44 protein-coding genes and 1 pseudogene (1 of these 45 running past the window's edge) are annotated in these 49,202 nt (G+C 73.0%); 15 read left to right on the top strand and 30 right to left on the bottom strand.

What is annotated here, in order from left to right; genetic code table 11:
* Positions 1–196: 196 nt before the first annotated feature.
* The 3 genes from QSK20_RS26095 to QSK20_RS26085 form a co-directional block, all read right to left on the bottom strand.
* On the bottom strand, positions 197–943 hold the full coding sequence (locus tag QSK20_RS26095; RefSeq protein WP_285791241.1) for a hypothetical protein: 747 nt from the start codon (positions 941–943) through the stop codon (positions 197–199).
* 89 nt (positions 944–1,032) lie between these two features.
* On the bottom strand, positions 1,033–1,593 hold the full coding sequence (locus QSK20_RS26090) for a peptide deformylase (RefSeq protein ID WP_285791240.1): 561 nt from the start codon (positions 1,591–1,593) through the stop codon (positions 1,033–1,035).
* Entirely contained in the window at positions 1,590–2,102 is a 513-nt protein-coding gene (locus tag QSK20_RS26085; protein ID WP_285791239.1) for a glycine cleavage system transcriptional repressor, read from the bottom strand. The genes QSK20_RS26090 and QSK20_RS26085 overlap by 4 nt, the downstream gene beginning before the upstream one ends.
* A gap of 97 nt (positions 2,103–2,199) precedes the next feature.
* Between QSK20_RS26085 and QSK20_RS26080 the strand changes: the two genes are divergently transcribed.
* Entirely contained in the window at positions 2,200–3,108 is a 909-nt protein-coding gene (locus QSK20_RS26080; protein ID WP_285791238.1) for an iron-sulfur binding domain-containing protein, read from the top strand.
* A gap of 232 nt (positions 3,109–3,340) precedes the next feature.
* Here the strand turns inward: QSK20_RS26080 and QSK20_RS26075 are convergent, their stop codons facing one another.
* From QSK20_RS26075 to lysS, 3 genes are all read right to left on the bottom strand, one after another.
* Positions 3,341–5,878: an ATP-dependent Clp protease ATP-binding subunit gene (locus QSK20_RS26075; protein WP_285791252.1), complete on the bottom strand. Its 2,538-nt coding sequence runs from the start codon at positions 5,876–5,878 to the stop codon at positions 3,341–3,343.
* A gap of 557 nt (positions 5,879–6,435) precedes the next feature.
* Positions 6,436–6,786: a histone-like nucleoid-structuring protein Lsr2 gene (locus QSK20_RS26070; protein ID WP_088981769.1), complete on the bottom strand. Its 351-nt coding sequence runs from the start codon at positions 6,784–6,786 to the stop codon at positions 6,436–6,438.
* 103 nt (positions 6,787–6,889) lie between these two features.
* Entirely contained in the window at positions 6,890–8,398 is a 1,509-nt protein-coding gene (gene lysS, locus QSK20_RS26065; RefSeq protein WP_285791237.1) for a lysine--tRNA ligase, read from the bottom strand.
* Between the two features lie 91 nt (positions 8,399–8,489).
* Here lysS and QSK20_RS26060 point away from each other — a divergent pair, with 91 nt between their 5' ends.
* On the top strand, positions 8,490–9,230 hold the full coding sequence (locus QSK20_RS26060) for a class I SAM-dependent methyltransferase (protein WP_285791236.1): 741 nt from the start codon (positions 8,490–8,492) through the stop codon (positions 9,228–9,230).
* Between the two features lie 66 nt (positions 9,231–9,296).
* On the opposite strand, the gene QSK20_RS26055 is transcribed toward QSK20_RS26060, so the two are convergent.
* The 7 genes from QSK20_RS26055 to QSK20_RS26025 form a co-directional block, all read right to left on the bottom strand.
* On the bottom strand, positions 9,297–10,055 hold the full coding sequence (locus QSK20_RS26055) for a type III pantothenate kinase (protein ID WP_285791235.1): 759 nt from the start codon (positions 10,053–10,055) through the stop codon (positions 9,297–9,299).
* A 9-nt stretch (positions 10,056–10,064) separates the two neighbouring features.
* Complete coding sequence (gene nadC, locus QSK20_RS26050; RefSeq protein ID WP_285791234.1) at positions 10,065–10,982, bottom strand: carboxylating nicotinate-nucleotide diphosphorylase; 918 nt, start codon at positions 10,980–10,982, stop codon at positions 10,065–10,067.
* A gap of 130 nt (positions 10,983–11,112) precedes the next feature.
* Positions 11,113–12,807: an L-aspartate oxidase gene (locus tag QSK20_RS26045; protein ID WP_285791233.1), complete on the bottom strand. Its 1,695-nt coding sequence runs from the start codon at positions 12,805–12,807 to the stop codon at positions 11,113–11,115.
* 96 nt (positions 12,808–12,903) lie between these two features.
* Entirely contained in the window at positions 12,904–13,797 is an 894-nt protein-coding gene (locus tag QSK20_RS26040; protein WP_285791232.1) for a septum formation family protein, read from the bottom strand.
* Positions 13,798–13,944: 147 nt separating this feature from the next.
* Positions 13,945–14,370: an aspartate 1-decarboxylase gene (gene panD / locus QSK20_RS26035; protein ID WP_145835013.1), complete on the bottom strand. Its 426-nt coding sequence runs from the start codon at positions 14,368–14,370 to the stop codon at positions 13,945–13,947.
* Between the two features lie 59 nt (positions 14,371–14,429).
* Positions 14,430–15,272 carry a pantoate--beta-alanine ligase gene (gene panC / locus QSK20_RS26030; RefSeq protein ID WP_285791231.1) on the bottom strand — a complete coding sequence of 281 codons (843 nt, stop codon included), beginning with the start codon at positions 15,270–15,272 and terminating at the stop codon, positions 14,430–14,432.
* Entirely contained in the window at positions 15,269–16,234 is a 966-nt protein-coding gene (locus tag QSK20_RS26025) for a Rossmann-like and DUF2520 domain-containing protein (RefSeq protein ID WP_285791230.1), read from the bottom strand. The genes panC and QSK20_RS26025 overlap by 4 nt, the downstream gene beginning before the upstream one ends.
* 222 nt (positions 16,235–16,456) lie before the next feature.
* Here QSK20_RS26025 and QSK20_RS26020 point away from each other — a divergent pair, with 222 nt between their 5' ends.
* Positions 16,457–17,521, top strand: coding sequence for an SAM-dependent methyltransferase (locus tag QSK20_RS26020; protein ID WP_285791251.1), 1,065 nt, complete (start codon positions 16,457–16,459; stop codon positions 17,519–17,521).
* A gap of 25 nt (positions 17,522–17,546) precedes the next feature.
* On the top strand, positions 17,547–18,701 hold the full coding sequence (locus QSK20_RS26015) for an NADH-quinone oxidoreductase subunit D (RefSeq protein ID WP_285791229.1): 1,155 nt from the start codon (positions 17,547–17,549) through the stop codon (positions 18,699–18,701).
* A gap of 58 nt (positions 18,702–18,759) precedes the next feature.
* On the opposite strand, the gene QSK20_RS26010 is transcribed toward QSK20_RS26015, so the two are convergent.
* The 4 genes from QSK20_RS26010 to QSK20_RS25995 form a co-directional block, all read right to left on the bottom strand.
* On the bottom strand, positions 18,760–20,802 hold the full coding sequence (locus QSK20_RS26010) for a hypothetical protein (RefSeq protein WP_285791228.1): 2,043 nt from the start codon (positions 20,800–20,802) through the stop codon (positions 18,760–18,762).
* A 114-nt stretch (positions 20,803–20,916) separates the two neighbouring features.
* Positions 20,917–21,924: a glycine betaine ABC transporter substrate-binding protein gene (locus QSK20_RS26005; protein WP_502889026.1), complete on the bottom strand. Its 1,008-nt coding sequence runs from the start codon at positions 21,922–21,924 to the stop codon at positions 20,917–20,919.
* A gap of 328 nt (positions 21,925–22,252) precedes the next feature.
* The gene (locus tag QSK20_RS26000) at positions 22,253–22,975 is read right to left on the bottom strand and encodes an ABC transporter permease (RefSeq protein WP_285791226.1); all 723 of its coding nucleotides are present in this window, start codon (positions 22,973–22,975) and stop codon (positions 22,253–22,255) included.
* Positions 22,975–23,658: an ABC transporter permease gene (locus QSK20_RS25995; RefSeq protein WP_088981755.1), complete on the bottom strand. Its 684-nt coding sequence runs from the start codon at positions 23,656–23,658 to the stop codon at positions 22,975–22,977. The genes QSK20_RS26000 and QSK20_RS25995 overlap by 1 nt, the downstream gene beginning before the upstream one ends.
* 2 nt (positions 23,659–23,660) lie before the next feature.
* Here QSK20_RS25995 and QSK20_RS25990 point away from each other — a divergent pair, with 2 nt between their 5' ends.
* On the top strand, positions 23,661–24,680 hold the full coding sequence (locus QSK20_RS25990) for an ABC transporter ATP-binding protein (RefSeq protein ID WP_285791225.1): 1,020 nt from the start codon (positions 23,661–23,663) through the stop codon (positions 24,678–24,680).
* A gap of 55 nt (positions 24,681–24,735) precedes the next feature.
* On the opposite strand, the gene QSK20_RS25985 is transcribed toward QSK20_RS25990, so the two are convergent.
* From QSK20_RS25985 to folP, 7 genes are all read right to left on the bottom strand, one after another.
* A complete protein-coding gene (locus QSK20_RS25985; protein WP_285791224.1) occupies positions 24,736–25,236 on the bottom strand; it encodes a hypothetical protein in 501 nt (166 codons plus the stop codon).
* A 70-nt stretch (positions 25,237–25,306) separates the two neighbouring features.
* Positions 25,307–25,612, bottom strand: a complete 306-nt coding sequence (locus QSK20_RS25980; RefSeq protein WP_285791223.1) for a hypothetical protein — start codon at positions 25,610–25,612, stop codon at positions 25,307–25,309.
* A gap of 46 nt (positions 25,613–25,658) precedes the next feature.
* Positions 25,659–26,870 carry an ABC transporter permease gene (locus QSK20_RS25975; RefSeq protein ID WP_285791222.1) on the bottom strand — a complete coding sequence of 404 codons (1,212 nt, stop codon included), beginning with the start codon at positions 26,868–26,870 and terminating at the stop codon, positions 25,659–25,661.
* Positions 26,871–27,005: 135 nt separating this feature from the next.
* The gene (locus QSK20_RS25970; RefSeq protein ID WP_285791221.1) at positions 27,006–27,539 is read right to left on the bottom strand and encodes a DUF3180 domain-containing protein; all 534 of its coding nucleotides are present in this window, start codon (positions 27,537–27,539) and stop codon (positions 27,006–27,008) included.
* 19 nt (positions 27,540–27,558) lie between these two features.
* The gene (folK, locus tag QSK20_RS25965; protein ID WP_285791220.1) at positions 27,559–28,086 is read right to left on the bottom strand and encodes a 2-amino-4-hydroxy-6-hydroxymethyldihydropteridine diphosphokinase; all 528 of its coding nucleotides are present in this window, start codon (positions 28,084–28,086) and stop codon (positions 27,559–27,561) included.
* Positions 28,083–28,448, bottom strand: coding sequence for a dihydroneopterin aldolase (folB, locus tag QSK20_RS25960; protein ID WP_285791219.1), 366 nt, complete (start codon positions 28,446–28,448; stop codon positions 28,083–28,085). The genes folK and folB overlap by 4 nt, the downstream gene beginning before the upstream one ends.
* Positions 28,445–29,347: a dihydropteroate synthase gene (gene folP / locus QSK20_RS25955; RefSeq protein ID WP_285791218.1), complete on the bottom strand. Its 903-nt coding sequence runs from the start codon at positions 29,345–29,347 to the stop codon at positions 28,445–28,447. The genes folB and folP overlap by 4 nt, the downstream gene beginning before the upstream one ends.
* A gap of 350 nt (positions 29,348–29,697) precedes the next feature.
* Here folP and QSK20_RS25950 point away from each other — a divergent pair, with 350 nt between their 5' ends.
* From QSK20_RS25950 to QSK20_RS25920, 7 genes are read left to right on the top strand one after another with little or no spacing between them, the layout of a single operon-like run.
* Positions 29,698–30,012, top strand: a complete 315-nt coding sequence (locus QSK20_RS25950; RefSeq protein WP_088981746.1) for a hypothetical protein — start codon at positions 29,698–29,700, stop codon at positions 30,010–30,012.
* A 13-nt stretch (positions 30,013–30,025) separates the two neighbouring features.
* The gene (locus QSK20_RS25945) at positions 30,026–30,388 is read left to right on the top strand and encodes a hypothetical protein (protein ID WP_285791217.1); all 363 of its coding nucleotides are present in this window, start codon (positions 30,026–30,028) and stop codon (positions 30,386–30,388) included.
* Between the two features lie 49 nt (positions 30,389–30,437).
* Positions 30,438–33,785, top strand: a complete 3,348-nt coding sequence (locus QSK20_RS25940; protein WP_285791216.1) for an ATP-binding protein — start codon at positions 30,438–30,440, stop codon at positions 33,783–33,785.
* Positions 33,786–33,789: 4 nt separating this feature from the next.
* The gene (locus QSK20_RS25935) at positions 33,790–35,754 is read left to right on the top strand and encodes an MFS transporter (RefSeq protein WP_502889029.1); all 1,965 of its coding nucleotides are present in this window, start codon (positions 33,790–33,792) and stop codon (positions 35,752–35,754) included.
* Positions 35,755–35,758: 4 nt separating this feature from the next.
* A complete protein-coding gene (locus QSK20_RS25930; protein WP_285791214.1) occupies positions 35,759–36,307 on the top strand; it encodes a hypothetical protein in 549 nt (182 codons plus the stop codon).
* Entirely contained in the window at positions 36,304–37,479 is a 1,176-nt protein-coding gene (locus QSK20_RS25925; RefSeq protein WP_285791213.1) for a M23 family metallopeptidase, read from the top strand. Before QSK20_RS25930 ends, QSK20_RS25925 begins: the two co-directional genes overlap by 4 nt.
* Positions 37,480–37,492: 13 nt before the next feature.
* Entirely contained in the window at positions 37,493–38,092 is a 600-nt protein-coding gene (locus QSK20_RS25920; protein WP_285791212.1) for a hypothetical protein, read from the top strand.
* Positions 38,093–38,097: 5 nt separating this feature from the next.
* On the opposite strand, the gene QSK20_RS25915 is transcribed toward QSK20_RS25920, so the two are convergent.
* Complete coding sequence (locus QSK20_RS25915) at positions 38,098–38,658, bottom strand: hypothetical protein (RefSeq protein WP_285791250.1); 561 nt, start codon at positions 38,656–38,658, stop codon at positions 38,098–38,100.
* A 213-nt stretch (positions 38,659–38,871) separates the two neighbouring features.
* On the opposite strand from QSK20_RS25915, the gene QSK20_RS25910 reads away from it, so the two are divergent.
* Both QSK20_RS25910 and QSK20_RS25905 read left to right on the top strand, forming a co-directional pair.
* Complete coding sequence (locus QSK20_RS25910; RefSeq protein WP_285791211.1) at positions 38,872–41,949, top strand: FtsK/SpoIIIE domain-containing protein; 3,078 nt, start codon at positions 38,872–38,874, stop codon at positions 41,947–41,949.
* 65 nt (positions 41,950–42,014) lie between these two features.
* Positions 42,015–42,740 (top strand): hypothetical protein, encoded by a 726-nt coding sequence (locus QSK20_RS25905; RefSeq protein WP_285791210.1) that lies wholly within the window; start codon positions 42,015–42,017, stop codon positions 42,738–42,740.
* Between the two features lie 19 nt (positions 42,741–42,759).
* On the opposite strand, the gene folE is transcribed toward QSK20_RS25905, so the two are convergent.
* From folE to QSK20_RS25885, 4 genes and pseudogenes are all read right to left on the bottom strand, one after another.
* Entirely contained in the window at positions 42,760–43,425 is a 666-nt protein-coding gene (folE, locus tag QSK20_RS25900; RefSeq protein WP_285791249.1) for a GTP cyclohydrolase I FolE, read from the bottom strand.
* 113 nt (positions 43,426–43,538) lie between these two features.
* Positions 43,539–45,545, bottom strand: a pseudogene (ftsH, locus tag QSK20_RS25895) (ATP-dependent zinc metalloprotease FtsH); the annotation flags it as partial.
* 455 nt (positions 45,546–46,000) lie between these two features.
* Positions 46,001–46,576, bottom strand: a complete 576-nt coding sequence (hpt, locus tag QSK20_RS25890) for a hypoxanthine phosphoribosyltransferase (protein WP_088981737.1) — start codon at positions 46,574–46,576, stop codon at positions 46,001–46,003.
* Positions 46,577–46,687: 111 nt separating this feature from the next.
* Entirely contained in the window at positions 46,688–46,825 is a 138-nt protein-coding gene (locus QSK20_RS25885) for a hypothetical protein (protein ID WP_170107860.1), read from the bottom strand.
* 149 nt (positions 46,826–46,974) lie between these two features.
* Between QSK20_RS25885 and QSK20_RS25880 the strand changes: the two genes are divergently transcribed.
* A complete protein-coding gene (locus QSK20_RS25880) occupies positions 46,975–47,937 on the top strand; it encodes a GlxA family transcriptional regulator (RefSeq protein WP_285791209.1) in 963 nt (320 codons plus the stop codon).
* A gap of 7 nt (positions 47,938–47,944) precedes the next feature.
* Here QSK20_RS25880 and QSK20_RS25875 read toward each other — a convergent pair whose 3' ends face one another.
* Positions 47,945–49,202, bottom strand: the 3' portion of a protein-coding gene (locus tag QSK20_RS25875; RefSeq protein ID WP_285791208.1) for a gamma-glutamyltransferase family protein. Its footprint extends 386 nt past the window's final position; only the last 1,258 of its 1,644 coding nucleotides appear in the window; its start codon lies off the right edge, out of view; it ends in the stop codon at positions 47,945–47,947.

The following is a 49,202-nucleotide window of genomic DNA, read 5'->3' as shown; positions in this document are numbered from 1 at the left end:
AGATCAAGATAAGCCTGCCGCTCGGCAGACAACTTCACCCGACCCTGAGGAGCCCGCACCCCACGCAACCCGAACACCACAACCCCTGCACACGTCAGGTGTTGCAACCACCACTAGAACCCAAGCTGACGTGCAGGGGTCCCCTGCTACCACCCCCAGGGCACGTTCCTCCGCAGCAGGAGGGATCGTCTCGGGGTCAGTTGTTGGTGATGGTGAGCTTCACCGGGGCGCTGAGCTTGGTGTCGAGCCGACCGAAGACCTGGTACGTCCCGGCGGGTGCCGAGGGGCCGTTGGCCAGGCCGTTGGCGCATTGTGTGGTGTCCTGCCCGTTCCAGGTGACCTGGTACGACCGCTCGAAGCCGGGGGTGAAGGACTGCACGTCCGAGCCCTTGGCGGTGCCGCAGGTGTCCGAGGACCACACCTTCTCCGCGCCGGACTTGACGAAGAGCTCCTGGAGGTCGGCCCCGACGTCCCGGGTGCACGTCCGATCCGACGTGTTCTTGATCTTGAGTTGCAGGTCGACCGGCCGGCCGGAGCGGACCGAGGTGGGCGCCGCCACCGGGGTCACCGAGATCTCGGCGTCGGTGCACCCGGCGGCACCACCGGCCGGCACGACCGGGCCCCCGGGTGCCGGCGGCGCACCGCTGGTCGTCGCCGGACCGCCGCCGCCCGGACCGCCACCGGCAGGGCCACCACCGCCCGGCGCGTCGGGTCCGGCGGACGCCGGCGGCTCGCCTGACTGAGGCGTCAGCACCGAACCACTCGGGGCCGGATCACCCGCCGACGGTGTCGGGGTGGGCGACCGCTCCGGGCCTGCGGTCTTGTCGCTCGACCCGCTGCACGAGTAGAGCACGACGATGAGAAAGAGGATCCCCGCTCCGAGTACGACGGCACGACGCCGCCAGTACACGGCGGGCGACAGGGGGCCAACCGTCAGACGCATGATGCCCCCACGGTAACGGCGCGGCGGTCACCGACCGGGCACGACGCGCCGGGGCGAGAACGGCTCACCGTACCAACTCCCTCGGACGGTCAGAGGTAGACCTTGCGTTGGTAGATCGCGTGCGCGCCGGCCACCCGGTCGAGGAAGAGCAGACCGGCACAGTGGTCGATCTCGTGTTGCAGGGCCCGGGCCTCGAACCCGTCGGTGGCGAGCCGCACCGGTCGGCCGGTGCCGGGCAGCACGCCCTCCACCACCAGCCGGCTGGCCCGCTTGACGTCACCGGTGAGGTCGGGCACCGACATGCACCCCTCCCGCCCGGCCTTCCACCGGCTGGCCTCCACCACCCGGGCGTTGCAGAGCACGAACGCGCCGTGCACGGTCACCGACTTCGGATGGCCGGTCACGTCGACCGCGAAGACCTGGGCACCGACCCCGACCTGCGGCGCGGCCAGCCCGACGCAGCCCGGGGAGACCCGCATCGTCGCGACCAGGTCGGCGGCGAGGCGGACCACCTCGTCGGAGGTGGCGTCGACCTCACCACCCGTCCGGCTGAGCACCGCGTGCGGCGCGGACACCACCGGCCGTACCTCGCCCGGCACACCGAGCGCCTCGGGTGTCCAGCCGTCCAGGCCGGTGATCTGCGCGGTCACAACAGGTCCGAATCGGCCGGCCGGAGTGTCACCTCGACACCCAGGTCGGCAGCCGTACGGGAGAGCGTCTCCCGCAGCCGGTCGGCCGCCCCGACCGGCAGGTCGACCTCGGCGACCACCACGTAGAGCGCCCCGGTCAACCGGGTGGTCAGGTCGGTGACGTTGCCACCGACGTCGGCCAGCGCGCGTGTCGTCGCCGCGACGATGCCGAGCCGGTCCGCGCCGTGCACCGCCATCACGTACGGCTCCCCGGGGGGCGCCGTGGCACCGTCCGGGGTGACCGCCCGTACGCTCGCCAGCAGTTGGCCGTCGGCGGCGAGCGGGGCGAGCGCGGCCTCGACCTCGGCGGCGGCCGGGCCGACGCAGACCAGGGTCATCGCGAAGTGGCCGCGGAGCCGGGTCATCGTCGAGTCGGTGAGGTTCGCGCCGAGCCCGGCGAGCACCTCCGCGACGTCGGCCACGATGCCCGGCCGGTCCCGACCGATGACGGTGATCGCGAGCTCGTTCATGCCGGCATTCTCCCCGACCAGCGAAAACGGCCGGACGGCAACCGCCCCGACCGCCCACGCTGCGGGACATGCCGGACATGGCATCATCGGCGGCGCGATGACAGAACAGAGTTTCGCCGACCGGATCAGTCGGTGGTACGAGCAGAACGCCCGCGACCTGCCGTGGCGCGACCCCGACGTGACCCCCTGGGCGATCCTGGTCAGCGAGGTCATGTTGCAGCAGACCCCGGTGGTACGGGTGCTGCCGGCCTGGGAGGCGTGGCTGGCCCGGTGGCCGGTGCCGGCCGCCCTGGCCGCCGAGAGCCCCGCGGACGCCATCCGGATGTGGGGACGCCTCGGCTACCCCCGCCGGGCGGTACGCCTGCACGAGTGCGCGGTGGCTCTGGTCGAGCGGCACGGTGGCCAGGTGCCGGACCGGCTCGACCAGTTGCTCGCCCTGCCCGGCGTCGGGACGTACACCGCGCGGGCGGTGGCGGCCTTCGCGTTCGGGCAGCGGCACCCGGTGGTGGACACCAACGTCCGCCGGGTGGTGGCGCGCGCGGTGGCCGGGGAGCCGGACGCCGGCCCGACCACCCGTCCGTCCGACCTGGTGGCAACGGAGGAACTGCTGCCGGTCCAGCCGGCCGCCGCCGCGTTGGCGAGCGCGGCCTTCATGGAGCTGGGGGCGGTGGTCTGCACCGCCCGGTCGCCGCGCTGCGCGGTCTGCCCGGTGGAGTCGGTCTGCGCCTGGCGGGCCTCCGGGCAGGAGGCGCCGGCCGGGCCGACCCGCCGCCCGCAGCGGTACGCCGGCACCGACCGGCAGGTACGCGGGCTGCTGCTCGCGGTGCTACGGGAGGCGACCGGCCCGGTGCCCCGGCCCCGGCTGGACCAGGTCTGGCCCGACGACGTACAGCGTTCCCGGGCGCTGGCCGGACTGGTCACCGACGGGCTTGTGGAGCCGGCCGGAGAGGCCACCTACCGACTCGTCGGCGACGCCCCCGCGCCGGCCGGCCAGAACCTCACCTGAGGCGGTTACCGAGGGCGTAACCGTTGCCGGCAGCCCGGGTTGCTGCCGGCTGCGTGGTTGCAGGGGTCCCCTGCTCCTCAAAAAGCGGTAACAGGGGACCCCTGCTACCACCTGGCGCGGCGGCCTCGGGCGGATACGAAAAGGGCGAGGGGCCCGGCGGCTTTCGCCGCCGGGCCCCTCGCTCCGGTTGTTCGCCGGTTCCGTAGGTGGTGAGACCTGTCGGGTCCGACCGTTACGCCGCCTCGTCCGCGCCCGTGGCGGCAGTGCCGCCGAGGTCCGCCGGGACGGCGTCCGGCACGTCGACCGGACGGTCCGCGCCCCGGAAGACGAGCTTGGACTTGTCGATGTTCTCCGGGTCACCCTCGCAGTCCACCACCACGATCTGACCGGGGGTCAGCTCGTTGAACAGGATCCGCTCGGAGAGGTTGTCCTCGATGTCGCGCTGGATCGTGCGACGCAGCGGACGGGCACCGAGAACGGGGTCGAAGCCCTTGACGGCCAGGTACTTCTTGGCGTTCTCGGTCAGCTCCAGACCCATGTCCTTGTTGCGCAGCTGGGTCTCGATCCGGGCGATCATGATGTCCACGATCGAGAGGATCTCCTGCTGGCGCAGCTGGTGGAAGACGATGGTGTCGTCGATCCGGTTGAGGAACTCGGGCCGGAAGTGCTGCTTCAGCTCGTCGTTGACCTTCTGCTTCATCCGGTCGTAGTTGGACTCGGAGTCCTCCGACGCCTGGAAGCCCAGCGACACCGCCTTGGCCACGTCCCGGGTACCGAGGTTGGTGGTCAGGATGATGACCGTGTTCTTGAAGTCCACGATCCGACCCTGACCGTCGGTGAGCCGACCGTCCTCCAGGATCTGGAGCAGCGTGTTGAACACGTCCGGGTGGGCCTTCTCGATCTCGTCGAAGAGGACCACCGAGAACGGCCGACGCCGCACCTTCTCGGTCAGCTGCCCGCCCTCGTCGTAGCCGACGTAGCCGGGAGGCGCACCGACCAGCCGGGAGACGGTGTACCGGTCGTGGAACTCGGACATGTCGAGCTGGATCAGCGCGTCCTCGCTGCCGAAGAGGAACTCGGCGAGCGCCTTGGAGAGCTCGGTCTTACCCACGCCGGACGGGCCGGCGAAGATGAACGAGCCGGAGGGGCGCTTCGGGTCCTTCAGGCCGGCCCGGGTACGCCGGATCGCCTTCGAGACCGCCTTGACCGCGTCCTCCTGGCCGATGACGCGCTTGTGCAGCTCGTCCTCCATGCGCAGCAGGCGGGAGGTCTCCTCCTCGGTCAGCTTGTAGACCGGGATGCCGGTCCAGTTGCCGAGGACCTCGGCGATCTGCTCGTCGTCGACCTCGCTGACGACGTCCAGGTCGCCCGCCTTCCACTCCTTCTCCCGCTGGGCCTTCTGGCCGAGGAGCTGCTTCTCCTTGTCGCGGAGCTGGGCGGCGCGCTCGAAGTCCTGCGCGTCGATCGCGGACTCCTTGTCCCGGCGGACCTGGGCGATCCGCTCGTCGAAGTCACGCAGGTCCGGCGGCGCGGTCATCCGGCGGATCCGCATCCGGGCACCGGCCTCGTCGATCAGGTCGATCGCCTTGTCCGGGAGGAAGCGGTCGGAGATGTAGCGGTCGGCCAGGGTCGCGGCGGCCACCAGGGCGGCGTCGGTGATGCTCACCCGGTGGTGCGCCTCGTACCGGTCGCGCAGGCCCTTGAGGATCTCGATGGTGTGGGCCAGCGAGGGCTCACCCACCTGGATCGGCTGGAACCGCCGCTCCAGGGCGGCGTCCTTCTCCAGGTGCTTGCGGTACTCGTCGAGGGTGGTGGCACCGATGGTCTGGAGCTCGCCCCGGGCCAGCATCGGCTTGAGGATGCTGGCGGCGTCGATCGCCCCCTCGGCGGCACCCGCACCCACCAGGGTGTGGATCTCGTCGATGAAGAGGATGATGTCGCCGCGGGTGCGGATCTCCTTGAGCACCTTCTTCAGGCGCTCCTCGAAGTCACCGCGGTAGCGGGAGCCGGCGACCAGGGCACCGAGGTCGAGGGTGTAGAGCTGCTTGTCCTTCAGCGTCTCGGGCACCTCGCCCTTGATGATCTTCTGGGACAGCCCCTCCACCACGGCGGTCTTGCCGACGCCGGGCTCACCGATCAGGACCGGGTTGTTCTTGGTGCGGCGGGACAGCACCTGCATGACCCGCTCGATCTCCTTCTCGCGCCCGATGACCGGGTCGAGCTTGCCCTCGCGGGCGGCCTGGGTCAGGTTACGGCCGAACTGGTCCAGCACGAGGCTGGTCGACGGCGCGGCCTCGCCGGTGGCGGTGCCCGCTGCGGCGGGCTCCTTGCCCTGGTAGCCGGAGAGGAGCTGGATCACCTGCTGGCGGACCCGGTTGAGGTCGGCGCCGAGCTTCACCAGCACCTGGGCGGCGACGCCCTCGCCCTCGCGGATCAGGCCGAGCAGGATGTGCTCGGTGCCGATGTAGTTGTGGCCGAGCTGGAGCGCTTCGCGCAGCGACAGCTCCAGCACCTTCTTGGCCCGGGGCGTGAACGGGATGTGCCCGCTCGGCGCCTGCTGGCCCTGGCCGATGATCTCCTCGACCTGCTGGCGGACGCCCTCCAGGGAGATGCCGAGGCTCTCCAGGGCCTTGGCCGCGACGCCCTCACCCTCGTGGATCAGGCCCAGCAGGATGTGCTCCGTACCGATGTAGTTGTGGTTGAGCATCCGGGCCTCTTCCTGGGCCAGGACGACAACCCGTCGCGCTCGGTCGGTGAACCGCTCGAACATGCCCTCGTGCTCCTCACGTGCCGTGCGCACTCGATCTTGGTGGTCAAGATTCTTGGCGGGGCCGGTGCGCGGACGACCGGGGTGGGCGTCCGTGCCTCATTACTCTATCGCCGCGAACCGACTCCGCTGAGGTCGTGTGTCCCCGCTGGGTGCCGGGTTCGCGTCGTTTTACCCAACCGTCCGCGCTCAGGAGGTGTTCCGGGAACCTGTCCTGTACGCGCAGAGCGAAATTCGATGGGTCGGTGGACGGGGCCGGACGGGCCTCCAGGGCTCCGGACGGCTCTCCACAGGCTGTGGACAACTCTTCCACCGGTTGTGGACAACGTCCGTTCCGCCGGATTCCTTCCCGCCGGCGCGAGCCGCCGCCCGGGTGGCCGGACGAGCCACCGTCGGAACGAGCCCTCTGCTCCGGCGGTCCCGCGAGCCGCCACCGCCCGCGCCGACCCGACCCGACCCGATCCGATCCGGCTCCGGCTCCGGCTCCGGCGGGAAAACCGACGCCGGCCCGGAGCGGATGCTCCGGGCCGGCGTCGGTGTCGCTCGGTCGAGGGTCGGCGTCAGTGGCCGGCCTTCGCGTGGAACTCGTCGACGATCTCCTGCGGGATGCGGCCCCGGTCGGAGATCTCCCGTCCCTCCCGCTTCGCCCAGTCCCGGATCGCCTTGTTCTGCGCCCGGTCCGCGGTGGCGCCACCCCGGCCGCGCGCGGCCCGACCGCCGACCACCACACCGCCTCGACCGACCTTCGAGCCGGCCGCGACGTAGGGGGCGAATAGCTCCCGCAATTTGTCGGCGTTCTTGTTGGAGAGGTCGATCTCGTACTGAACGCCGTCGAGCGCGAACTTGACGGTCTCGTCGGCGTCTCCGCCGTCCAGGTCATCGACCAGCTTGTGAATGATCTGCTTGGCCACGTGCCATTCCTTTCGAGCAGGTTCTCCTGCTAACAAGAGCACAATAGCGGGCACGATGCTGACCCCGTCAATAGGACGGCCGATTCACCCACGGGTAGCCTCGCTACTCTGGGCGCACCAAGGGGAAGAGGATGGTTTCCCGAATTCCCAGGCCGGTCAGGGCCATCAAGAGCCGGTCGATTCCCATTCCCATACCCCCGGCGGGCGGCATTCCGTACTCCATCGCCCGCAGGAAGTCCTCGTCGAGGCGCATGGCCTCGTCGTCGCCACGGGCCGCCAGCGCCGCCTGGGCGACCAGCCGCTCGCGCTGGACCACCGGGTCGACCAGCTCGGAGTACGCGGTGGCCAGCTCGAAGCCGAGCACGTAGAGGTCCCACTTCTCGGCCAGGCCGGGCTCGTGCCGGTGCCCCCGGGTGAGCGGGCTGGTCTCCTCCGGGTAGTCCCGCACGAAGGTGGGTTCCTGGAGGCCCGGCACCACCAGTTCCTCGAAGAGTTCCTCGGCGAGCTTGCCCGGCCCCCACTTCGGGTCGACGGAAAGACCGACCTTCTCCGCGTACTGCACCAGGCGGGCGTGCTCGGTGCGGACGGTGACCTCCTCACCGAGCGCTTCGGAAAGAACACCGAAGAGCGTCACCGAGCGCCACTCGCCACCGAGGTCGAACTCCCGGCCGTCGGCGTGGGTCACCGTGGTCGACCCGGACACCGCGATCGCCGCCTGCTGCACCAGATTCCGGGTGAGCGTGGCCATCGTGTCGTAGTCGCCGTACGCCTCGTACGTCTCGAGCATCGCGAACTCGGGCGAGTGCGAAGAGTCGATGCCCTCATTACGGAAGTTACGGTTGATCTCGAAGACCCGGTCGACGCCGCCGACCACCGCCCGCTTGAGAAACAGTTCCGGGGCGATTCGCAGATAGAGATCCGTACCCAACGCATTGCTGTGCGTCACGAATGGGCGCGCGGCGGCCCCACCGTGCAGGAGCTGGAGCATCGGGGTCTCGACCTCGATGAATCCCTTGCCGTGCAACGAGTCGCGCAGGCTGCGCACCGTCGCCGCCCGCGTCCGCACCATCTGGCGGGCCTGCGGACGGACGATCAGGTCGACGTAACGCTGCCGGACCCGGGCCTCCTCGCTGAGTGGCTTGTGCGCCACCGGCAACGGACGCAGCGCCTTGGCGGTCACCGCCCACTGCTCGACCAGAACGGACAGCTCACCGCGCCGGCTGGTGATCACCTCGCCGGTGACCCCGACCAGGTCACCCAGGTCGACCTGGCGCTTCCAGTCCTCCAGCCGCTCGGGGCCGACCCGGTCCAGGGAGAGCATCGCCTGCAACTCGGTGCCGTCGCCGTCCCGGAGGGTGGCGAAGCAGAGCTTGCCGGTGTTCCGTACGAAGATCACCCGGCCGGTGACCGCGACCCGGTCGCCGGTGGCGGTGTCGGTGGGCAGGTCGGCGTACTTCTCGCGGACGACGGCCAGCGTGCTGGTCCGGGGGTAGCCGATCGGGTAGGGCTCGACGCCGTCGGCGAGCATCCGGTCACGCTTCTCCCGGCGGACCTTCATCTGCTCGGGAAGGTCGTCGGCGGGATCGATCGGCACGGGGTTCTGCTCGGTCACGGCATGCGTCCTCAGCGGGAGAAATCGGGTGGGTCCAAGGGACGAGCCTACTCAAGCCCCTCCGGGGGCCGGCACTCGATAACCTGCCGGCATGGTCGATCCCACCCACGCCCTGTCGTTCGGTACGGCCGCCGCCGAGTACGACCGGTTCCGGCCCGGCTATCCGGAGGCGGCCCTGCGCTGGGCACTCGACGGGCTCGTCCCGTCCGCCCGGATCGTCGACCTGGGCGCCGGCACCGGCATCCTGACCCGGGGCCTGCTCGCGCTCGGGCACCCGGTGACCGCCGTCGAGCCCGACCCCGGCATGCGGGCCCGGTTCGCGGACGCCACGGCCGGCGTCGCCGTGCTGGCCGGCACCGCCGAATCGGTGCCGCTGCCCGACGGGTACGCCGACGCGGTGCTGGCCGGGCAGGCGTACCACTGGTTCGACCGCGAGCGCGCGCACCCGGAGATCGCCCGGGTGCTGCGGCCCGGCGGCGTCCTCGCCCCGGTCTGGAACCTGCGTGACGACCGGACGCCCTGGGTGACCGAGCTGAACCGGATCGCCGAGATCGGCGACACCGTGGACCACCTGCTCGCGAGCGTCACCGACTTCGGCCCCGGGTTCAGCGCCCCGGAGTGGGCCGAGTTCCCGCACACCACCGTGCTCACCCCGGACGAGCTGCTCGGCATGGTCCGCACCCGCTCGCACTACCTGACCGCGGAGCCGGAGCACCGGCGACGGGTCGACCGGGAACTGCGCGAACTGCTCCGCTCCCATCCCGACCTGTCCGGTCGGGAGACCCTCGCCCTGCCGTACCGGACGTTGGTGCTCCGCGTCCACCGGCACTGACGCCGACCGGCGGCCACCCGTCGGGCGACCTCTCCACCCGGCCGTCGGGCGGCCCGCCCGACGGCCTCAGACGTTGCGTTCGTAGACCATGCGGAGCCCGATGAGGGTGATCATCGGTTCGTGGTGGGTGATGGTCCGGCACTCGTTGATCACGAGCGAGGCCAGCCCACCGGTGGCGATCACCGCCCTGACCTCGCCCAGTTCCTCGGTCATCCGCTCGACGATCCGGTCCACCTGGCCGGCGAAGCCGAAGTAGAGGCCGGACTGGAGGCACTCCACGGTGTTCTTGCCGATCACCGACCGGGGCTTCGTCGCCTCGACCTTGCGCAGCTGGGCCGCCCGGGCGGCGAGCGCGTCGAAGGAGATCTCGATGCCCGGGGCGAACGCCCCACCCAGGAACTCGCCCCGACCGCTGATCACGTCGAAGTTCGTGGTGGTGCCGAAGTCCACCACGATCGACGGCCCACCGTAGAGGGTGTACGCGGCGAGCGTGTTGACCACCCGGTCCGACCCGACCTCCTTCGGGTTGTCGATGGCGAGTTGCACGCCGGTGCGTACCCCCGGCTCGACGACGACGCTGGGCAGGTTGTCGTAGTAGCGGGCCAGCATGGTCCGGAGCGAACGGAGCGCGGCCGGCACGGTGGAGCAGGCGGCGATACCGGTGATCTCCACCGCGTCCCCGGCGAGCAGGCCACGGAACATCAGGCCCAGCTCGTCGGCGGTCGACCGGGCGTCGGTCTTGATCCGCCAGGAGTGCACCAGCCGGTCGCCGTCGAAGGTCGCCAGCACGGTGTTGGTGTTTCCGATGTCGATGCAGAGCAGCACGCACGCAGCCTAGACAACGTCGCGGGCGGTCAGCGGGGTGCGCAGGTCCAACGCGATGTCCAGGATCGGCGAGGAGTGGGTCAACGCGCCCACCGAGAGGTAGTCGACGCCGGTGGTGGCGTACTCGGCGGCGACGTCCAGGGTCAGTCCACCGGTCGCCTCCAGCTCGGCCCGGTCCCCCACCGTGGCCACCACCTCGGTCAGCGTCGCCGGGGACATGTTGTCCAGCAGCAGGAAGTCCGCGCCGGCCTCGACCGCCTCCACCGCCTCGGCCAGCGTGTCCACCTCCACCTGCACCGCCACCTCCGGGAACGCCTCCCGCACCCGCCGGTAGGCGGCGGCGATCCCGCCGGCCGCGAACTTGTGGTTGTCCTTGATCATCGCGACGTCGTGCAGGCCCATCCGCTTGTTGGTGCCACCGCCGGCCCGCACCGCGTACTTCTCCAGGGACCGCAGCCCCGGGGTGGTCTTCCGGGTGTCCAGCACCATCGCCTTCGTGCCGGCCAGCTCGTCCGCCCAGGCCCGGGTGTGGGTGGCCACCCCGGACATCCGGCAGAGCAGGTTGAGCGCCGTCCGCTCGGCGGTGAGCAGCGACCTGGTCGGACCGGTGACCGTGGCCAGCACGTCGCCGCGCGCCACCCGCGCGCCGTCGGCGGCCACCAGGGACACCTCGACCGTACGGCGCTCGCCGGTCACCGGGCCGACCAGCTCGAACACGGCCGCCGCGACAGCCAGCCCGGCGACCACGCCGTCCGCGCGCGCCACCAGGTCGGCCGTGTCGGTCTGCCCGGCCGGGATGGTGGCGAGACTGGTGACGTCCCGGAACTCCGGACCGAGGTCCTCACGCAGGGCGGCCTCGACGATCCGCCGTACCTCCGCCGGGTCCAGCCCGGCTCCCCGCAGCGCCTGCTCCGTCCACTCCCTCACCGGGCCTCCTCGATTCGCGACTGCCGGACTCGCCAGATCGGCGCACTCCGCACGTGGACACCTCCGGACGCGCCCGCGGGCCACCCGCTCACGCGGACGCCTCCGCTCGCGACCGCGGCCCACCCGGCGCTCATGCGGACGTCTCCCACCGGTGGGCCAGCCGACCGCCCGTACCGATCGACCCGACCAGGTGGCCGCGCCACGTCTCGTCGGCCGTCGGGAAGTCCTCCCGCCAGTGGCAACCCCGGGTCTCCCGACGGGCGTACGCGGCGGCGACCAGCGCCGAAGCCACCGTGATCAGGTTCGTCGCCTCCCAGGTCGCCGTCCGGGGCCCGCCCCGACCCGTGCCGAGCTCGGTCAGCGTTGCCGCCGTCGCGGCCAGGGTCTCCGCCGAGCGGAGCACGCCGGCCCCCCGGGTCATCGCCCGTTGCAGCACCGGAGTCACCTCCGGCGGCACGACCCATCCGCCCCCGCCGCGCCACGCGCCGGTCGGCGCGGGCTGCGCCTGTTCCGGCAGGCCGCGGGCGATGTCCTCGGCGATCCGCCGGGAGAAGACCAGCCCCTCCAGCAGCGAGTTGCTGGCCAGCCGGTTCGCCCCGTGCACGCCGGTGCAGGCCACCTCGCCGCAGGCGTACAGGCCGGGGATGGAGGTCTGGCCGCGCAGGTCCGTGCGGACGCCGCCGGACGCGTAGTGGGCGGCCGGAGCGACCGGGATCAGGTCGGTCGCCGGGTCCACCCCGATGGCCAGGCAGGAGGCCACGATGGTCGGGAATCGGCGGGCCAGGTGCGCGCCGCCCAGGTGCCGGGCGTCGAGGTAGACGTGGTCCGCGCCGGTGGCCAGCAGCACCCGGTGGATGCCCTTGGCCACCACGTCGCGGGGAGCCAGCTCGGCCAGCTCGTGCTGCCCCACCATGAACCGCTTGCCGTCCGCGTCGACCAGGTGCGCGCCCTCGCCGCGCAGCGCCTCGGAGACCAGCGGCTGCTGGGCGTGCCCGGCCCCGGGCACCCGGGCCTGCTCGGGGACGATCAGCGCGGTCGGGTGGAACTGCACGAACTCCACGTCGGTGACGGCCGCCCCGGCCCGCAGGGCCAGCGCGACGCCGTCCCCGGTCGACACCGCCGGGTTGGTGGTCGCGGCGAAGATCTGCCCCATGCCGCCGGTGGCCAGGACGACCGCGCGGGCCAGGATCGCGCCGACGCCGTCCTCGCTCCCCTCGCCGAGCACGTGCAGGGTGATCCCGCAGGCCCGGCCGAGACCGCCGGGGCCGTCCCCGGGGGCCCGGAGCAGATCCAGTACCAGGGCGTGCTCGACCAGGCGGATCCACGGGTCGCGGCGGACCGCCGCGTGCAGCGCCCGCTGCACCTCCGCGCCGGTGGCGTCGCCGCCGGCGTGCACGATCCGGTCCGCCCGGTGCCCACCCTCCCGGGTCAGCATCAGCGACCCGTCCGGGTGCCGGTCGAACTCGGCTCCGATCCGCATCAGCTCCCGCAGCCGGGTCGGTCCCTCCTCCACCAGCACCCGCACCGCCGCCGGGTCACAGAGCCCCACCCCGGCGACCTCGGTGTCGTACGCATGCGCGTCCGGAGTGTCCGCCGGGTCGAGCACCGCGGCGATTCCCCCCTGTGCCCAGCGGGTCGAGCCCTCGTCGATGTTGACCTTGGTGACCACGGTGACGTGCAGTCCCGCCTCGCGCAGGTGCAGCGCGGCGGTCAGCCCGGCAACCCCGGACCCGACCACGATCACGTCGGTGGTCTCCACCCAGCCCGGCGCGGGCGCGGCCAGCAGGTCGGGAACGCCGGGCAGCGCGACGGTCGACAGCTCCATGAGCACAGTCAACCGCGTCGGCGGCGGCCCTGCACTGGCGGGGCCGCACCGAGTGGCGCGGCCGACCCCCGCGGCCTCCCCTAGGAGGGGAGGCGATCAGCGGATGGGCAGGACGGCCGGGCCGGCTCCCTTGAGCGAGCGGGTCACCGTGCGGTCGCTGAGCCACAGGTAGCAGCGGACGCCCCGGTCGCCGGCCTTCCAGCGGGCCGCGCCGGGTGGGCGTACCACCAAGTCGGTGCGGAACTTCAGGTAGTCGTCGACCGGCAGGCCGGCGTAGCGGGCCAGGACCGACCGGCAGCCGGCGTAGAGCGGGGCCCAGTCGGCGGGCTTCGTCGGGTACGGGGTCTCCGGCGCCTTCCACACCCCGACGAACTCCGCGTTGTGCGCCTTGGCGCAGTCGGCCGGGGTGACCGTCTGCACCCCCAGCTCCGGGCCGGTACGCGCGTTCTGACAGGCCAGCCGGAGCGGTGCGGTGGCAGCCTTCAGGACGTCGCGCAGGCTGCCGGTGCGCAGGACCGTCCGGGCGGCCCGCTCAACGGTGTCGACCTCGGTCAGGTCGCACCGGTACCAGCGGGCGCCGGCCGCCCAGCCGACCTTCGACGGCAGGGCCACGCCGAGCCGCAGTCGACCGGCCCGCCACTCGTCGCCCACGTACACCGAGGTGCGGGTGTCACAGTCGGCGAAGGCGGCCCGCATCGACGGCGAGTCGACGGCCGGCGGGGCGGTGACCGCAGCGGGGAAGGTGCCGACGTGCGTGGTCTCGACCCGGTGTGGGACGTCGCAGTCCACCGGTTCGAAGGTGGCGAGCGGGACCACGTCGGCGAAGTCGGCCACCTGGCAGACCCCGGCCGGTGGCACGAACGGCCCGGGGGCGGCCAGGGCGGCCCAGTCGTCGACCAGGTCGCCATCGAGCCCACCGGCGTCGGCGCAGCCGGCCAGCAGGGCGGCCGTCAGCAACGCGGCGGCCAGGCTCCTCCTCGCACGGCGCATCGCGGCCTCCCCCAGCCAGCGGCCGTCGCCCGACGGCGCGCGGTAAGGGTAACCAGAAATGACCCTCCGGTAACAGACCGGATTGGTGGGCCGGAACCGGACACCTCGACCCGGTGCCGCCCCGGCGGACCGGCGGCGGGCGGGTGGTCAGTGGGCGGCCAGCAGATCCCCACGGACCGGGTCGCCGACCATGCCGGGGGCCACCCCGGCCGGGTCGGCACCCAGCTCGATGACGCGGTTGTCGGCGTCGACGTGCACCACCCGGGGCTGGTACGTCCGCGCCTCGGCGTCGTCCATCTGCCCGTACGAGATGAGGATGACCAGGTCACCGGGGTGCACCAGGTGCGCTGCGGCCCCGTTGATGCCGATCACGCCGCTGCCCCGCGCACCGGGGATGACGTAGGTCTCCAGTCGCGCGCCGTTGGTGATGTCCACGATCGCCACCTGCTCACCGGGGAGCAGGTCGGCGGCGTCGAGGAGATCCTGGTCCACCGTCACCGAGCCGACGTAGTGCAGGTCGGCCTGGGTCACCGTGGCCCGGTGGATCTTCGACTTCAGCATCGTGCGGTACATCGGGGTCGCCTTTCGCGCATCGGGTGCCGGTCCGGGCCGGCCGGGCCCGGTCGGGGTGGTCATCGGGGGTCGAGCCGGATCGCCATGTTGTCGATGAGCCGCGTCGTGCCGACCCGGGCCGCGACCAGCAGCCGGGCCGGGCCGGTGGCCGGGCCGGGTTCGAGGTCCGGGTCGGTGAGGACCAGGTAGTCCAGGTCCACGTCCGACCGGTCGTCGAAGACGGCGTTGGCGGCGACCAGCACGTCGGCGGCGGTCGCGCCGTCGGAGGCGGCGAGCGAGCCCGCGTGCAGCGCCGCCGACAGGCTCCGCGCGGTGACCCGCTCGGCCGGGGACAGGTAGCGGTTGCGACTGGACAGGGCCAGCCCGTCCGGCTCACGGACCGTCGGCACGCCGACCACCCGGACCGGCACGTCGAGGTCGCGGGCCATCCGCCGGACCAGGGTGAGCTGCTGGTAGTCCTTCTCACCGAAGAACGCGAGGTCGGCGCGGGTGAGCTGGAGGAGCTTCAGGACCACGGTGAGCACCCCGTGGAAGAAGCCGGGTCGGCTCTCCCCTTCCAGCTCGCCGCCGAGCCGGCCGGGGTCGAGACGCACCAGGGGCGCCCCGTCCGGGTACATCTCGGCCACCGAGGGGGCGAAGACGAGGTCCGCCCCGGCCCGCCGGCACACCGTCAGATCGTCGTCGAGCGTGCGCGGGTACCGGTCGAAGTCCTCGTTCGGGCCGAACTGCAACGGGTTGACGAAGACCGTGACCAGCACGTGGTCGGCCTGTTCCCGGGCCGCCCGCAGCAGCGACTCGTGCCCGCTGTGCAGGGCGCCCATGGTCATCACCACGCCGACCGTGCCGGTCAGGGCGGCCCGCGCCGTCGCCAGTTCCGCGCGGGTGTGCACCACCGCGGTCACGCCACCGCCTCCCTACGTGCGCCGGCCAGCACCCCGAGCAGCGACTCCGCGTCGACCGGACGGAGCCGCCCGGCGGCGATCGCCCGGTCGGCGGTACGCCGGGCCAGGGCCAGGTACGCCCCGACCGAGTCCGGCGCGGTCGCCGCCAACCGCTCGACGTGCCGCGCGACGGTGCCCGCGTCGCCCCGCGACACCGGGCCGGTCAACGCGTCGTCGCCGAGCCGCAGGGCGTTCTCCAGGGCTGCCCGCAGCAGCGGGGCCAGCACCCGTGCCGGCTCGTCCACCCCGGCGTCGCGCAACCGGTCGGCCGCCTCGTTGACCAGCGTGACCAAGTGGTTCGCGCCGTGCGCCAGGGCCGCGTGGTACAGCGGCCGGTCGGGCTCGGCGATCCACTCGGGCACGCCGCCGAGGTCGGCCACCAGTCGGGCGGCCAGTGCCCGCAGCTCCGGCAGGGCGGTCACGCCGTACGAGACACCGGGCAGGCGGTCGAGGTCGTCGGGCGTACCGGTGAAGGTCATCGCGGGGTGCAGCGCCAGCGGCCGGGCTCCCACCTCGGCCGCCGGGGCGAGCACGCCCAGCCCGTGCGCGCCGGAGGTGTGCGCGACCACCTGGCCGGGGCGGAGGACGCCGCTCTCGGCGAGCCCGGTCACCACGGCGGCGAGCGCGTCGTCCGGAACCGCGACCAGCAGCAGGTCGGTGGCGGCCCGGGCGACCGCCAGCACCGGGCGGCGCGGGACGTCGGGCAGCAGCCGGGCGATCCGGGCGGTGGACGCGCTGGAGACACCGGCGGCCCCGACCACCCGGTGGCCGGCGGCGGTGAGCGCCGCGCCCAGCACGGCGCCGACCCGCCCGGCGCCGATCACGCCGACGGTGAGATGGCGGGGAAGAGAGGAGACGGTGCCCGGCGGTACGACGGCGGCGCCGGTGGGCGCGCCGGGGCGCGGGCGCGGGGATGCGCTCATGGCGGTGATCCAGTCCTCGAAGGTGGGGTACCGGTCAGCGCAAGTATGCGCCGTGGTGATCGGACCGCACAGACAGGTGTGAAAACGTTCACCGGCGCGGGTCGGGCGGAATGCCCAGCGGTGCGGGTCGGACGGAACGGACGGCCCGCGGACCGTAGGGTCGGCACGGTGACCCCACCTGAACCCGGGACGGAACCGACGGGCACCGGTTGGCGGACGGCGATGACCACGGCGCTCTACGGTCCCGGCGGCTTCTTCGTGGCCGGCACCGGACCGGCGGCACACTTCCGGACCAGCGTGCACGCGTCCCCGGTGTTCGGCGCGGCGCTGCTGCGGCTGGTCGAGGCGGTGGACGCGGCGCTCGGCCGTCCCGACCGGCTGGACGTGGTCGACGTCGGCGCGGGCCGGGGCGAGCTGCTCACCACCCTCGCCCGGCTCGCCGCCCGCCCGCCGGACGGGGCAGCCCGGCGCACCGACCAGCCCGGTGGGGCACGGCCGGCGGACGGTGCCGGGCCGCTGCCGCTGGTCGACCGGCTCCGGCTCACCGCGGTCGAGGTGGCCCCCCGGCCCGTCGGGCTGCCGTCCGCCGTCGACTGGCGGGGCCGGGTGCCGGGCGGGATCACCGGGCTGCTGCTGGCCACCGAGTGGCTGGACAACGTTCCGCTGGACGTCGCGGTGGCCGCCGACGGCGGCTGGCGCACCGTGCTGGTCGCCCCGACCGGCGGCGAGTCGGTCGGCGGTCCGGTCGACCCCGCCGACGCCGAGTGGCTGGCGACCTGGTGGCCGGCAGCGCCCCCCGGCGGGCGGGCCGAGATCGGTCGGCCCCGGGACGAGGCCTGGGCGGCAGCGGTGCGCGCCGTCGACCGGGGACTCGCCCTGGCCGTCGACTACGGCCACCTGCGTTCGGGCCGTCCGCTCGACGGGACGCTCACCGGGTACCGGTCCGGGCGGCAGGTGCCGCCGGTGCCGGACGGTTCCTGCGACCTCACCGCGCACGTCGCCGTGGACGCGGTCGGCGTCGCCGGCTCGGCGGTGGCCGGTACGCCGTACACGCTGCGGAGTCAGCGGGAGGCGCTGCGGGCGCTCGGGGCCGACGGCGGGCGACCGCCCCTGGCCCTGGCCGCCACCGACCCGGCCGGCTACGTCCGCGCGCTGGCCACGGCGTCGGCGGTCGCCGAACTGACCGACCCGGCCGGCCTCGGCGGGCACTGGTGGCTGCTGCAACCGGTGGGCATTCCCGCGCCGCCGCTGACCGGGTCCGGGGCCGCCCCGCCGCCGGCCTCCTGACCCGCGTCCGTGGCACGATGTCGGCATGACCACCGACGCCGGGAGCCTGCGTGAGTTGACCGTCGGCACCGGGACCGGTCTGGACACCGCCGACATGGTGCTCAACATCGGCCCGCAGCACCCGTCCACCCACGGGGTGCTCCGGCTGAAGCTGGTGCTCGACGGCGAGCGGGTGGTCGCCTGCGAGCCGATCGTCGGGTACATGCACCGGGGGGCCGAGAAGCTCTTCGAGGTCCGCGACTACCGGCAGATCATCGTGCTGGCCAACCGGCACGACTGGCTCTCCGCGTTCGCCAACGAGCTGGGCGTGGTGCTGGCCGTCGAACGGCTGATGGGGCTGGAGGTGCCGGAGCGGGCGGTCTGGCTGCGGACCGCGCTGGCCGAGCTGAACCGGGTGCTCAACCACCTGATGTTCCTCGGGTCGTACCCGCTGGAGATCGGCGCGATCACCCCGATGTTCTACGCCTTCCGGGAGCGGGAGACGCTCCAGACGGTGCTGGAGGAGGTCTCCGGCGGCCGGATCCACTACATGTTCAACCGGGTCGGCGGGCTCAAGGAGGAGGTGCCGGCCGGCTGGACCGGCCGCGCCCGGGCCGCGATCGACGAGGTACGCCGCCGCCTGCCCGACCTGGACCACCTGATCCGGCGCAACGAGATCTTCCTGGCCCGGACGGTCGGGGTCGGGGTGCTCTCCGCCGCCGACGCCGCCGCGTTCGGCGCGTCCGGCCCGGTCGCCCGCGCCTCCGGGCTCGACCTCGACCTACGCCGGGACGAGCCGTACCTCGCCTACGGCGAGCTGGACGTGCCGGTGGTCACCCGTACCGCCGGCGACTGCCACGCCCGCTTCGAGGTGCTGCTCGACCAGGTGTACGTCTCACTCGACCTCGCCGAGCAGTGCCTGGACCGGGTGGACCGGCTCACCGGGCCGATCAACACCCGGCTGCCGAAGGTGGTCAAGGCCCCCGAGGGGCACACCTACGCCTGGACCGAGAACCCGCTCGGGATCAACGGCTACTACCTGGTCTCCCGGGGCGAGAAGACGCCGTGGCGGTTGAAGCTGCGCACCGCGTCGTACGCCAACGTCCAGGCGCTGGCCACCCTGATCCCCGGCTGCCTGGTGCCCGACCTGGTGGCGATCCTCGGCTCGATGTTCTTCGTGGTCGGCGACATCGACAAGTAGCCGGCGGGGCGGCGGTGCCGGCGGGCGTCCGGCCAGCGCCGGCGTTCCGGGAGCCCGGTCAGCGCCAGCGTTCCGGGGAGTCGTCGGCGCGCCCACCGCGCTCCCGGGAGGAGCGGCCGTAGCGGTCCGGGTCGGGCTCCGACCGGCGGCCCCGGGACGACGGCTCCGGCCAGTCGCCGGCCGGACGCCGGTCGCGCGGTGGCGACCACTCCGGCTCGGCGGGCGGCGTCGACCAGCCGGGGGCCGGCTCGCCGCCGCGCGGCGTCGACCATCCGTCCGCTCCACGGCCGCCCGGGGCGGGACGCCACTGCTCCGGCACCGGCACCCCGCCCGGCGGCAGAGCCCGGGCCGGCTCGGGCCGGTGGCCGTCCCGCCGGGGGTACTCCGGACCGGCTCCCCGGCCCTCGTCCCGGTCGTATCCGTCGTCGGGATGCCCGCGCCGAGGCCGCCGGACGGCGGCCCAGTGGTCCTCCATCCGCATCTCGGTGCCGTCGCCGTCGGCGTGCACCGCCGCCCGCCGTTCGCCCATCCGCAGTTCCCGGCCGTGCTCGTCGTCGCGGACGCTCGCCCACCGGCCGCCGGCGGAGACCTCGGACCAGTCGTCGGCACCGGCGTCCGCCGGCGGATACGCCCGACCGGAGACCCGCTCCGCCGCGCCCCGCCGGGACCGGCTGTCGCCACCGGCCGGTCCGGTCCGCTCCCCGCCCGGCGCGTACCGCTCGTCGGCACCGGCGGTGTACCGGCCACCGGCCGGGGTTCGCCAGTCCGGGTCCGGGCGACCGCCGTGACCGGGCCAGTCGCGGGTGCCGTCCGGCTCCGGCCGGTCGTCCGGACCGGACCAGGACCTCGCGCCACCGGAACCCGGCCCGGCCGGCGGGGTGTCCCAGGAGCGGTCGTGCTGTTCCGGCCGCGCCGACCCGCGCGGACGGCCCGGCCGGGCGTGGTCCTCCCGTGGCCGGTAGCCGTCCCACCGGTCCCGCTCCGGACCGCCGCGCCCCGTCCAGGACTGTTCCTCCGGTGGCGTCCACCGGCCGTAGCCGTCACCCGGCCCCGGGTCCGGGGCGGTGCCGTCGACGATGGTGTGCCGGGTGGTCACGTGCACGGTCTCGGTGTGCCGCACCACGCCGACCGGGCGGGGCGGCGCATCCGGACCGGGCGCGACCCCGGGACGGACGTCGGGTCCGTCGGAACGTGGCGGGCCTCCGTACACTCCGCCGGCCGCGCGCTCGGCGGCGTACCCGGGGGTGGCGTGGGGCCGGGTGGCCGGGTCCCGGTCCGCGTACCAGTCCTCGGCCGGCCGGTGGTCGCGGTACGGCTCCCCGTCCGGCTCGGGGGCCCGTCGACGCCCGGTGGAGGGCTCCGCCGACCGGCGGCGGCCGTCCTCCGGGTCGTCCGCGCGGCGACGGCCGCCCTGCGGCTCGCCGACCCGGCGGTGGTCGTCCTCCGCCGGCTCCGCCGACCGACGGCCGTCCTCCGGGTCCCTGGCCCGACGGCGGTCGTCCTCCGGCTTCCCGGCCCAGCGGCGGTCGTCGCCCGGATCACCGGCCCAGTGGCGGTCGTCCTCCGGATCACCGGCCCGACGCCGGCCCGGCGCGGCCTCGGCCGACCGATGGTCGGTCGCGGCGGCCCGACGGGGGTCGTGGTCCCGCCCTACGGCCTCCGGTTCCGACTCGTCGGCTGCCGGTCGGATCGGGTCCGCCCCGGCCACCGCCACCCGCGCCCGCCCGGCCCGGGGTTCGACGACCGGCACGGGTGGCGCCTCGTCGATCCGGCCCCGGGGCGCCGCCGGTTCGGCGGGCCACCGGGCCGGGGCGGCGTTCGGCGGGGCGGGGCGGGCGACGGCGGCGAGTTCGGCCCGTAGCTCGTCGATCTCGTCGGCGAGCTGCCGCACCTCGGCGGTGGCATCCGGGCGGAGGCTGATCGACAGACCGATCATGGTCACCGCCGCGATCGCCAGCACGGCGGCGACGCGTAGCAGGCCGTTGCCGTTGGCGACCAGCAGCAGCAGCGCCGCGAGCGCGGCGACCGCCAGACCGGCCCGGAACAGGAGGGTCAGCCGCGACGGGCCGCGTTTGTCGTCCAAGGAGACCGGAACGGGCATGGGTGTGCAGCCTACCGAGCATTCCTGGGACGAAAAAGGCCGACGGCACCCGAAACCGGGCACCGTCGGCACAACGGCGCGGACCCGCGCACCCAGGACGGGTGCCAGGCGAACTCAGCTCGCCGCGAGCGCCCCGTCCGAGGAGAGGACCAGGCCGACACTGGCGGCACCGGTCTTCAGGGCGTTCTTGGTCTGCGGCCCGGCGGCGTCCAGGGAGCTGAACGAGCCGGCCTTGAAGTTGTAGACCTCGACCAGGCCAGCCTGGCACTTCGGCCGCTGCGGGCACTCCGGCGGACCGGCGAGGACGGTGTCGGCACCCGAGCACTTCTCGGCGAGCTGGGTGAGGGTGGTCACACCGTACTTGTCGGCGAAGGCCTTGGTGACCGCGAAGGCGTTCTGGTCCTGGGCGGCCGAGGGCGTGCCGAAGGTCAGGCCGGCCTTCTCCCCGGCGGCCTTGAGCGCGGCCACGGTCTTCTCCAGGTCGGGCGAGGAGACCGGCTGGGCGTCCTTGCCGTTGGCCTTGGTGTTGAGGAACTCGGCCAGGGTCGCCGCATACTCCGGGACCACCTGGATCTCGCCCTTCTCCAGGGCCGGCTCGTACAGCTCCCGGCTGCCGATCTGCTGCACGTTCACCTGGTAACCGGCGGCGGTGAGCACGATCCGGTACAGCTCGCCGAGGGTCTGGCTCTCGCTGAAGTTGGCCGCGCCGACCACGATCGCGCCACCGGGCCCCTTGGCGATGCCGGCGGTCAGGTTGTTCGCCGTGGCGAACTCCTCGGCGGCCGCCTTGGGGGTCTTGCGGTCCACGTCGACGGCCTTGTTCAGCGCGATCAGCTTCGGGGTGTCCAGCGCCGCCGAGACCTTGTCGAGCGCCGCGACGAGCTGCGGGTTCGCCACCTTGGCGTTGATCGCCGGAATGACGTTGTCGGTGTTCTGGAGCTTCTTGTCGTCGTCGAGGACGACCAGCTGGTCACCGGCGACCGGGGCGCAGCCCGCGCCGGAGGCTCCCGCCTCGGGAGCCTCGGTGCCGGAGGAGCCCGCGTCGCCGCATCCGGCGAGGATTCCAGCCGCGGCGAGCGCGCCCACCGCGCCGATCGCCAGTCGAGTACGTGCGCGCAGCATCAGCCCGCCTCCTGTGTCCCGGCGCGACCCGTCCGGGCCGGCCGCGTGTCCGACGGGCGATCGTCCTGCCGCCGCCCGTGTGTCCGTTCCCCGAGTCGGTCTCTCACGGGAACCCACGAGACATCCTCGCGGATTCACGCGAGGCCCACTCGCAGAAGTTCCACGAAACACTTTCGGCGGCGGAGGAACAACCCGGGTGGTGGTTTTTGTCGCCGGATCGTCACCCGTCGGTCGGGCCGCCGTCGTTCCGGGGACCGGGGCGGGTCGGCCGCCGTCGTTCCGGGGAGCGGGGCGGGTCGGCCGCCGTCGTTCCGGGGACCGGGACGGGTCAGCCGCCGGCCACGGCGCTCGCCGCGCGGCGGCCGGCCCCGCGCCGGGCGCGACGCAGCGGGCGTGGGGTGACCATCCGCTCGACCAGGGCCAGGAGCAGCTCGACCAGGATCGCCAGCCCGGCCACCAGCACCCCGCCGGCGAGGATCTGCCCGCCCCCGGCCGCGATGTCCAGCCCGAACCCGGCCCGGATGATCTGGCCCAGCCCGCCGCCGTTGACGAAGGAGGCCAACGCGGCGGTGGCGACCACCTGGACGGCGGCGGTCCGGAACCCGGCCGCGAGGTACGGCACCGCCAACGGCAGCTCCACCCGGCGCAGCACCTGCCACCCGGAGAAGCCCATGCCCCGGGCCGCGTCCCGGGCCTCCGGATCCGCCTGCCGGATCCCGGTGTACGCGTTCGCCAGCAGCGGCGGCACGGCGAAGACGGCCAACGCGACCACGACCGCCGGCTGGCCGAAGCCGAGGAAGGTCAACGGCAGGATGGTCAGCAGGGCGAGCGTCGGCACGGCGAGCGTCAGGTTGGAGACGAGCACCACCAGGCCGCCGCCCCGTCCGGTGTGCCCGAGCCAGAAGCCGACCGGCCAGGCCACCAGACAGCCGAGGACGACGGCCGCCGCCGACATGGTCAGGTGCTCACCGAGCCGGTCCAGCACACCACCGGGGTTGGTCCAGTTCAGCGGGTCGTTCAGCCAGAGCACCGCCTGCTCGATCGCGCTCATCAGGTGGTCCTCCGCAGCCAGGGGGTGAGCAGCCGGCCGATCCCGGCCAGCACCAGGTCGAGCACGAGCGCCAGCAGCACGCAGAGCAGGGTGCCGGTCATGATCTGCGCCTTGTAGAAGTTGTTCTGGAAACCGGCGAAGATCAACTGACCCAGACCGCCGCGACCGACCACCACGCCCACCGTCACCAGCGCGACCGTGGAGACGGTGGCGAGTCGCAGTCCGGTGAGGATGCCGGGCAGCGCGAGCGGCAACTCCACCCGGAACAGTCGTCCCCAGCGGCCGTACCCCATGCCCTGGGCGGCCTCCCGGACCTCCGGCGGCACCTGGTTGAGGCCGGCCACCGCGTTGCGCACGATGACCAGCAGCGCGTACAACACCACCACGCTGAGTACGGTCACCGCCCCGATGCCCAGGTACGGCGCGAGGAAGGCGAACAGCGCCAGGGACGGGATCGTGTAGAGCACACCGGTGAGTGCGAGAATCGGGCCGGTGAGCGGCCGGAACCAGTACGCCGCCACCGCCAGTGGCAGGGCCACCAGCGCGGCGATCACCACCGCGCGGGCGGTCAGCGAGGCGTGCTCCCCCAGCGCGGCGGCGATGGTGTCGGAGTTGTCCCGCACGTACTGCCAGGAGAACCACGGGTTACCCGGATCGGCCCGGTAGCTCAGGCGGAAGGACATGCGTGGACGTTACCCCGGACCCCGATCCCGTCGCCGACCGCGCGACCGACCCGGACGGCGGCGCCGCGTCGATCACCCTGGACGGGATCGGCAAGCGCTACCCGGACGGCACCGAGGCGGTACGTGACCTGAGCCTGGAGGTGAAGGCCGGCGAACTCGTCGTGCTGATCGGCCCCTCCGGCTGCGGAAAGTCGACCGTGCTCCGGATGATCAACCGCCTGGTCGAGCCGACCTCCGGTCGGGTCCTCCTCGGCGACGACGACGTCACCCGGGTCGACCCGGTGACGTTGCGCCGCCGGATCGGCTACGTCATCCAGAACGTCGGCCTCTTCCCGCACCAGACCGTACGCGCCAACGTCGGCACCGTGCCCCGGCTGCTCGGCTGGTCGAAGGACCGCACCCGCACGCGGGTCGACGAACTGCTGGAGCTGGTCGGGCTCGACCCGGCACAGTTCGGCCGCCGCTACCCGCACGAGCTCTCCGGTGGGCAGCGGCAGCGGGTCGGGGTGGCCCGGGCGCTCGCCGCCGACCCAGTGGTGCTGCTGATGGACGAGCCGTTCTCCGCCGTGGACCCGATCGTGCGGACCCGGTTGCAGGAGGAGTTCCTCCGGTTGCAGGCCGAGGTGCGCAAGACCATCGTGCTGGTCACCCACGACCTGGACGAGGCGGTCCGGCTCGGCGACCGGATCGCGGTGCTCTCCGAGGGCGGTCGGCTGGAGCAGTACGACACCCCGGCCGCGGTGCTGGGCACGCCGGCGTCGGACTTCGTCCGTGACTTCGTCGGCGCCGACCGGGGCATCCGCCGGCTGGCGGTCACCCCGGTCACCCGGGACACGCTGCGTCCGCTGGCCGACGCGGAGGCAGCCGACCTGCCCCGGATCCGGTTGGGCGGCTCGGCCTACGACGCGCTGGCCGTCCTGCTGACCTCGCACGCGGACCGGGCGGTCGTGGTCGACGACGACGGGCCGGTCGGCGTGCTGAGCCGGCAGCAACTGCTGGACCTGGGTCGACCGGAGAGCTGACCGGCCACCCGTGGGGCGGGCCCGGTCGCCGGTGCTGCCGCGCGGTCGTCCCCGGTCAGGCCCGTCCGCCGAGGCTGGCGACGCCGACGATCCAGCCGGCGAAGAAGCCGTACGCGGCCCCGGTGCCGGCGGCCTGCACCGCCACGAACAGCGACGAGTCCGCCCCGAACAGCGAACTGAGCAGTGCGGCGAAACCGGCCGCGAAGACGTACGCGCCCCAGCCGGAGAAGAGTTGGCTGAACAGCCCCGCCGCCGGGGCGGTCTGGGGTCCGGGCAGGAGGTAGAGCAGGGTCGCGGCCAGCACGACCACCAGCAGGGCTCGCAGCCCGTCGGTGAAGAGCGTCTCGACCGGACGGTCCGAGTCGAACCGCCAGCTGGGCCAGGCGAGCAGGCGCAGGAACCAACCGGAGGCCGAGTTCGGGTCCGTGCTCTCCCCGGCCCACCGGACGTAGCTGGGACTCCCGCAGACAGCGACGAGGACGAGCGCGGCGAGGGTGCCGGTGCCCGTCGCGGTGCTCCGGCGACGGTCGACCCCGGCCCGGCTGGTCATCGGCATGCCACGACCAGTTCCCGGCCGGCCGGGACGGGCAAACCTGAGGGCCGGTCGTTTCACCGTGCGGATCGGTTCAGTGCTTCATCAGGTAGTCGATGAAGGCGGCCCGCAGCAGCGGCGCGGACTCCTCGTAACCGTGACCGGTCAGTTCCCGCCACAGCGCCGCCGCCTCGTCGATCGTCGGCCCGACCGAGTTGGGCGCGCCGTCGAGCACCGCCGCCTCGTCGGCGTTGGGCAGGTGCCGCAGGACGGACCAGAAGAAGGCGATGTCGCGGCGCTCCCTGGCCAGGGCGAACGCCTGCTCGCGAAGCTCCTCCGTGGAGAGCGCGTCCAGTTCGGCGAAGGAACGGCCCGGACCCGGCGACGATGATTCGGTCATGCGGCGAGCCTAACCGGCGAGATCAGCGTCGGCGCGTCGAGTCGGGTCACTCACGGTCACCGCGCCACCGGTCCCGCTCGCCGTCCCAGCGCCCCCACGGGTCGGCCGGGTCCTCGGTGGAGTGGGCCGGCAGCGCCGGGGGCCAGGGGCCGCCGTACGTCCCCGGGCCCGAGAGGGTCCAGCCCGAACTGGTCGAGGGGTCCCCGCCCGGCCCGGGATCGGGCGGTTCCCCGGTCGCCGACCGTGGTCGGCCGTACGTCTCGACCATCCGGGTGACGACCAGGCCGACGGCGAGCGCCGCCCCGGCCACCGCCCACCGGCTGATCTCGTGGCCGGCCGCGTCGACGTACGCGAAGAAGAGACCGGCCAGAACCACCACCAGCATCGTTCCGCTCACGCCGCCGCGCCGGCCGAACGCACTCGTCCCGCCGAGCAGGGCCATGCCGACGCCGAGCGCCGTCCAGTCCAGACCGGGTTCGGGTACGACCCGGTCGGCGCCGTTCGCGGCGAGCAGCACACCGGCCAGCATCGCCAGCACCGTGGAGCCGACCACGGCACCGCCGGTGACCAGCGCGGCCACCGTGCCCCGGCGGCGGGCCGGATCCTCGACCGGCCGGAACCGGCCCACCAGTCCACGCACCGGTCGGATCGCGCCGAACAGGCCACCGAGGACGGCGACCGCCAGGAGACCGGCGAAGAGCTGGTAGGCGTTGTGGCGGGGGTCGTAGTGGGCCTGGACCAGCACCGGCACCGGCCGACGCTCGATGTACGTCACCAGTCCGGCCGCGGCGGCCAGGCTGGCCGCCCAGGCGGGCACGTGCAGCAGCACCACGAACATCGCCAGGGCCAGACCACCGAGGACGGCCACCACCAGGGCCGGCACCATCGCGTCGGTCGTTCCCCGGTCGCCCTGCTCGGCGAAGTGCAGAGCGGCGGCCACCGCGACCGGACCGATCGCCAGGTTCGGGGCGGCGGTTCGCAGGCTCAGCCCGGCCGCGAGCGCGAGCAGGCCGAGCCCGACCACGCCGACGAGGAGCTCCCGCAGTCCGTCGCCGCGCAGAACCCGCGGGTCCTGGAGCCAGAGCAGCAGGCCGAGTACGCCCACCGTGCCGGCGAGGACGGCCTCCCAGGCCACGTGCACGGCGACCCGGTCGGGACCGGGTTCGGTCGCCGTCGGCGGTTCGGGGACGACGGCTGTGGCCGGTCCGGACTGGTGCCGATCGACGGACTCACCCCGGCCCGGCTCGTCGTACCCCATTGGCCCACGCCTCCCACGCTTCGCCGACCGGCCCGGCCCGGCGCAGGGCGGACCGGAGCGCGTGGACCGGGGTCGGCCTTGACTACCCGGTCGCAGGCACCGTACCCGCGCCCGGGCGCAGACGTAACCCCGTGATCAATGGATGTGCCGGTTCTCCCGGTCGTCGGGCTCGCGTTCGTCGTCCCGTCGTGGCGGCACCCGGCAGGAACGTTCCAGCCAGAGAGCGGCCGCGACCAGCGCCAACGAGGCGATCATCCCGCCCACGGCCGCCGGCCGGTCCTCGGTCGCCGCCCGGGTGCTCTCCACGAAGAGCCAACCGGCGAGTCCGGCGTAGAAACCGGCGAAGATCGCGCCAGCCAACGCGGACGCCTTCGCCAGCACCACGAACCGGGCCACCAGGAGCGGGTTGACCGGGTCCCGGCCGGGCCTACGCTCGATCCGCCCCCTGGTGTTGACCGCCGCGTACGCCTCCAGCACGGCGAGTCCGGCCAGGGTGACAACCGGCAACCAGGGGAGATCCGGCAGGGAGCCGTAGAGGAAGCTGATCAGCAGCCAGGCCAGCGCCGCGGCGGCGAGCCCGGCCACCAGGAGGGTGGCGGGTCGGGTCGGGCCCATCCGGTCACGGTCGGGTGCCGGCCCGCGCGGGGGTGGGGACTGTGGCACGGTCATGCCGCCCGGCTCCGCTGGGTCATGCCGTCGACTCTAACGTCAGATCCGGTCGGGCACGCAGTTCCAGGGCGTCCCCGGCGACCGGCTCGGCGGTGAGCAGGTCGGTGAGCCAGCCGTGTCCCGGCAGCCGCCCGTACGGCTGGATGTCGATCCACGGGCGCAGCACGAACGCGCGCAGGTGGGCACGGGGGTGGGGCAGGGTCAGCTCGGGGTCGTCGCTGAGCACCGGTTCACCCGCCTCGTCCCAGACGGCCACCACGTCGACGTCCAGGGTGCGGGGACCGAACCGGCGCCGCGGGTCGCGGAGACGCCCGGCCGACCGCTCGGCGTCCCGGGCCCGGTCCAGCCAGTCGCGGGCGGTGGCGCTCGGGTCCTCCGCCAGCAGCACCGCGTTCAGGTACGTCGGCTGGTCGGTGTCACCCCAGGGCGGGGTCTCGTACACGCCGGAGACCACCCGGACCGCGTCCCCGAGACGGGTCACGGCGGTCCGCAGGTTGGCCAGCCGGTCGTCGAGGTTGCTGCCCAGCGAGAGCACGGCGCGGGTCACCGGGGACGCCTCCGGGTCATGGTCACCGCCACGTCGGTGAAGGTGTGCGGTACCGGCGCCTCGGGTTTGTGCACGGTCACCGTGGCGGCGGCGACCCGGAGGTCGGCCAGGCAGACGCCGAGCAGCCGGTCGGCGAGCGTCTCGATCAGGTTGACCGGCTCGCCGGTGACCACGGCGACCAACCGGCCGGCCAGCTCGCCGTAGTGGACGGTGTCGGTCACCGCGTCGGAGCGGGCCGCCGGCCCGAGGTCGAGTTCGAGGACGGCGTCGACCACGAACTCCTGTCCCTGTTCCCGTTCGAAGTCGTAGACGCCGTGCCGGCCCCGGGCCCGCAGCCCGGTCAGCGTGATCCGGTCACTCATGTCGATCCTTCTTTCCCGCGATCCGTGGCGGCCACGCCGGCCGACCCGACGCCCCCCGGTGGGACCAGCCGGGGCCGGCCGCTGGCCCGCCAGACGGCGAGCGCGTCGACCGTGCCCCGTACGTCGTGCACCCGTACCCCCCAGGCGCCGGCGGCCACCGCGAGCACGCTGGTGGCGATGGTCGCCGCCTCCCGGCCGTCGGTCGGCCGGGGTTCGCCGTCCGGCCCGGCGAGCAGCCGACCGAGGTACGACTTCCGGCTCGCGCCGAAGAGCAGCGGAAAGCCGAGGTCCAGCAGCTCGGACAGGTGGGTGGTGAGTTCCCAGTTGTGGGCGGCCGTCTTGGCGAAGCCGAGGCCGGGATCGACGACGATCCGGTCCGCCGCCACCCCGGCCCGGAGCGCGTCCTCGACCCGGGCGGCCAGTTCGGCCCGGACGTCGGCCACCACGTCGGTGTAGGTGGCCAGGGCGCCCATGCCCCGGGAGTGGCCACGCCAGTGCATCAGCACCCAGGGGCAGCCGGCGTCGCGGACCACCCGTGCCATGTCCGGGTCGGCCAGGCCGCCGGAGACGTCGTTGACCACTGCCGCGCCGGCGGCCAGCACGGCCTCGGCGACCCGGGCCCGGGTGGTGTCGATGCTGACCGGCACCCCGGCGGCGGCGAGTTCCCGGACGACCGGCAGCACCCGGGCCGTCTCGCTCGCCGCGTCGACCCGGTCCGCGCCGGGACGTGTCGACTCGCCGCCCACGTCGACCAGGTGCGCGCCGGTGGCGTGCAGCCGAACCCCGTGCCGGACGGCCGCGTCGACGTCGGCGTACCGGCCGCCGTCGGAGAAGGAGTCGGGCGTGACGTTGAGGACGCCCATCACGACCGGGCCGTCCGCCCCTACCAGATCGGTCACCGGTGCACCGTACCCGCCACGCCGACGACCGGGGCCGGGCCGGGGCCGATTCCACACGCCCCTGACGAGGCGATTGGAACAGGTGTACGATCGGTTGCCGGGGGCGAACCGGGCATACTCTTCACCGCTTGTTCCAAAGAGGGGCGGCCCGTACGCTTTGGAATTGCTTCGGCACTCAGACGACCGAAGCCCGGAGGGAGGGGCAAAGCGGGGAAATCCGCCCAAAGTCTGCCACCTAGCGTGGCGCGGCGCGGACGCAGCGTCAGCCACGACGCCCGGAACGCACAGTCCCATCAGGTTCACCCGAGTACCGCAGCGGCTCCGCCGGCCGCGCCATGGGGAGGTTTCCAGTGATCGCCACAGAGCTCGTGGACACGGTGTCGACAGCTGTCGCCCCGATGCTCCACGCCCTGGCGTCGACCCCGCTCGCCGAGCCGGCCCCCAAGGGGATCAACACCGACGGTGTCGTCTCCTTCTTCGCCAGCAAGATCGCGCCCATCCTCCTCGCCGTCCTGGGCGTGATCTTCATCGGCCGGGCCAGCCGGGGTGAGATTTCGAAGGTGCTGACCAGCTCGGCCATCGCCATCGTCGGGCTCGCCTTCATCGCCGGCGCCGCCACGCTCTTCTTCGTCGGTGACTACCTGATCGAACTGATCTTCGAATAGGCGCGGGCACGAGATGCGGCTGCGCACCGACGACGACATCTACCGGGCTCGCCTGGTCTACCTCGGCCCGCCCGGGTACACCCTCCCCGTCCACCTGCCGTACGCGCAGTACGGCCTGTTCATGCTGCTCGTCCCCCTCTACATGTTCATCCACTGGTTGTTCACGCTGAAGGTCGAACTCTTCCCTGCCTGGGAGATCGCGCTCGCCATCGTGACGGCCTCGTTCATCTTCCGGTACGTCGATCCGGACCGGCCGGCGCGCATGGTGATCCGCACCGCGCTGACCGACTGGCGGCGCACCCGGGAGCCGGCGGCCGAACTTCGCGACCCGCGCCTGGTCGGCAGCCGGATCAGGATCCGGGAGGAGCTGGCATGACCGGGCGTACGCCGACCAGACGGTCGAGTGATCCGGGTGAGGCGATCGAATGAACCGCTCGTCGACGCCGGGACAGTCGTACCCGGCCGGACATCAGAGCGTCCCGCACGGTCACCGTGCGCGCTCACTCGACTACCCGCCGGAGGAGTCCTCCGGTGAGGTGAGCCTCGACCCGGCGCTGGCCACCAGCGCCGGACACGGCGGGGTCGGGGTCTTCCAGGCCCCCCGGCCGGTCCGGGGCCGACCGACGCCGCCCGCCGGCGAGAGCGCCCCACCGCGTCCCGCCCCGGAGAGCCCGGACATCGACTCCCCCTTCCTGGACCTCTTCGGCGGCACCCGACCGGGAGCCCGCCAGCCCCTGACGCCGCTGCGGCGTCCCGGGCGCGATCCGCTGCCGATCCCGCACCAGCCCGCCGCCCCGCCGGTGGAACCGACGGCCTCCCGGGCGACCCCACCGGCCGTGGAGCCGCCCCGGGCCGTGTCGACGCCGCCCCGCACCCGGGCCGTTCCGGCCGACGAGACGCCCGTGTCGACTCCGCCGGCCGTGCCGGTGCCGCCGGCCGAGCCCGGTCCGCCCGCCCCGGTTACGGCGCTGGCCGAACCCGAGCCGCCCGCGGTGCTGCCGCGCGTACCGGAACAACCGACCGAGCGCCTGCCCGTCGCCCGGCCACCGGCGGAGCCGGCCCCGGTCACCGCACCGGTGGACGGCGCCGACGGGGAGGCAGCGTCGGGCCACCGCCGGATCCCACCCCGGCAGCGATCCGCCGAGGGCCGACGGGAGAAGCGCGAGAAGTCCCCCAAGCCGGTCAAGCCGACCCGGATCCGGCCTCCGAAAATCAAGTTCGGGGACCGGGACCCTTCCGTCGAGCTGGCCATCACCGAGATCGCGGGGCACCTGACCTTCACCCCGAACACGGTCACCGCGTGGTACTGGCTCCCCGAGGTGCGTTGGGCGTTCCGTCCCGACGCCGAACGTGAGGCCCTGCTCTCGGCGATCTCCGAGCAGTACGCCGGCCTCGCCGGGTTCCGACTGCACCTGCGCCGCACCACCCGACCGTTCCCGGCCGACGAGTGGGCCCGCACCATCGACTCGTACACGCCGACCCCCCTGCCGGACGTGCCCGGCACCCCGGGCTGGGGCGACCACCTGGTCGCCGCGCAACGGCACCTGCTCTCGGTCAACCACGCGGAGGGGCAGACGTACCTCGGGGTGACCTTTGCCCGCCGGTCGTTGGGCGACTCGTTGACCGAGCGCCTGCTGCGCACCTTCGGTCGCGGCACCGCCGATGGCGAGCGACGCAAGCTGGGCCGGACGGTGGAGCAGTTCGACGAGGTGCTCGCCACGTTCGGCATGCGCGGCCGGCGGGTCACCGCCCAGGAACTGGAGTGGCTGCTCTACCGCTCGGTGGCGCTCTGCATGGCGCCGCCCGGAGCGCTCTCCCCGGTGACCAACGGACACTGGGAACGCGGTGACCTGCTCGCCCTGACCGAGCAGGTGGAGCGGTACCGCACCCCGTACGGATCCACGGTCAAGCTCGTCAACCGGATGACCGGCGAGGAACGACACGTCGCCGTGCTCGCCGTCGGGCGCATGGAACCGCTGGAGATCCCCGAGAAGCACGAGCCGTGGCTGCACTTCCACGAGCGGCTGCCCTGGCCGATGGAGATCTCCACCCGGGTCGACATCCTCGGTTCCGGCGATTCCTTCCGTAACCTCGAACACCGACTGCGGATGATCCGTTCGCAGCAGCTCGACTACGCCGAGCACGGCATCGACGCCCCGCCCGAGTTGGAACGCCTCGCCAAGCGGGCCCTGGTGATCGGCGACGAGATGACCACCGGCCTGCCGGTGGACTCGGCCCGGGCGCACGGCTGGCACCGCATCGCCGTCGGCGGCCGGACCCGGGAGGAGTGCCTGGAACGGGCCCGCCGGCTGATCCAGCTCTACTCACGCGAGCTACGCATCTCGCTCCAGCATCCGAAGAACCAGGACTGGCTGGCCCGGGAGTTCATCCCCGGCGAGCCGATCGCCAACACCGGATACGTCCGCCGGATGCCGGTCAACCTGCTCGCCGCCGCCCTGCCGCAGGCCGCCTCCACGGTCGGCGACCGGCGCGGCGACCTGATCGGGCGGACCGCCGGGACCTGCCGTCGACCGGTCTTCCTCGACATGCACTTCCCGATGGAGGTGCGGGAACGCTCCGGCCTGGCCGTCTTCGTCGCCGAGCCGGGTGGTGGCAAGTCGACCCTGCTGGGCGCGCTCGGCTACCTCGCCGCCCGGCGGGGCGTCCAGGTCACGCTGCTCGATCCGTCCGGCCCGCTGGCCCGGCTCTGCCAGATGCCCGAGCTACGGCCGTACTCCCGGGTGCTCAACCTGACCGGGTCGGAGCACGGCACGCTGGCGCCGTACTCGCTCATCCCGACCCCGCTGCGAACGGAGTTCGCCAGCGGCCCGGCCGGGGACCGGGAGTTCGAGATCGCCGTCTCCAACGCCCGCGCCGAACGGCGCATGCTGGTGCAGGACATCTGCATGATGCTGGTGCCGCCGCAGGTGGCCCGGGAGGCGTCCACCGCCACCCTGTTCCGGCACGCGGTCCGGCAGGTGCCGGCCGAGGAGACGTCCACTCTGGACGACGTGGTCGCCTGCCTCGGCCAACTCGACGACGACGCCGGCAAGGAACTGGCGAACCTCCTCCTGGACACTGCCGAGATGCCGCTGGCGCTGCTCTTCTTCGGCCGCCCCCCGGAGGGGCTGCTCGGTGCCGACGCCGCACTCACCGTGATCACCATGGCCGGGCTGCGCCTCCCCGACCTCAAGATCGAGCGCGAGTACTGGTCGGCCGAGGAGTCGTTGGCCCTGCCGATGCTGCACACCGCCCACCGGCTCGCCGTCCGCCGCTGCTACGGCGGCTCGATGTCCTCGCGGAAGCTGGTCGGCCTGGACGAGGCCCACTTCATGGAGGGTTGGCGCTCCGGCCGGTCGTTCCTGGTCCGGCTCGCCCGCGACTCCCGCAAGTGGAACCTCGCCGCGCTGGTCGCCTCGCAGAACCCGCGCGACATCCTCGGGCTGGACGTGCAGAACCTCGTCTCCACGGTCTTCGTGGGCCGGATCGCCGAGGACGCCGAGATCGCCTCCGAGGCACTCCGGCTCCTCCGGGTGCCGGTCGACGACGGCTACGAGGCGACCCTGGCCTCCCTGTCGGCCGCCGACGCGTCGTCGGCCACCCGGCTCGGGTTCCGGGAGTTCGTCATGCGGGACGTCGACGGCCGGGTGCAGAAGGTCCGGGTGGACGTCTCGTACGTCGACGGACTGTTGGAGCACCTCGACACCACCCCCGCGGCGGTCGCCACGAACGCCGCGAACCTACCGAGCATCCTGTCGGACCTGGAGGCGTGACATGGTGGCGAGGGCCCCGGCACGGATCGCGGCACTCCTCCTCACCGTCGGCGTACTCGCGGTAGCCACGATCGTCTGGCCCGCAGTCGGAGCGACGGCGGCACCACCCCCGGCGACCCAGGCCCGCGCCGACCTCTGCACCACACAGGAGTGGCAGGCCGACTTCCGCGCCTGCGTGGCGAAGCTGGAGAACGTCAGCGAAGACAAGGTCAAATGCCGTAACGCCCCGACGCCCGGCACGCCGGACTCGGGGCTGGCCGGCTGGTTCGCGGCCCGACCGGACTCCGCCACGCAACCCGGCACGAAGGGGCTCTACAGCGACTACGGGTACGCCGGCTACAGCTTCAGCACGTACGACATCGACACAGGCTGCGCGTCGTCCGTGCTCCACCCGGACTACCGGTTCACCACGATGGTGGCGAACGGTGAGTTCATGCTGGCCAACGCGATCATCGGTGCCTCGAACGCGATGCGCGAACGGGCCTGGGAACCCCGGTCGATGTGGGGTTGGGCCGACCCGCTGGTGGAACAGGCCACCACGGCCGTCTACCAGAAGGTGTTCAGCGTCTTCGGCATCATCACCCTGTGTGTGGTCGGTCTCTACCTGCTCTGGCGGTCCCGGCAGTCGGACATGAGCAACGCCATGACCACGGCCGGTTGGGCACTGCTGGTGATGGTGGCGGTGACCGCGCTGGCCGCATGGCCGGTGAAGTCGGCCAACATCGCCGACGGCACCCTGGTCACCACTCTCGGGGTCGTCCACGACGCGGTCGGCCCCGCCGCGAAGGACATCCCTGCGGACAAGTGCGTACTGCCCAACCCAGATGCCTGCAAGGACAATCGTCCGCCTGCGGTACGGGCCAGTGACACGGCCACCGAGTCACTGCTCTACCGCAACTGGTTGCGAGGCGTGCTCGGGTCGGCCGACAACGAGACCGCCAAGAAGTACGGGCAGGCGCTCTACGACGCGAAGTCGCTCTCCTGGGAGGAGGCTGAGAAGCTCCGGCAGAACCCGGCAACGCGGGACGCCACCATCGACGCCAAGCAACAGCAGTGGGCCCGGGTCGCCGAGCAGATCAAGAAGGAGGACCCGGAGGCGTACGAGTACCTCCAGGGGGTCCGCGACATGGACCGGGTGGGTGCGGGTTTCATCGCCGTGCTCGCCGCCGTCCTCTTCGCCATGTTCGACCTGGTCGCCTCGCTGCTCGTCCTTCTCGGCTTCCTGCTCTTCCGGTGGGCGGTGATCGCAGCGCCGATCCTCGGCACCATCGGTCTGATGCGTCCGGCGAGCGCGGGCCTGCGGCGGCTCGGCAACGCCGTCGTCGCCGCAGTGTTCAACATCGCCATCTTCGGCACCGGCGCGGCCATCTACCTCTTCGCGGTTGACCTGATCATGAACACGCCCACGCTTCCGGGTTGGCTCCAGGTGGTGCTGGTCTGGCTCTGCGGTGTGGTCGGCTGGTTGCTGCTGCGGCCGTACCGGCGGATCACCCAACTCGGTGGTAAGGACAACGGCGAGGCGTCCGGATCGGGTGGTGCCTGGCACCGCCGGTTCTTCCGGGACATGCGGACGGCCGCCCGGTTGGAGGAGGCCGAAGCCGGCCAGCGGGCAGAGTCGGCGACGGGCCGGACCCGGGGAGCAGTGGCCGAGCAGACCCGGCTCCGGCCGGAGTCACGTCGGGAGGACCCCGCCCACGCCCCGGCCCGTTCCGAGACCCTGACGGTTCCCGGAACGGAGCCTCGACAACGCCCGGACGGCCGGGAACGCGCGGACGAGACGGTGGTGCGGGAGGACTCGCATCGTGCTGCACGAACGGCCTCGCCGCGTCCACGCCGGCAGCCGACGACCTGGACGGAGCCGGACGTACCGGAGGAGAGCCCTTCCTTCGTGATCTACCGGCCCGCCTCCACGGAGCGCACCGCCGCTCCCACTCCGCAGGCTCCCCGGGTACGCACCGAGGCGAGGTGAGGACGTGCGACGGGCGATCGAGTTCCTTCTGACCCGGGTCCTCCGGTCCCGGCTCGGCGTGGCGCTGGGCATCGGCGTTCTGGTCCTCGGGGTCATCGGAGCGGCGCGGCTGGTATCCGGCCCGGTGGACCCGTCCGCCGGGCTCAGCAACCGTCCGGACCGGCCGATCACGACGGTGGATCCGGAAGCGGGGGACGACGGCGTGCGTGCTACGGGCGCAGCGCCCTCCCCGGTCACCCGTCCCGGCACCCCGAAGCCGGAGCAGGTCGCGGACCGTTTCGTCCGAGCCTGGCTCGGCGGTCGCGGTATGACCAGCGACGAGTGGTTGGCGACCATCCGGCCGCTCGCCACACCCGTCCTGGTCGAGAAGATGACCGGGGCGGACCCGGCCGGAGTGCCGGCGCAACGGACCACGGGTCCGACCACGCTCCGACCACGGACCGAGTCGTTGGTCGAGGCACTGGTTCCCCTGGACACCGGGCAGCTGCGGCTGGAACTCGTGGCACCGGAGGGACGCTGGCTGGTTGACGTGGTGGACTGGGAGCGGGCATGAGCGACACGACCCGGAAGGCCCTACCCGGACGGCAGGTGCGTGTCGGGGCACTGGCAGCGGCGTTGACCGCAGCGATGGCCCTGCTCTGCTGCACCGGCGGGGCCGGCGCGTTCCTCCTCACCGAACTCGGTGGCGAAACCGATCAAATGATCAATCCGGCGGCAATGAACTGCGGCACGGAGAACACCGTCGACGTGACCGGGGACATGCCCCGCTTCAGCCAGTACGGCGAGCGCCAACTCCGGAACGCGGCCGTCATCATCAAGGTCGGGCAGGACATGGAACTGCCCCCACGGGCCTGGGTGATCGCCGTCGCCACCGCCATGCAGGAGTCCCGCCTGCTCAACCTGGCCAACAGCACGGTGGCGGCCTCCAAGGACATCCCCCATGAAGGCATCGGCTGGGACCACGACTCGGTGGGCCTGTTCCAGCAGCGCCCCGGATGGGGCAGCGTCCGACAGCGGATGGATCCCGCCTACGCGGCCCGGAAGTTCTACGAGAAACTGGTCAAGGTCGACAACTGGGAACAGCTCCCGTTGACCGTGGCCGCCCAGAGGGTGCAGATCAGCGCCTTCCCGGACGCGTACGCAAAGCACGAGGAACTGGCCAGCAGGATCGTGGACGCGTTGGCCGGCGGAGCTGCCCGGACGGTCCAGATCTCCGGCAGGAAGGTCTGCGACGCGGCGGCTGGCGGCGAGATCGCCGCGTCGGGTTGGACTGCGCCCATCCCGGGCGGGGTCGGGTCGGGATTCCGCACGGCGGAACGCCCCAAGCACAACGGCGTGGACATCGCCGCCCCCAAGGAGACCAAGATCCGCGCCGCCGCCAGCGGCCGGGTGATGATCGCCAAGTGCGACCCCGACAACCGGGAACGGCTCAGCTGCAACGAGGACGGCTGGCCGAACAAGGGCGGCTGCGGATGGTTCGTCGACATGCTGCACGCCGGCGGTTACATCACCCGCTACTGCCACATGCTCTACAAGCCCCTCGTCGTTCCAGGTCAGGTGGTCGAGGCGGGCGAGGTCATCGGAGTGGTGGGCAGCAGCGGCAACTCCTCCGGCCCGCACCTGCACTACGAGGTGCACGTCAACGAGGATCGGAGCAGCAACGGGGCCATCGACCCGGTGCCTTTCATGAGACAAAGAGGTGCCCCCCTGAAGGGCGCGGCATGAGGCCTCCCAACCGATGACCGACCCGCTTCCGGACCCGTTCGCCGGTCAGCCCGACTGGACTCCGCTTCCGCCTCGGCCGATCCGGTTGGTGCCTGCGACCGGCCTCGTCGACCTGCGTGGACGGCGGGTCGTGGCCGGGCTACCCGGCACGGGCTGGCGCGGAGACCTGCGAGCTGATCAGCGTGTGGTGCAGAACAGCCGGACATACGTTCCGGTCATTCCCGAGAACGAGTGGTACCGGGCCGAGTCCGAGCAGGTAGAGGTGTTCGCTCCGCTGGTCCCGGTGGAACGGGTCTGGGTGGAGACCCTGGGAAACCGTCCGGTCGCCGGCATCCCGCACGCCCCGGCACCACGACTGGTCTCCCTGGACGCGCCGTCACATCGGCCACCCACCCCGGTCTTCGAGGCCGACTCGGCGACCGGTCGGCGGGTCGTCCACGTTGTTGGTCCGACCGAACGCCGTGACCTGCGCGCCGTCACGGAGCCCTACTCCGGGCCCGACGGGGACATCTGTGTGCGGGTGACCGCCGAACTGGACTGGTACCGCTGGGCCTGGCGCGGTCAGCCCCCGACCACCCTCGAAGTACCCGTCCACCTGCTCTGGATCGAATAGCCCGATCAGCCGACCTTCGCGGCGCCACACACGCGCCAGTCGCCTTCCTCGCGGGTGATGAACTGCCAGGACTGCCGATCACTCTGGCTGACGCCCTCGACGAAGGCAGAGATGGTCAGGTCAACAGCAACCTCTGCCTGTTCTCCGTTCTCCTGAAACGTAAGCCCACCCCACTTGACAGAGAAGTTGATCCCAAAGCGCTTCTCCCGGGTTTCCAGGTCGGCTCGAAGTGCTCGCAATGCAGCTACCCCCTCCGGCTCCTGATCACAGGTGAAGAGATCGGCTCGTGCGTCGTTGCGGTCCACAAGGAAGGCACGCAGGTAGTTGTCCACCACGACGTCGGGGGCGCTGCGATCGGGGGCGCTGGCGCGGCTGTAGAGGATGTAGACGGTGACGGCTCCGCTGAGGCAGAGCACGGTGAGCACGACGCCCGCCACTGTCAGAACCGTACGCAGCCGGCGACGCGGCGGCACCGGGACCGGCTGGACGGGAGGTGGCGCCAGGTCCTCCTGCGGGGTCCGCTGTGCCGGTACGCGGGACACCTGGGAACCGGCGGGGGGCTGCATCGATTCCACCCCCTGAGGTTATCGGCTGGATGCCCCACGCCCAATGCCCCGGAAGCCGCCGATCTTCACCTGGGTCGTCCCGCTTGGCCGGATGAGCACGGTTCGCGATCTCCCTGCGCGCACCGCCGTCGCACCTCCCGGACAGCCGCCCCGACCTGGGATACCGTCTCTGCTCGGGGAGGTTCTTCCGGCCTCGGAAAGAGAGGTGGAGGGGTGGCCGACATCAAGGGGTCCGCCGGCCGTGCCGCCGCCCTGCACCGCCGTGCCGCCGCCACCGCGACCGCCGCCGCCACCATCCTGGACGACACCCGGCCGATTCCCGCCGACCAGCGTCGACAGTACGAGCTGACCGACCGGCTCCGCCGCGCGGCCGAGGTGCTGGCGCCGGGCTGGGCGGGTGCCGCGTTGGAGTCGCTCACCCCGGACGTGCCATCCGGTGACGAGGTGCCCGCCTTCGTCCGGGTCGGTACCGCCGCTCCACTGGACGACGCGCGCTTTCCGGCTCTGGTGCCCCTGCCCGGCACCGGCCATCTGGTCATCGACACCGACGTCCGGGACCGACGGGTCGCGGGGCTCCTCCGTGCCGTACTGCTCCGGCTGCTGGCCGCCTCGCCCGCCGGGTCCCTGCTGGTACGCGCGGTGGACGGCAGCTCCGGCACGATGCTCCACGTGTCGGCTGCGGCACCCACCCCCGCGGTACCGGGTGTGTCCTCCCCCGGGATGGCCGGGGTGACGTCCGACCCGTCCGTCCTGTCGCGGGACGGCGATCCGCCTTCTGACACGGGTACCGGACCGGCAGCCGAGGTGTCCACCACCGGCCAGGGCCTTCCGGGCTCGGCGAAGACCACCGGCCAGGGTGTCCCGGTCCCGGCGAAGACCACCGGCGGCAGCGGACCGGCGTCGACGGGGCCCTCGGACGGCAGCGGAGGGGCCCCCACCGAGCCGGCAGGCGGCCCTGCCGGAGGACCCGCCGGATCCGGCACCCGGGTGTCTCCGGCTGGTGCCGCTGGTGCCGCCGGAGCCGGAACGGTCGCGGAGCGGACCGGCGGGACCTTCGCCGGGTTCGCGTCGCTCGCCGACGCCGGTCTGTTGCCCCCGCCCGCCACCGATCCCGCCGGCCTGCGGGCGGTGCTCAGCGAGGCCGAGCAGTGGGTGGCCTCCGGTACCGCCCGTCAACGCCGGCACGACCGCACCATGTTGCTGGTGATCGCCGCGCTGCCAGCGGGAACCGAGCCGAACGACCTGGCGCGGATCGAGGCCCTGGCCAGGTGCGGTCACCAGGCTGGCCTGCACCTGGTCGTCGCTGGCTGGCCGCCGTCGCCGGCCGGTCATTCCCCACCGGCGAGCGCCACCAGCACCACCCGGGGCGGTACGTCACGAGCAAACGCGACCGAACCGAAGACCGTTTCGACGCCGGTACGGGACACCGCCCGGACCGGCGTGCCGGCGCTGCCGTACGCGACGGAGATCGCGATCCGGAACGCGTACGCGCTGCTGGGCGACCCGCCCGGCACCTCGTTCGCCGGCCCCGGCGCGGAACCGCCGGCGGGTCTGAACTCCCCGGTCCTCGTCGAGGAGGATCCGCCGGTCGAGTTGGTCGAGGCGGTGTGCCGCCGGCTGGCTCGCCGGGTGGCCGCCGGTGCCCAGCTCACGCTCGCCACCCTGCTGCCGCCGGCCGACGCGCCCCGCTGGGAGGCGAGTTCCGCGACCGGCCTCGCCACGGTGGTCGGGGACGCGGACGGACGGGCGGTCACCCTCGGCCTCACCGAACTGACCCCGCACTGGCTGATCAGCGGCCGGCCGGGCAGCGGACGGGCGGACTTCCTGACCAACGTGCTGTTCGGCCTGGCTGCGCGGTACGGGCCGGACGAGATGCTCCTGCATCTGGTGGACTTGGCCGACAGCGAGTCGTTCACCGAGTTCCTCCAGACGCGGCGGGACCGGTCGTGGGTGCCGCAGGTCGCGACGGCCGCGCTCGCGGCCGACCGGGAGTACGTGCAGGCACTCTTCGGTCACCTTGAGGCGGAGCTGCGCCGCCGCGAGGAGGCGGGGCACCGCGCCGGTGGACAGCGCTTCGTCGAACTACGCCAGCACCGCCCCATGCCCCGGATCGTCTGCGTGATCGACAACGTGTCCCTGCTGTTCCGGGACGGCCACCCCGGACACCGGCCGGGGCAGCGTGACCGGCTCGGCACGGACCTCGCCGGCCGGTTGGAGACCCTGGCGCGCGCCGGTCGGGCGTACGGGATCCATCTGGTCCTGGCCGGGGAGGGTGACCTCGGTCTCGGTGCCGGGGCCGCCTCCCGGGACTCGGTGCTCGGCCAGTTCCCGGTACGGGTGGCGTTGCCGGGCGGCGGCGCGGTGCTGGAGCCGACCAACGACGCCGCCGCCGGCCTGGCGGTGGGCAGCGCGGTGGTCAACACCGCCGGCGGGCTCGGTGGTCCGCGCGGTGCCACCCGGGGGCACGAGCGAATGGTGCGTTTCCCGGATCCGCTCGACGAGCCGGCCACGCTCGCCGCGCTGCGGCGCGACCTCTGGGCGGCCCGTCCCGCCGGGTCGTCGCCGCCCGTGGTCTTCGCCGGGTACGCCCGGCCGGTGCTGGGTAACGACCCGTGCTACCGGGCCGCCGTGGCCGGCCGCGCCCGGACCCCGGCCGCACTGCTCGGTCGGGCGGTGGACGTGTCCCGGACGACGGTGTCGGTGCCGCTCGTCCCGGCGGCCGGTCGGAACCTGGTGGTACTCGGTAGCGGTCCGGAGTCCGCCTCGCTGCTGTCCAGCGCCGTGCGGAGCGTCGCCGCCCACCACCGGTCCGACCGCGCCCGATTCGTCGTCGCGGCCCTGACCAGGAGCGCGGAGGATGTCGCCGCGGCTCTGGCCGCCGAGTTGACCACCCGGCACACCGTCGAGACGGTCGACCTGTCCGGTCTGCTCGCCATCCTGGACGACGACCGCCCCGGCTACCTGGTGCTGTTCGGGGCGGACGGCCCGGGCGGCGTGCCGGACGGACCGCTCCGGGCCCTGCTGCGGGACGGCCCGCCGGGCGGACGGCACGTGCTGGGCTGGTGGCGTTCGGCATCGGCGTTCGGTGCGCTGCTCGACCCGGAGGACGGGGTGGGCAAGGTGGCGTCGGTGCTGGTGACGGACGTGCCCGCCAGCCAACTGACGCCGATCGTCGGCCGGTCGGTGCAGTGGTCGCCCCGGCCGGGGCGGGCGCTGCTCTGGGAGGGCCCGGACGGGCCGGGCACGGTCCTGGTGCCGTTCGCCACCGACGGGGGCGGCGAGTCGGGATGACCGGGGGCGGGGAGTCGGGACGACCGAGGACGGCGGGTCGGGACGAGCGGAGTCGGGGAGGCGGGATGACCGGGGTCGGGAGCGCGCCGCCGCAGCGGGCCGCACCGGAGCAGAACCCGTCCGATCCGGTCGCCGCCGCGTGGACCGAGTACCTCGCCGCCGCCCGGCAGCTCGACGGGATACGCCGTGGCGCGGCCACCGCCGCGGGCGCGCAGGCCCGGTCGGTCCAGGACGCCCGGGAGGAGTTGACTGCGGTACGGGCCCGCCTGGCGGCACAGCAGTCCCGTCTCCGTGAGCGGGGCGTACCGGCGATGGCGCTGGTGCCGTCTCCTCCGGAGGTGACGGCGGCGGCCCGGTCGATGGCGGCCGGTCCGGCGGCGGCGCTGACGGCGCTGCGGGCCGCCGGGGAGTGCGCGGACACGGCTGACGGCGTGCTGGACGCGCGCGGGTGGGCGACGGTGGCCGGCCTCTGGCGCGCGTCCCGGTCGGAGGGGTGGCCCGCCCGGCTGCGGAACCTCCTGGTCTACGGGCCGATGGCACTGGTGACGCCGGTGCTCCAGATCGTCCTCGTGCTGACCGGTTCCGGGGCCCGGATCGCGCTGGCGGCGGTGCTGCTCGGCCTGCTGCTGCCGGCGGTGGCGTTCACGGTGGGCAGGGCCGGCGTGGGCCGGCTCTTCCGTCCGGGCCCGGCGGGACGGACGGACCGCACCCCACGCTTCGGCCTGCTGGTGTGCGGAGTCCCGGCGGCGCTGAGCACCGCCGGGACCCTGGTGGTCGCGCTGGCCGGCTGAGTCCTGCCGTCGCCGTCGGTCAGCGGGGGATGATCAGGGCCATCGCCTCGGCGCGGGACTTCGCGTCACGCTGGAGGGTGCCGCGCACCGCCGAGGTGATCGTCTTGGCACCGGACTTCTGGATGCCGCGCATGGCCATGCACATGTGCTCGCACTCGAGCACCACGATGACGCCGCGCGGGTTGAGCCGCTCCATCAGCAGGTCGGCGATCTGCGAGGTGAGCCGTTCCTGCACCTGCGGGCGGCGGGCGAAGACCTCGACCAGCCGGGCCAGCTTCGACAGCCCGGTGATCCGGCCGTCCGGTCCGGGGATGTAGCCGATGTGCGCGCTGCCCCGGAAGGGAAGCAGGTGGTGCTCGCAGAGGCTCATCACGTCGATGTCCCGGACGAGCACCAACTCCTCGTGGTTGGCCTCGAAGGTGGTGGTCAGCACCTGCTTCGGGTCGACCCGGAGGCCGGCGAAGAGTTCCGCGTACGCGCGGGCGACGCGGGCCGGGGTCTGGAGCAGCCCGTCGCGATCGGGGTCCTCCCCGACCGCGATCAGGATCTCGCGTACGGCCCGCTCGATCCGGCCGAGGTCGACGGCGTTCTCCACCGGGCGTCCGGTGAGCTTGCCGTTGACCAGTCGGGCGGCGAGGTAGTCCAGGGCCTCGTCGCCGTCGGGTTCGGTAGACGAGGCGGCCAGCGCAGGAGTGTCCTGGCTGGCCGCCGGTTCGTGCGTGTTCAGTGGGTACCGTCCGAGCTGTTCGCTGTGCCACCGATGTTGTTCGGGGACGCGCCGAGGTTGTTCGACGAGGTGCCGAGGTTGTTCGAGGAGACACCGCCGCCGACCGCGGCGTGGACACCGTCCGCCTCGGCCTGCGCCTTCAGCGCCTCCTGCTCGGCGGGGGTGAGCACGGGCGGCTCGGTGGAGGGCTGCCGCTTGCCGAAGCCGTTGTACGGGGCCATCGGCGGACGCTTCACCACGCGGGCGCAGATCCGGGCCATGTCGGCGGTGGAGAGGGTCTCCTTCTCGATCAACTCGAGCACCAGGCTGTCCAGGACGTCCCGGTACTCGACCAGGATCTCCCAGGCCTCGTCGTGCGCCAGCTCGATCAGTGCCCGCATCTCGCTGTCGATCTCGGCGGCCACCGCGTCCGAGTAGTCCCGCTCGTGACCCATGTTGCGGCCGAGGAACGGCTCGTCACCACTGGTGCCGTACTTGATGGCGCCGAGCTTCGAGCTCATGCCGTACTGCGTGATCATCGCGCGGGCGAGCCCGGTGGCCTTCTCGATGTCGTTGCCGGCACCGGTGGTCGGCTCGTGGAAGACCAGTTCCTCGGCGGCCCGGCCGCCGAGCGCGTAGGCGAGCGTGTCGATCATCTCGGCCCGGGTCTGGGTGTACTTGTCCTCGGTGGGAAGCACCAGGGTGTGCCCCAGCGTCCGGGCACGGGACAGGATGGTCACCTTGTGCACCGGGGCGGCGTGCGGCAGCGCCCAGGCGACCAGCGCGTGCCCACCCTCGTGGTACGCGGTGATCTTCTTCTCCTGGTCACCCATCACCCGGGTCCGCCGCTGCGGACCGGCGACGACCCGGTCGATCGACTCCTCGAGCGAGTCGTTGGTGATCGCCCGCTGCTCCTTACGCGCGGTGAGCAGGGCCGCCTCGTTGATGACGTTGGCCAGGTCGGCGCCGCTGAAGCCGGGGGTCCGGCGGGCGACCGAGTCGAGGTCGACGTCGGGCGTGAACGGCTTGCCCTTGGCGTGCACCCGGAGGATCGCCTTGCGGCCCTCCATGTCGGGCGCGTCCACCGGGATCTGCCGGTCGAACCGGCCCGGACGCAGCAGCGCCGGGTCGAGGATGTCCGGCCGGTTGGTGGCGGCGATCAGGATGACGCCGCCCTTGGTGTCGAAGCCGTCCATCTCCACGAGGAGCTGGTTGAGCGTCTGCTCGCGCTCGTCGTGGCCGCCGCCCATGCCGGCGCCCCGGTGTCGGCCGACCGCGTCGATCTCGTCGACGAAGACGATCGCCGGGGCGTTCGCCTTGGCCTGCTCGAAGAGGTCACGGACCCGGCTGGCGCCGACACCGACGAACATCTCGACGAAGTCGGACCCGGAGATCGAGTAGAACGGCACCCCGGCCTCACCGGCGACGGCGCGGGCGAGCAGCGTCTTACCCGTACCGGGCGGACCGAAGAGGAGCACGCCCTTGGGGATCTTGGCACCGAGAGCCTGGTACTTCGCCGGGTTCTGCAGGAAGTCCTTGATCTCGTGCAGCTCCTCGACGGCCTCCTCGGCACCGGCCACGTCCGCGAAGGTGGTCTTCGGGGTGTCCTTGGTGATCATCTTCGCCTTGGACTTGCCGAAGTTGAGCACCCGGGAGCCGCCGCCCTGCATCTGCGACATGAAGAAGAGCAGCAGAAGCACGAGCAGGGCGATCGGCAGCAGGTTCACCAGCAGCGTGACGAGAACGCTGTCCGACGACACCTCGGTGTCGGCCGGACCGGTGATCCGGTTGGCCGCCTTGGCCGCGAGGACCTGCTCCCAGACCCGGTCGCCGACCTCGTACGGGAACTGCGCCTCGATCTTGTCGGTGGTGGTGTCACCGAACTTGGCCTCGTCCTTCAGGTCGATCTGGAGCGTCTGCTCCTTGTCCTGGAAGACGACCTTGTCGATCTGCGCGGTGTTGAGCCGGTCGAGCGCGACCGACGTGTCGACCTTGTGGTAGCTAGGTCCACCTGTGAACAACTGACTGAGCAGAATCGCGCCGGCGATCACCAGGATGATCCAGACCACCGGGCGGCGGAAGAAACGCGTACGTTCCATGCTGTTGTCGAGCGCCGAGGCGCCCGGACCCTCCTGATCGACGTCCTGACCGTCTGATGACTGTTCGCCGCCGAGGCGGCGGCCGGAGCCGCCGCTCTTCGGGCTGGCCTCGACCCCGAAACGCGTAATCGCCGCGTCGCGGTCATTCGACGGTACACCGTGTGGACGACGAGTGAGCTCGCGAGGGCCGCAGTCGCGCATCGCCGGTATGACACGGCGTGACCGTCGGCTCCGCCAGCCCCTCACCACCCACCCGGGTTCCGGGCGAGAGCCGGCGTGACGTCGGCGCCGCTCCCGGCCGCCGACCGGTGGTCGGCGGGCCCGGTCGCGGGACTACTCCCACGTCACCGAACCACCACGGTAGTCCGGATACCTGAGAGCGCGCTGTACGTCCGCTCGATGTCGGCCGATACTGCCTGCTCGGGGCACCGGCAGCAGCGCCCGGAGGGGGCCGGTCAGGACCGGGCGTACACCTGGGGCTTCAGCACGCCCACGTAGGGCAGCTCGCGGTAACGCTCTCCGAAGTCGAGGCCGTAGCCGACGACGAACTCGGTCGGGATGTCGAAGCCGACGTACTTCACCGGGACCTCGACCTTGACCGCGTCGGGCTTGCGGAACAGGGCCACCACCTCGACGCTCGCGGCCGACCGCGACTCCAGGTAACGGAGCAGCCAGGAGAGCGTCAGCCCGGAGTCGACGATGTCCTCCACCACCACCACGTGCCGGCCGGCGATGTCGCGGTCGAGGTCCTTGAGGATCCGGACCACGCCGGACGAGGTGGTGCCCTGGCCGTACGAGGAGACGGCCATGAACTCCAGCTCGGCGGGGGGGCCGTGCCGTCCGAGCGCCCGGGCGAAGTCGGCCATGAACATGACCGCGCCCTTGAGCACGCAGACCAGCAGCAGCCCGTCCTCGACGTCGGCGTAGTCCGCCGAGACCTGCTTGGCCAGCTCTGCGGTCTTCTCGCGGATCTGCGCCTCGGAAATGATCACGTGGTCGATGTCGGCGTCGTACCAGGAGCCGTCAGCCATGCCCCTTAGCCTGCCGTACGCCGCTCGGTCGCCGTCGGCGGGGCCGCCCTTTCCGGTATCCCGGCCGGCACCTTGGCACCCGCCGGCCCGTCCGGTGGACGGGCCGGCGGTTCAGCAGGGCCGGGATCGCCAGCGGCGACCGTCCTCGGTCGGTTTCCAGTCGGCCGAGTCCCGGCTGTCGGCGGTGAGCCCGAGCACCGAGCCGGCCGCGAGGGCGAGGAGGAAGAGGAGGAACAGGAGGAATTCCATGGCGGCGCTCGCTTTCCGTGGGTGTCCGTCGTTCTCGCCGCCGGTGCGCACCGGACCGTTCCAGTCTGCGACCGACCGGGGAGCCGGAACAGTGGCAGGATTGCCACCGTTCCTCGATTTCCTGCCACCCGTGCCGTTACCCTGGTCACATGCTCCGTACCGTCGCCGTGCTCGCGCTGGACCGGGTCGCCCCGTTCGAGCTGGGCGTGCTCTGTGAGGTCTTCGGCACCGACCGGACGGCCGACGGGCTCCCCGGCTACCGGTTCGCGGTGTGCGGCGTCGACGGGGCTCCGGTGCGTACCTCGTCGGGGTTCACCCTGCTCCCCTCGGCCGACCTGGCACCGGTCGACGAGGCCGACCTGGTCGCCGTGCCGGCCCACGGCAGCGACGCGGAGGTCCCACCGGCGGTCCTGGCCGCGCTGCGTCGGGCCGCCGACCGGGGCGCGTACGTGTTCAGCGTCTGCTCCGGGGCCTTCGTGCTCGGCCAGGCCGGACTACTCGACGGCCGTGACTGCACGACCCACTGGCGGTACGTCGACGACCTCCAGGAACGCCATCCCCTGGCCCGGGTCCGGTGCAACGCGCTCTACGTCCAGGACGGTCCGCTGCTGACCAGCGCGGGCACCGCCGCCGGCATCGACGCCTGCCTGCACCTGGTCCGGCAGGAACACGGCTCGGCGGTGGCCACCCGGCTCGCCCGCCGGATGGTCGTCCCGCCGCACCGCGACGGCGGGCAGGCGCAGTACGTCGAGGCGCCGATCCCCCGGGCGCCGGAGGCACCGACCCTGGAACCGGTGCTCACCTGGCTGATGGGGCACCTGGACCGACCACTGACCGTGGAGGAACTGGCCGAACGCGCCGGCATGAGTCCCCGCACCTTCGCCCGGCGGTTCCGCGCCGAGACCGGCACCACCCCGCACGACTGGCTGACCAACCAGCGGGTGCTGCTGGCCCGACGCCTGCTGGAGGAGACCCGGCTGAGCGTGGAGGCGGTGGCCGGGCAGGCCGGGTTCGGCGACGCCGCGGCGCTGCGGCACCACTTCACCCGCCGGGTCGGGGCCACTCCGGCGGTCTACCGGGCGACCTTCCGGGAGCGGGTCCCCGTCGCCTGAGAAGCGTTCACCAGCCCATCGCCGCGCCGTCCACCCGGGGCTCCGAGCCGACCACGTACCCGCCGTCGCCGTGCCGCCAGATCGCCTGGCCGTACCCGAAGACGCCCGGCTCCCCGGCGACGGCGATCTCGTGGCCGCGCCCGCGCAACGCCTCCACCGCCGCCCGGCCCTCGGCGGTCGCTGTCAGTTCCGGCTCGACCAGCACCGACCGACCGGCGTGCCAGTACCAGCGCGGCACGCCGAGGGCGGCCTGCGGGTCCAGGCCGGCGTCCAGGGTGGCCGAGACCAGCTGGACGTGCCCCTGCGGCTGCATGTGCCCGCCCATCACCCCGAACGGCCCCACCGGTGCGCCGTCCCGGGTCAGGAAACCGGGGATGATCGTGTGGAACGGCCGCCGCGACGGCCCGACCACGTTCGGGTTGGCCGGGTCGAGGCGGAAGCCGGTGCCCCGGTTCTGCAGCCCGAAGCCGTGGCCCGGCAGCACCACGTGCGATCCGAAGCCCAGGTAGGTGGACTGGATCAGGCTCACCATCCGACCGGCGGAGTCGGCCGCGCAGAGGTACACCGTGCCGCCCCGCTCCGGGTTCCCGGCGACCGGTGTCGCGGCCCGGCCGCCGACCAGGGCCCGCCGGGTCGCCGCGTACGCCGGGTCGAGCAGGGCCGCCGTCGGCACCGCCGCGTGCTCCGGGTCGGCCACGTACGCGTGCGCGTCCGCGAAGCCGAGCTTCACCGCCTCGATCTGCCAGTGCAGCCGCTCGGCCAGCGGGAGCGCCGCGAGGTCCACCCCGTCGAGGACGTTCAGGGCGAGCAGCGCGGCGATCCCCTGCCCGTTCGGCGGCAGCTCCCACACCTCGTGCCCCCGGTAGCGGGCGGACACCGGGTCCACCCACTCCGACCGGTGCGCGGCCAGATCGTCGGCGGTGAGCAGGCCACCGGTACGGGCGGCGTGCGCGGCCAGCGCCTCGGCGATCCCGCCCCGGTAGAAGTCCGCCGCGCCGGTGGCGGCGATCCGGCGGAGCGTCCGGGCCGCGTCCGGGTTGCGCCACCGCTGCCCGGCCCGGGGTGGCCGCCCGTCGACCGTGAACACCCGGGGCCACTCGGCGAACTCCGGGCCGACCAGCCCCTCGTGCAGGGCGGCGGCCCGGGCCCAGCCGGCCGCCACGCTGGTGGAGACCGGGTAGCCGTGCTCGGCGTACCCGATCGCGTCGGTGCAGAGATCGGCGAACGGCAGCGAGCCGAACCGGTCGTGCAGGTCCCGCCAACCG

This window comes from Micromonospora sp. NBRC 101691, from assembly GCF_030269285.1.
Classification (GTDB): Bacteria; Actinomycetota; Actinomycetes; order Mycobacteriales; family Micromonosporaceae; genus Micromonospora; species Micromonospora echinospora.
The sequence above is the reverse complement of the archived record's forward strand: the minus strand, read 5'-3'. Positions and strand labels throughout refer to the sequence as shown.

Excerpts from the sequence above, each read along its gene's own strand:
- QSK20_RS26095 (WP_285791241.1), bottom strand. The coding sequence starts at position 943 with ATGCGTCTGACGGTTGGCCCCCTGTCGCCCGCCGTGTACTGGCGGCGT.
- QSK20_RS26085 (WP_285791239.1), bottom strand. The coding sequence starts at position 2,102 with ATGAACGAGCTCGCGATCACCGTCATCGGTCGGGACCGGCCGGGCATC.
- QSK20_RS26080 (WP_285791238.1), top strand. The coding sequence starts at position 2,200 with ATGACAGAACAGAGTTTCGCCGACCGGATCAGTCGGTGGTACGAGCAG.
- QSK20_RS26075 (WP_285791252.1), bottom strand. The coding sequence starts at position 5,878 with ATGTTCGAGCGGTTCACCGACCGAGCGCGACGGGTTGTCGTCCTGGCC.
- QSK20_RS26060 (WP_285791236.1), top strand. The coding sequence starts at position 8,490 with ATGGTCGATCCCACCCACGCCCTGTCGTTCGGTACGGCCGCCGCCGAG.
- QSK20_RS26045 (WP_285791233.1), bottom strand. The coding sequence starts at position 12,807 with ATGGAGCTGTCGACCGTCGCGCTGCCCGGCGTTCCCGACCTGCTGGCC.
- QSK20_RS26040 (WP_285791232.1), bottom strand. The coding sequence starts at position 13,797 with ATGCGCCGTGCGAGGAGGAGCCTGGCCGCCGCGTTGCTGACGGCCGCC.
- panD (WP_145835013.1), bottom strand. The coding sequence starts at position 14,370 with ATGTACCGCACGATGCTGAAGTCGAAGATCCACCGGGCCACGGTGACC.
- QSK20_RS26025 (WP_285791230.1), bottom strand. The coding sequence starts at position 16,234 with ATGAGCGCATCCCCGCGCCCGCGCCCCGGCGCGCCCACCGGCGCCGCC.
- QSK20_RS26020 (WP_285791251.1), top strand. The coding sequence starts at position 16,457 with ATGACCACGGCGCTCTACGGTCCCGGCGGCTTCTTCGTGGCCGGCACC.
- QSK20_RS26015 (WP_285791229.1), top strand. The coding sequence starts at position 17,547 with ATGACCACCGACGCCGGGAGCCTGCGTGAGTTGACCGTCGGCACCGGG.
- QSK20_RS26010 (WP_285791228.1), bottom strand. The coding sequence starts at position 20,802 with ATGCCCGTTCCGGTCTCCTTGGACGACAAACGCGGCCCGTCGCGGCTG.
- QSK20_RS26005 (WP_502889026.1), bottom strand. The coding sequence starts at position 21,924 with ATGCTGCGCGCACGTACTCGACTGGCGATCGGCGCGGTGGGCGCGCTC.
- QSK20_RS26000 (WP_285791226.1), bottom strand. The coding sequence starts at position 22,975 with ATGAGCGCGATCGAGCAGGCGGTGCTCTGGCTGAACGACCCGCTGAAC.
- QSK20_RS25995 (WP_088981755.1), bottom strand. The coding sequence starts at position 23,658 with ATGTCCTTCCGCCTGAGCTACCGGGCCGATCCGGGTAACCCGTGGTTC.
- QSK20_RS25985 (WP_285791224.1), bottom strand. The coding sequence starts at position 25,236 with ATGCCGATGACCAGCCGGGCCGGGGTCGACCGTCGCCGGAGCACCGCG.
- QSK20_RS25980 (WP_285791223.1), bottom strand. The coding sequence starts at position 25,612 with ATGACCGAATCATCGTCGCCGGGTCCGGGCCGTTCCTTCGCCGAACTG.
- QSK20_RS25975 (WP_285791222.1), bottom strand. The coding sequence starts at position 26,870 with ATGGGGTACGACGAGCCGGGCCGGGGTGAGTCCGTCGATCGGCACCAG.
- QSK20_RS25970 (WP_285791221.1), bottom strand. The coding sequence starts at position 27,539 with ATGACCGTGCCACAGTCCCCACCCCCGCGCGGGCCGGCACCCGACCGT.
- folB (WP_285791219.1), bottom strand. The coding sequence starts at position 28,448 with ATGAGTGACCGGATCACGCTGACCGGGCTGCGGGCCCGGGGCCGGCAC.
- QSK20_RS25945 (WP_285791217.1), top strand. The coding sequence starts at position 30,026 with ATGCGGCTGCGCACCGACGACGACATCTACCGGGCTCGCCTGGTCTAC.
- QSK20_RS25940 (WP_285791216.1), top strand. The coding sequence starts at position 30,438 with ATGAACCGCTCGTCGACGCCGGGACAGTCGTACCCGGCCGGACATCAG.
- QSK20_RS25925 (WP_285791213.1), top strand. The coding sequence starts at position 36,304 with ATGAGCGACACGACCCGGAAGGCCCTACCCGGACGGCAGGTGCGTGTC.
- QSK20_RS25920 (WP_285791212.1), top strand. The coding sequence starts at position 37,493 with ATGACCGACCCGCTTCCGGACCCGTTCGCCGGTCAGCCCGACTGGACT.
- QSK20_RS25915 (WP_285791250.1), bottom strand. The coding sequence starts at position 38,658 with ATGCAGCCCCCCGCCGGTTCCCAGGTGTCCCGCGTACCGGCACAGCGG.
- QSK20_RS25905 (WP_285791210.1), top strand. The coding sequence starts at position 42,015 with ATGACCGGGGTCGGGAGCGCGCCGCCGCAGCGGGCCGCACCGGAGCAG.
- hpt (WP_088981737.1), bottom strand. The coding sequence starts at position 46,576 with ATGGCTGACGGCTCCTGGTACGACGCCGACATCGACCACGTGATCATT.
- QSK20_RS25885 (WP_170107860.1), bottom strand. The coding sequence starts at position 46,825 with ATGGAATTCCTCCTGTTCCTCCTCTTCCTCCTCGCCCTCGCGGCCGGC.
- QSK20_RS25880 (WP_285791209.1), top strand. The coding sequence starts at position 46,975 with ATGCTCCGTACCGTCGCCGTGCTCGCGCTGGACCGGGTCGCCCCGTTC.